The 57,671-nt window shown below is 37.8% G+C and carries 53 protein-coding genes and 3 pseudogenes (1 of these 56 running past the window's edge); 33 read left to right on the top strand and 23 right to left on the bottom strand.

The features are described from left to right. Both ACFIME_RS04415 and ACFIME_RS04410 read left to right on the top strand, forming a co-directional pair. Nucleotides 1–305: pseudogene (locus tag ACFIME_RS04415) on the top strand (hypothetical protein); it begins 755 nt to the left of the window's first position. Beyond that, entirely contained in the window at nt 208–675 is a 468-nt protein-coding gene (locus tag ACFIME_RS04410) for a hypothetical protein (RefSeq protein WP_375684558.1), read from the top strand. Before ACFIME_RS04415 ends, ACFIME_RS04410 begins: the two are co-directional and overlap by 98 nt. Nucleotides 676–728: 53 nt before the next feature. Here ACFIME_RS04410 and ACFIME_RS04405 read toward each other — a convergent pair whose 3' ends face one another. Continuing rightward, the gene (locus tag ACFIME_RS04405; RefSeq protein WP_375684557.1) at nt 729–1,034 is read right to left on the bottom strand and encodes a BrnA antitoxin family protein; all 306 of its coding nucleotides are present in this window, start codon (nt 1,032–1,034) and stop codon (nt 729–731) included. After that, nucleotides 1,012–1,206 carry a BrnT family toxin gene (locus tag ACFIME_RS04400; RefSeq protein ID WP_375661775.1) on the bottom strand — a complete coding sequence of 65 codons (195 nt, stop codon included), beginning with the start codon at nt 1,204–1,206 and terminating at the stop codon, nt 1,012–1,014. Before ACFIME_RS04400 ends, ACFIME_RS04405 begins: the two co-directional genes overlap by 23 nt. A 341-nt stretch (nt 1,207–1,547) precedes the next feature. On the opposite strand from ACFIME_RS04400, the gene ssb reads away from it, so the two are divergent. The 5 genes and pseudogenes from ssb to ACFIME_RS04375 all read left to right on the top strand — a co-directional run bounded on the left by ssb (nt 1,548) and on the right by ACFIME_RS04375 (nt 3,427). Next, nucleotides 1,548–1,931 carry a single-stranded DNA-binding protein gene (ssb, locus tag ACFIME_RS04395; protein WP_375661776.1) on the top strand — a complete coding sequence of 128 codons (384 nt, stop codon included), beginning with the start codon at nt 1,548–1,550 and terminating at the stop codon, nt 1,929–1,931. Next, nucleotides 1,931–2,251, top strand: coding sequence for a hypothetical protein (locus ACFIME_RS04390; protein ID WP_375661777.1), 321 nt, complete (start codon nt 1,931–1,933; stop codon nt 2,249–2,251). The genes ssb and ACFIME_RS04390 overlap by 1 nt, the downstream gene beginning before the upstream one ends. Then, nucleotides 2,238–2,741: pseudogene (locus tag ACFIME_RS04385) on the top strand (hypothetical protein). Before ACFIME_RS04390 ends, ACFIME_RS04385 begins: the two are co-directional and overlap by 14 nt. Nucleotides 2,742–2,837: 96 nt before the next feature. Next, nucleotides 2,838–3,095 (top strand): AbrB/MazE/SpoVT family DNA-binding domain-containing protein, encoded by a 258-nt coding sequence (locus tag ACFIME_RS04380; RefSeq protein ID WP_375661778.1) that lies wholly within the window; start codon nt 2,838–2,840, stop codon nt 3,093–3,095. After that, complete coding sequence (locus ACFIME_RS04375; protein WP_375636703.1) at nt 3,095–3,427, top strand: type II toxin-antitoxin system PemK/MazF family toxin; 333 nt, start codon at nt 3,095–3,097, stop codon at nt 3,425–3,427. The genes ACFIME_RS04380 and ACFIME_RS04375 overlap by 1 nt, the downstream gene beginning before the upstream one ends. Before the next feature lie 191 nt (nt 3,428–3,618). On the opposite strand, the gene ACFIME_RS04370 is transcribed toward ACFIME_RS04375, so the two are convergent. Next, on the bottom strand, nt 3,619–3,915 hold the full coding sequence (locus tag ACFIME_RS04370; protein ID WP_375684556.1) for a hypothetical protein: 297 nt from the start codon (nt 3,913–3,915) through the stop codon (nt 3,619–3,621). 32 nt (nt 3,916–3,947) lie between these two features. After that, nucleotides 3,948–4,559, bottom strand: coding sequence for a hypothetical protein (locus ACFIME_RS04365; protein ID WP_375684555.1), 612 nt, complete (start codon nt 4,557–4,559; stop codon nt 3,948–3,950). A gap of 308 nt (nt 4,560–4,867) precedes the next feature. Between ACFIME_RS04365 and ACFIME_RS04360 the strand changes: the two genes are divergently transcribed. From ACFIME_RS04360 to ACFIME_RS04350, 3 genes and pseudogenes are all read left to right on the top strand, one after another. After that, nucleotides 4,868–5,182: a hypothetical protein gene (locus tag ACFIME_RS04360; protein WP_375684554.1), complete on the top strand. Its 315-nt coding sequence runs from the start codon at nt 4,868–4,870 to the stop codon at nt 5,180–5,182. After that, nucleotides 5,163–6,486, top strand: a pseudogene (locus tag ACFIME_RS04355) (PBSX family phage terminase large subunit). The gene ACFIME_RS04360 and the pseudogene ACFIME_RS04355 overlap by 20 nt, the downstream one beginning before the upstream one ends. A gap of 424 nt (nt 6,487–6,910) precedes the next feature. Beyond that, nucleotides 6,911–7,435 (top strand): hypothetical protein, encoded by a 525-nt coding sequence (locus ACFIME_RS04350; protein WP_375661781.1) that lies wholly within the window; start codon nt 6,911–6,913, stop codon nt 7,433–7,435. Between the two features lie 687 nt (nt 7,436–8,122). On the opposite strand, the gene ACFIME_RS04345 is transcribed toward ACFIME_RS04350, so the two are convergent. The 4 genes from ACFIME_RS04345 to ACFIME_RS04330 form a co-directional block, all read right to left on the bottom strand. Continuing rightward, the gene (locus ACFIME_RS04345) at nt 8,123–8,908 is read right to left on the bottom strand and encodes a DUF1499 domain-containing protein (RefSeq protein ID WP_375684553.1); all 786 of its coding nucleotides are present in this window, start codon (nt 8,906–8,908) and stop codon (nt 8,123–8,125) included. 527 nt (nt 8,909–9,435) lie between these two features. Then, nucleotides 9,436–9,975 (bottom strand): hypothetical protein, encoded by a 540-nt coding sequence (locus ACFIME_RS04340; RefSeq protein ID WP_375661783.1) that lies wholly within the window; start codon nt 9,973–9,975, stop codon nt 9,436–9,438. Further along, nucleotides 9,968–10,564 carry a DUF1214 domain-containing protein gene (locus ACFIME_RS04335; RefSeq protein ID WP_375654977.1) on the bottom strand — a complete coding sequence of 199 codons (597 nt, stop codon included), beginning with the start codon at nt 10,562–10,564 and terminating at the stop codon, nt 9,968–9,970. The genes ACFIME_RS04340 and ACFIME_RS04335 overlap by 8 nt, the downstream gene beginning before the upstream one ends. A 17-nt stretch (nt 10,565–10,581) precedes the next feature. Then, nucleotides 10,582–12,735 carry a transglycosylase domain-containing protein gene (locus tag ACFIME_RS04330; protein WP_375684552.1) on the bottom strand — a complete coding sequence of 718 codons (2,154 nt, stop codon included), beginning with the start codon at nt 12,733–12,735 and terminating at the stop codon, nt 10,582–10,584. A gap of 345 nt (nt 12,736–13,080) precedes the next feature. Between ACFIME_RS04330 and ACFIME_RS04325 the strand changes: the two genes are divergently transcribed. The 13 genes from ACFIME_RS04325 (at nt 13,081) to ACFIME_RS04265 (ending at nt 28,011) form a co-directional block, all read left to right on the top strand. Further along, the gene (locus ACFIME_RS04325) at nt 13,081–13,317 is read left to right on the top strand and encodes a hypothetical protein (protein WP_375622279.1); all 237 of its coding nucleotides are present in this window, start codon (nt 13,081–13,083) and stop codon (nt 13,315–13,317) included. 21 nt (nt 13,318–13,338) lie between these two features. Further along, nucleotides 13,339–14,004 carry a response regulator transcription factor gene (locus ACFIME_RS04320; RefSeq protein WP_375634257.1) on the top strand — a complete coding sequence of 222 codons (666 nt, stop codon included), beginning with the start codon at nt 13,339–13,341 and terminating at the stop codon, nt 14,002–14,004. Next, nucleotides 14,004–15,422 carry an ATP-binding protein gene (locus ACFIME_RS04315; protein WP_375654975.1) on the top strand — a complete coding sequence of 473 codons (1,419 nt, stop codon included), beginning with the start codon at nt 14,004–14,006 and terminating at the stop codon, nt 15,420–15,422. Before ACFIME_RS04320 ends, ACFIME_RS04315 begins: the two co-directional genes overlap by 1 nt. Nucleotides 15,423–15,656: 234 nt before the next feature. Continuing rightward, nucleotides 15,657–16,427, top strand: coding sequence for a tetratricopeptide repeat protein (locus tag ACFIME_RS04310; protein ID WP_375684551.1), 771 nt, complete (start codon nt 15,657–15,659; stop codon nt 16,425–16,427). A 65-nt stretch (nt 16,428–16,492) separates the two neighbouring features. Continuing rightward, nucleotides 16,493–16,972: a cytochrome c maturation protein CcmE gene (gene ccmE / locus ACFIME_RS04305; RefSeq protein ID WP_375634251.1), complete on the top strand. Its 480-nt coding sequence runs from the start codon at nt 16,493–16,495 to the stop codon at nt 16,970–16,972. Between the two features lie 7 nt (nt 16,973–16,979). Then, complete coding sequence (locus ACFIME_RS04300; RefSeq protein WP_375684550.1) at nt 16,980–18,959, top strand: heme lyase CcmF/NrfE family subunit; 1,980 nt, start codon at nt 16,980–16,982, stop codon at nt 18,957–18,959. Between the two features lies 1 nt (nt 18,960). Continuing rightward, nucleotides 18,961–19,371 carry a cytochrome c-type biogenesis protein CcmH gene (locus ACFIME_RS04295; RefSeq protein ID WP_375684549.1) on the top strand — a complete coding sequence of 137 codons (411 nt, stop codon included), beginning with the start codon at nt 18,961–18,963 and terminating at the stop codon, nt 19,369–19,371. Between the two features lie 217 nt (nt 19,372–19,588). Beyond that, nucleotides 19,589–21,100, top strand: a complete 1,512-nt coding sequence (locus tag ACFIME_RS04290; protein ID WP_375611163.1) for a Do family serine endopeptidase — start codon at nt 19,589–19,591, stop codon at nt 21,098–21,100. A gap of 72 nt (nt 21,101–21,172) precedes the next feature. Then, nucleotides 21,173–21,859 (top strand): response regulator transcription factor, encoded by a 687-nt coding sequence (locus ACFIME_RS04285; protein ID WP_012754868.1) that lies wholly within the window; start codon nt 21,173–21,175, stop codon nt 21,857–21,859. Next, nucleotides 21,856–23,238 (top strand): HAMP domain-containing sensor histidine kinase, encoded by a 1,383-nt coding sequence (locus ACFIME_RS04280; protein WP_012754869.1) that lies wholly within the window; start codon nt 21,856–21,858, stop codon nt 23,236–23,238. Before ACFIME_RS04285 ends, ACFIME_RS04280 begins: the two co-directional genes overlap by 4 nt. A gap of 77 nt (nt 23,239–23,315) precedes the next feature. Further along, nucleotides 23,316–26,261 carry a bifunctional [glutamine synthetase] adenylyltransferase/[glutamine synthetase]-adenylyl-L-tyrosine phosphorylase gene (locus tag ACFIME_RS04275; protein ID WP_375684548.1) on the top strand — a complete coding sequence of 982 codons (2,946 nt, stop codon included), beginning with the start codon at nt 23,316–23,318 and terminating at the stop codon, nt 26,259–26,261. A 452-nt stretch (nt 26,262–26,713) separates the two neighbouring features. Then, nucleotides 26,714–27,538: an outer membrane protein gene (locus ACFIME_RS04270; RefSeq protein WP_375634241.1), complete on the top strand. Its 825-nt coding sequence runs from the start codon at nt 26,714–26,716 to the stop codon at nt 27,536–27,538. A gap of 347 nt (nt 27,539–27,885) precedes the next feature. Further along, nucleotides 27,886–28,011, top strand: a complete 126-nt coding sequence (locus ACFIME_RS04265) for a hypothetical protein (protein WP_375617587.1) — start codon at nt 27,886–27,888, stop codon at nt 28,009–28,011. Between the two features lie 905 nt (nt 28,012–28,916). Here the strand turns inward: ACFIME_RS04265 and ACFIME_RS04260 are convergent. From ACFIME_RS04260 to ACFIME_RS04240, 5 genes are all read right to left on the bottom strand, one after another. After that, nucleotides 28,917–29,801: a metallophosphoesterase family protein gene (locus ACFIME_RS04260; RefSeq protein ID WP_375634238.1), complete on the bottom strand. Its 885-nt coding sequence runs from the start codon at nt 29,799–29,801 to the stop codon at nt 28,917–28,919. A gap of 595 nt (nt 29,802–30,396) precedes the next feature. Beyond that, entirely contained in the window at nt 30,397–32,493 is a 2,097-nt protein-coding gene (locus ACFIME_RS04255) for a glutamine amidotransferase (RefSeq protein WP_375634236.1), read from the bottom strand. Continuing rightward, nucleotides 32,490–35,288, bottom strand: a complete 2,799-nt coding sequence (locus ACFIME_RS04250) for a DUF4159 domain-containing protein (RefSeq protein WP_375684547.1) — start codon at nt 35,286–35,288, stop codon at nt 32,490–32,492. The genes ACFIME_RS04255 and ACFIME_RS04250 overlap by 4 nt, the downstream gene beginning before the upstream one ends. Beyond that, the gene (locus ACFIME_RS04245; RefSeq protein WP_375661791.1) at nt 35,285–36,196 is read right to left on the bottom strand and encodes a DUF58 domain-containing protein; all 912 of its coding nucleotides are present in this window, start codon (nt 36,194–36,196) and stop codon (nt 35,285–35,287) included. Before ACFIME_RS04245 ends, ACFIME_RS04250 begins: the two co-directional genes overlap by 4 nt. Continuing rightward, entirely contained in the window at nt 36,197–37,228 is a 1,032-nt protein-coding gene (locus ACFIME_RS04240; RefSeq protein WP_375634232.1) for an AAA family ATPase, read from the bottom strand. 245 nt (nt 37,229–37,473) lie between these two features. Here ACFIME_RS04240 and ACFIME_RS04235 point away from each other — a divergent pair, with 245 nt between their 5' ends. After that, complete coding sequence (locus ACFIME_RS04235) at nt 37,474–38,727, top strand: CCA tRNA nucleotidyltransferase (RefSeq protein WP_375634230.1); 1,254 nt, start codon at nt 37,474–37,476, stop codon at nt 38,725–38,727. Between the two features lie 485 nt (nt 38,728–39,212). Here ACFIME_RS04235 and ACFIME_RS04230 read toward each other — a convergent pair whose 3' ends face one another. Further along, a complete protein-coding gene (locus ACFIME_RS04230) occupies nt 39,213–39,689 on the bottom strand; it encodes a tRNA (cytidine(34)-2'-O)-methyltransferase (protein WP_375661792.1) in 477 nt (158 codons plus the stop codon). A gap of 726 nt (nt 39,690–40,415) precedes the next feature. On the opposite strand from ACFIME_RS04230, the gene petA reads away from it, so the two are divergent. From petA to ACFIME_RS04210, 4 genes are all read left to right on the top strand, one after another. Beyond that, complete coding sequence (gene petA, locus ACFIME_RS04225; protein ID WP_375620691.1) at nt 40,416–40,964, top strand: ubiquinol-cytochrome c reductase iron-sulfur subunit; 549 nt, start codon at nt 40,416–40,418, stop codon at nt 40,962–40,964. A gap of 4 nt (nt 40,965–40,968) precedes the next feature. Next, nucleotides 40,969–42,225 carry a cytochrome bc complex cytochrome b subunit gene (locus ACFIME_RS04220; protein ID WP_375661793.1) on the top strand — a complete coding sequence of 419 codons (1,257 nt, stop codon included), beginning with the start codon at nt 40,969–40,971 and terminating at the stop codon, nt 42,223–42,225. Beyond that, entirely contained in the window at nt 42,219–43,115 is an 897-nt protein-coding gene (locus ACFIME_RS04215; protein WP_375661794.1) for a cytochrome c1, read from the top strand. The genes ACFIME_RS04220 and ACFIME_RS04215 overlap by 7 nt, the downstream gene beginning before the upstream one ends. A gap of 110 nt (nt 43,116–43,225) precedes the next feature. After that, a complete protein-coding gene (locus ACFIME_RS04210) occupies nt 43,226–43,666 on the top strand; it encodes a PRC-barrel domain-containing protein (RefSeq protein ID WP_375611176.1) in 441 nt (146 codons plus the stop codon). Nucleotides 43,667–43,825: 159 nt separating this feature from the next. Here ACFIME_RS04210 and ychF read toward each other — a convergent pair whose 3' ends face one another. Further along, nucleotides 43,826–44,929 (bottom strand): redox-regulated ATPase YchF, encoded by a 1,104-nt coding sequence (gene ychF / locus ACFIME_RS04205; protein ID WP_375661796.1) that lies wholly within the window; start codon nt 44,927–44,929, stop codon nt 43,826–43,828. Between the two features lie 265 nt (nt 44,930–45,194). On the opposite strand from ychF, the gene ACFIME_RS04200 reads away from it, so the two are divergent. Then, nucleotides 45,195–45,938 (top strand): L,D-transpeptidase, encoded by a 744-nt coding sequence (locus tag ACFIME_RS04200; protein WP_375634218.1) that lies wholly within the window; start codon nt 45,195–45,197, stop codon nt 45,936–45,938. A gap of 193 nt (nt 45,939–46,131) precedes the next feature. Here the strand turns inward: ACFIME_RS04200 and pth are convergent, their stop codons facing one another. Both pth and ACFIME_RS04190 read right to left on the bottom strand, forming a co-directional pair. Continuing rightward, nucleotides 46,132–46,758, bottom strand: coding sequence for an aminoacyl-tRNA hydrolase (gene pth / locus ACFIME_RS04195; RefSeq protein WP_375684546.1), 627 nt, complete (start codon nt 46,756–46,758; stop codon nt 46,132–46,134). 76 nt (nt 46,759–46,834) lie between these two features. Beyond that, nucleotides 46,835–47,464, bottom strand: coding sequence for a 50S ribosomal protein L25/general stress protein Ctc (locus ACFIME_RS04190; RefSeq protein WP_375684545.1), 630 nt, complete (start codon nt 47,462–47,464; stop codon nt 46,835–46,837). Between the two features lie 292 nt (nt 47,465–47,756). Here ACFIME_RS04190 and ACFIME_RS04185 point away from each other — a divergent pair, with 292 nt between their 5' ends. Next, nucleotides 47,757–49,256: a helicase HerA domain-containing protein gene (locus ACFIME_RS04185; RefSeq protein ID WP_375634214.1), complete on the top strand. Its 1,500-nt coding sequence runs from the start codon at nt 47,757–47,759 to the stop codon at nt 49,254–49,256. On the opposite strand, the gene ACFIME_RS04180 is transcribed toward ACFIME_RS04185, so the two are convergent. From ACFIME_RS04180 to lgt, 4 genes are all read right to left on the bottom strand, one after another. Further along, nucleotides 49,253–50,185, bottom strand: a complete 933-nt coding sequence (locus ACFIME_RS04180) for a ribose-phosphate pyrophosphokinase (RefSeq protein ID WP_375606345.1) — start codon at nt 50,183–50,185, stop codon at nt 49,253–49,255. The two genes, ACFIME_RS04185 and ACFIME_RS04180, sit on opposite strands and share 4 nt — an antisense overlap. Before the next feature lie 474 nt (nt 50,186–50,659). Then, on the bottom strand, nt 50,660–51,451 hold the full coding sequence (gene pgeF, locus ACFIME_RS04175) for a peptidoglycan editing factor PgeF (protein ID WP_375684544.1): 792 nt from the start codon (nt 51,449–51,451) through the stop codon (nt 50,660–50,662). 99 nt (nt 51,452–51,550) lie between these two features. Continuing rightward, entirely contained in the window at nt 51,551–52,633 is a 1,083-nt protein-coding gene (locus ACFIME_RS04170; RefSeq protein WP_375684543.1) for a class I SAM-dependent methyltransferase, read from the bottom strand. Continuing rightward, nucleotides 52,608–53,486: a prolipoprotein diacylglyceryl transferase gene (lgt, locus tag ACFIME_RS04165; protein ID WP_375634208.1), complete on the bottom strand. Its 879-nt coding sequence runs from the start codon at nt 53,484–53,486 to the stop codon at nt 52,608–52,610. The genes ACFIME_RS04170 and lgt overlap by 26 nt, the downstream gene beginning before the upstream one ends. Nucleotides 53,487–53,791: 305 nt before the next feature. Between lgt and ACFIME_RS04160 the strand changes: the two genes are divergently transcribed. Together ACFIME_RS04160 and ACFIME_RS04155 are read left to right on the top strand one after the other, a co-directional pair. Continuing rightward, nucleotides 53,792–54,037 carry an accessory factor UbiK family protein gene (locus tag ACFIME_RS04160; RefSeq protein ID WP_273791228.1) on the top strand — a complete coding sequence of 82 codons (246 nt, stop codon included), beginning with the start codon at nt 53,792–53,794 and terminating at the stop codon, nt 54,035–54,037. A gap of 401 nt (nt 54,038–54,438) precedes the next feature. Continuing rightward, entirely contained in the window at nt 54,439–54,939 is a 501-nt protein-coding gene (locus tag ACFIME_RS04155) for a YbjN domain-containing protein (RefSeq protein ID WP_375642836.1), read from the top strand. Nucleotides 54,940–54,984: 45 nt separating this feature from the next. Here ACFIME_RS04155 and ACFIME_RS04150 read toward each other — a convergent pair whose 3' ends face one another. Continuing rightward, entirely contained in the window at nt 54,985–56,325 is a 1,341-nt protein-coding gene (locus tag ACFIME_RS04150) for an ATP-binding protein (RefSeq protein WP_375661799.1), read from the bottom strand. Between the two features lie 8 nt (nt 56,326–56,333). Then, nucleotides 56,334–57,038: a response regulator gene (locus ACFIME_RS04145; RefSeq protein ID WP_375661800.1), complete on the bottom strand. Its 705-nt coding sequence runs from the start codon at nt 57,036–57,038 to the stop codon at nt 56,334–56,336. A gap of 144 nt (nt 57,039–57,182) precedes the next feature. Between ACFIME_RS04145 and ACFIME_RS04140 the strand changes: the two genes are divergently transcribed. Continuing rightward, the coding region (locus tag ACFIME_RS04140) for an MBL fold metallo-hydrolase (protein WP_375684542.1) at nt 57,183–57,671 on the top strand (489 nt) is incomplete at its 3' end.

Genomic DNA, 57,671 nt, shown 5'->3' with positions numbered 1-57,671 from the left:
TACGCAAGGCGGTTGATGATTTAGAGAAAACGAAAAACACGAACAACAATGGTGGAAACAATGGAAACTTTTCAAAAGATCAAAGAACTCGTGGTGGTACCGGAGAGACAATCCGTAATCTTATCGGTGCAACACAGCTTAGTGACGCCTCTACAAGATACCGTGCAACAGATAGAGCAATGTGTAACTCTGGAGTTCCCATGGACCTTGAGAAATGGCATTCAATTGACAGCAACCCTAGAGAAACAAGCTTTAGAAGCTTATCAGACTGTTCAAAACTTACTTACCGTGAAAGCGTCTGTTGAAGACATAGCAGAGGCTCTTGATGTGCTTGAAGGTGGTTTGACAATGCAAAAAGTTTCGAATGTAGAAGCGCGTGCAAAGGCTTATATCGCAGCTCTTAACGGCATTTCACTCTGGTCTTTATTGCAAGCTGTTAAAAATCTTATACGTGGTGAAGCAAAAGGCATGTCCACAACATTTGTGCCCTCATGCGCTGATCTAGCGCAGTATTGTCGTGATTTAGAAAGCAGGCTTTATGGTGTTGCTGAGAGAGTTTTTACAGCAGTTGAAAATACGCGTAACCTAGCCTTAGGAGGCAAGCGCATTTCATTCATGAGAATAGGCAAGCCTAGTGAAGAGTGTCATGACAGTAGCAATTCAAAAGCGGCTTAAAACAGCAAAATAGTGAAAAGTGCTGATTGATACTCTTTGTAGCAGGAAAGAGGTCAACGCATTGAACGATGCATGGCGTCACGTAAAATTGCGTTAATCCGTGTTTGATATCCTTTCCCTTGACTTTTAAGCCACACTAGAACGTCTGAATCCACACGTACTGTTGTGACAGTTTTGGTTGGTTTATAGAATGGATTGCGAACGGCGTTTTTCCAGAATGCATCATTGAGTGACGGAATATCACTATGATCAATTGCACTGTCCGGCATTGCAGCCAGCTTATCAACTTCAACTCTCTGTTTATCTGTCAAAGGTGATAAGTTACCTACATCAATTTCATAAAGAACTTTCTTCTTCATAACGTTTCCTTTCTTTCGAGTTAGCTCGCCGCGCTGAAATAATACGGATTACTTCTATACCATCTTTATCATCATGGACAGTATGCGCCACGAGCGGCAGTAAAAAACCATCCACAAGACCCAAAGTTTGCCAACGATATTCTCCGTTTTCAATACGGTCTTGTTTAACCATGGAGAATAGATCAGAAAAAACATATGCAGCTATTTCAAAACTTTACACGGTGCTTTCTAAGATTACTTTTTGCTTTAGTTTCATCCCATTCAAATCTTATGTTAATACATTTATGTATGTATTTCAAGAGTTTTAAATGAACACTGAACTATTTATGTTTTTTTGCATATTAAATATAATTTTATATGTTAAAAAACAATAATATCCTTTTGAAATAATTGAAAAAATAAGCAAATCATGCTAGGATTTTGTATGTATTAAAATACAAATTTAAGGTAAAAAACATGCTAAATAAAGTGATGTTAATTGGCTATTGAGGTGCTGATCCCGAAAGCAAAACAATGAATTCTGGAACAGAAGTAGTCAATTTTCGTATGGCAACTTCTGAAAGCTATACGGATAAAAATACTCATCAAAAAGTAGAGAAAACTGAATGGCACTCCGTGGTGATTTTTAATCCACATTTGGCAAAAATTGCACTTCAATATCTCAACAAAGGTTCAAAGGTCTACGTAGAAGGCAAATTACAAACACGCAAATGGCAAGATAAAAATGGTCATGACCGTTACACAACAGAGATTGTTTTACCGCAATTCAAAGGCGAGTTAAAGCTCTTAGACGGAAAAAATAACGATAATCAAGAGCCATTATCTTCTTATGACAGAAGTTTCCAGCAACCTCTTGATATGCCTCATACTGTTATAAATGATGAGGTTCCTTTTTGATGTTAATGAGTCAATCCAATTCTTTGCAAATAATTATACAGAATAATATGCTTATGCAACAAGCGTTGTTAGGGAATAAGGGTAATGATGTATCTGCTACTGGTTTTGAAATAGCGATAATCATTGTAGTTATGTTGACATTGGTTGTATTCGTTTGGGGGCTGGCTAATGATAAAATAAAGATAAGTATACTAACTATAATTATAGGTCTCTCTTTATCCACGTGGTTATTTATTTTGGATAAAGAAACATGTTTAGCATCAGATAAAACTGGGAAAGATATTAGACAGACATTTGGGGGTATAAGTGAAAAAAAATAAAAAGAAAGATGCTTACATTTCACAAGTGAAAGTACGTCAAGATCCTGTTAATCAATTGGCAATTGAAATGCGTGCTAAACGCTTTGGTTTGACTATTGAAGAGGCTAAAAATCCGCTTGCTGGTACTTATGTTGGGCGGCTTTGTTTGCAAGGCGTGCTTACTCAAGACCAGTATGATGCTGCGCAAAAATATCTTGAAGTGAAAAATGACTATTTGTGTGCAAAAGGTTTACCAAGCGCTGTTTATGATGAAATACCATCATCTTCTGATGACAAAGCAAGAGAAAAATGGGTTGAATTTGCAACAAAACAATTTTTGAATATGTAAGAGGCGATAAAAGAAACACAACATCTCTATAGACAGTATAATCTTTATGCAGCAGTACAATATCTTGTTTTTGAAGATCAAACATTACCATATCTTGTGAATTCATTGCGGGTCGCTCTTAACGCGCTTCATAAATATTTTGACAGAAAAACTAAATGGTAAATGTTTTATTGTTCTTTTTCCATAAAAGCATGAAAACCTCTTGAAGAATATGCACTAGAATGTTATATTTTTATATAATATTAAAGGGAGTGTTTTATGCACACAACAAAATTACGTAAAGTTGGAGGGTCAGTTATGCTCTCTATACCGCCCGCATTGCTTGATGTTCTTCATCTTTCTGAAAACACGCAAGTGGGTTTGGCTATTGACAATGGACAATTGGTTGTAAAACCACAGGCATTTTCTAGCTATACTCTTGAAGAATTGTTAGCGCAATGTAATCCTTCGGACGATTTTGCAGATGATGATATGGAGTGGTTTGATGCCAAGCCTGTTGGCAGAGAGCTCTTGTAATGAAGCGGGGCGAAATTTGGTTTGTATCGCTTGACCCAACTTCTGGTTATGAGCAAAAAGGAACGCGTCCTGTACTGGTTGTGTCACCGGAGGCGTTTAATCGTGTCACGAAAACACCTATTGTCTTGCCTATTACAAGCGGAGGAAATTTTGCAAGAACAGCAGGGTTTGCTGTTTCATTAGCAGGAACCGGATTACATACAACGGGCGTAATACGTTGTGATCAACCACGAGCTCTCGATATAGCAGCGCGTCAGGGAAGGAAAATGGAAACGGTTCCCCCCATGATTATGAATGAAGTGCTTGCCAAGCTATCAACATTTCTAACTTAGTTTTTTATGCATCTTTAAGAACGATGCTAAAGTAAGCAATGTGACGTGAAACGTTTCTCTGTATAACGCCTTGTAAAAGACTAAGGAAAATAATTCATTCTATTGTACGCAGAAGTGCCTCTTTTTGTTTCTAAAAATAAGAAAGATATGAAGTATTTGTTTTGTTTTATGATTTTTAGTATTTTTATTCTTCACTTATAGCTATTACAATCAACATCTTGAAATTTATCATAACCATAGTAATCTTTATGTTGCTGTTTTAACATTTTACATAGATTGTATCGATTAATATCAAATTTTTCGAGCACTTCGTTTGGAAGATCATATAAATTTCGAGGACCAACATCAAACATATCAACTGCATCAGCTAGGTTATTTGGAATGCGGTTCTCATCTGCATCTGATTTTTGTCCGCAGTTGGTAAGAAAATGCACACTGATTACTATGATTAATAAGTAACTTATTTTTTTTGCTGATAAATAATTCATTATTTCTTTTATGGCTGGAGTTTAAGTATATATTAAAGATTAAGAGTTTTCTTAATAAGGTGATCCATCTTATCAATTTCATTGCTTAGTGCATCAATCATGTTATTTACTTTTTTAATATTCTGATGAAGTTCAAAAAATTGTGCCTCATAATTCAACACATCAGATGTGTGCTTAGACTTAGATGCTTTTGCCATGGCTTGAAGCACTATGTGCCGCTTTTGAACAAGGCTAAAAATGGATTGTATTGTCTCATGTCTTGCTTTGATTGCTTTATTTCGTGTATGAATTATAGTGTACAATCCATAATTCTTTTGTTGATCCTGTCTTGGACTCATATTGAGTAGTTTTATAGTCAGGGCATCCTGTTCTTGAGCTATTGTTTCCCACTCATTGAGGGTGATTTCTAGAAACTTCTGCGTGTCATTCCATCCCCTTTCCGCATTTTCTTTTGCATTTTTTTCTAGGTGCAGTTTTTCAATTATTTTAGAACAAAATAATTCATTTATACTGGCATAACCATGTGCCGTTAGCAAAAGATATGCCATAAAAAACGCAATCATTAATATGTTCTTTTTGAATACAAATATTTTTGTAAATGTCTTTTTAATTCTACATAAAACTGCTTTTTTGAAAAATAACATTAATTCCCCCCCACTTTTTGCTAATCAATAATTTAGCGCTTCCGTATAATTGATTCGTTTAGATAATACAATTGTGAATTGCTTAGTGTTAAAGACACTAGATTTAGGTGAAAAAAATAAAAAATACACAATATCGTGATTTTTTTTGTTGACAGGATATGAAAAATAGTGTTTTATGGCATTGCTGTACTAGTCGAATTGCGTCTAGAATTACGGTAGAGGTATTACCTCTCTTATAAGTTTATCTGATTGTTCAGAGCCCTGCTTTTGCGGTTTTTTTATTGTCTTGTTTACAAAAAGAAACACACATGAAAACCACTGAAAAACTTGTAAAAAGAACGCCCCCAAAGGCAGGTCAAGGGCGGGTAAAAGGTGTGCCAAATAAAACGACACGTATTTTGAAAGAAGCAGTGCTTAAGGCAGCAGAGCGCGCTGGTAAGAAATATGGTGATGATGGTTTGATCTCTTATCTCGAAAAACAGGCAATCAAATGCCCCGCTGCTTATTTAGCGTTGCTTGGTAAGGTGTTGCCTTTACAGGTAACAGGTGAAGATGGGGGAGCCATTAAGATGATAACGCGTGTAGAAATCGCGCCTTTAGTTCATGACAACACGACAGATTAATATTGTTCCAAAACTCATTCCTATTTTTACAGGAGACGCTTTGGTACGAGCGGCTTGGGGTGGACGAGGGTCTGGGAAGACAAGATCATTTGCCTTGATGGCTGCTTTAAAAGGCTATCAATTTGGTAGGAGAGGGATATCAGGCACTATACTTTGTGCACGGCAGTTTCAAAACTCGCTAGCAGAAAGTTCATTGGAGGAAATTAAACGCGCCATTGAAGCGCATGACTTTTTAAAGGACTATTACAAGGTTGGGGAGTCGTCGATTAAGTCGATAGATGGTCGTATAGCCTTTCAGTTTTTTGGTTTAGACCGGAATATTGCCAGTATCAAATCCATGGGGCGTATTTTGCTTTGTTGGGTTGATGAGGCGGAGCCCGTTACAGAGACGGCTTGGCAAACGCTTATACCGACGTTGCGAGAAGAGGGAGAGGGATGGCGCGCAGAGTTATGGGTGACATGGAACCCGTTGCGAGAGAATGCCCCCGTTGAGAAGCGGTTTCGCTTTTCAGACAATGAGGCAATCAAGCGTGTTGAGATCAACTGGTCAGACAATCCGAAGTTTCCCAAGATTTTGAATGAAGCGCGATTGGAGGATCTGAAAAACCGTCCAGAGACCTATAAGCATATCTGGGAAGGGGATTATCTGAAAGCGGTTCAAGGCGCTTATTATCAAAAGGAAATGTTGGTAGCCGAGCAGGAGGGGCGGATAGGGCGTGTTGCTCGTGATCCTTTAATGCAGATACGCGCCTTTTGGGATATTTGGGGGTACGGGCGCCAAGGCAGATGCAACAGCGATATGGATAGCACAGTTTGTGGGGCGAGAGATCAGAGTGCTTGATTATTACGAAGCAGGGGCAGCCTTTATCGGAGCATATCGGTTGGTTGCGTCAAAATGGTTATGAGAAGGCATTGATGGTTCTCCCCCATGACGGTGCGACCAGAGACCGTGTGCCCAATGTGAGTTTTGAGAGCGCTTTAAATGATGCGGGTTTTGAAACGCAAGTGATCCCTAATCAAGGGGCAGGGGCGGTTAAGATGCGTATAGAGGCGGTGCGTCGTATTTTGCCGTCTGTTTGGTTCAATGAAGAGATGACGGTCGCAGGGCGCAAAGCACTGAATTGGTATCACGAGAAATGGGATGAGAAGCGCAATATTGGCTTGGGAGCAGAGCATGATTGGTCCAGTCATGGGGCGGATGCCTTTGGTTTAATGTGCATTGTCTATGAAGCACCCAGTTCAAACCCAAGCAAGAGCGTTATTGCACTATGGAAAGAGAAGCGGCATCATGGATGGCATTCTAGATCAAGACTTTCAAAAAACGACAATCCTCGATGAATATGAAATCTATAAGCGTTTAAAGTCTTGGTACGCAGGAGATAAAGAATCACCAACTGCATCATTATGATACAGTTATTTTTAATAATAAAAGGAGGATTTAAATGGGTAGTTCAAGCTCATCAAATGATTCAAGTAGTAATTCACATCCAAAAAGTTGGCTTTTTCCAGAAGATGATTATAGTACAGACGCTTATGCCCAAGCAGCAGGTACAGGTGGCGTTGTAGGAGCAATATTAGGAGGTGGTGCTGGTGCAGCTGGAGGTTCTATTGCTAGACCAGGAGGTGCAGGTGCTGGCTTACTCGGTGGAGCAGTAAGCGGCGGAATAGGAGGAGCTGGTGATTCAAGTAGTAACTCACATCCAAAAAGTTGGCTTTTTCCAGAAGAAGATGATTGTAGCCCAGGAGCTCATTCCCAAGCAGGCAGGTGCAGGCGGACTCGTAGGAGAAGTAATAGGAGGTATTACTGGTGCAGTTGGAGGTCTTTTTTCTGGACCGGGAGGTGTCGGTTCTGGCTTTGTCAATGGAGCAATAGGAGGTGGACTAGCAGGAGCTGGTGACGCTGTGGTAGATAAATACAATGCATGCTATACGGCACCAAGTTGTGAAACAAGCGATTATGTTGAAGCAGCTGCCATACACGGAGGCATAGGACTAGCATCTGGTGCATTATTTGGTCTGGGAGGAGCAGCAATAGGCGGATTAGAAGGAGCTGCTGACGGTTTTATAGATAAGTACAATGAATGCCATCCGAATCCAAGTTGTGAAGTAAGCGATTATGTCGAATCAGCAGCCATAAAGGGAGGCGTAGGAGCATTAATTGGTTTATTAGGTGGTCCGGAAACAGCAGTAGCAGGCGGATTTGGAGGAGCTATTAGTGGTTTTAAAGATAAGTACCAGCAATGTCATCCGTAAAGTGGAGGGACACTGTTTCTAATTTATTTAGAAAATAGCTAGTAAGATATTTCTGAGATCAGTGATATTGTAAACATACTTTAAAGCTATGGCTAAACTGATTTCAGGGATATTTTTGTGTGTGATAATAGATATTTTATTTTGGATTTTTTTGTTATGAATACTTTTACTCGCTCCTTAGTAACAGCAATTGGATTTGGATTTTGCATGTTTTTTTACAATAGATTTAAAGGTGAGAACTGGAGTATAAAAAGGACAATATTATCAACAATTATGTTTTTTATATTATATTATTCTGGAAATTTATTAGTTAAATATATGGGAATTTTAAAATAATATAAAATCAAGTTGTTATATTATTTTAAAATATAATTATAAGGTGTTATTTGTAGAGTTATTTATAAAAAATAAGTTATTATTTTTATATAATATTTATCTTTAAAAAAATGTTTACTGATTACATTGTGATAGATACTTTAAATCAGTATTATCATCAAGAGTTCTGTTTTTTATTTCCTATTTTTGAATCTTTTTAATTATTTAAAGAATGAGTTGTTTTGAGATTATTGTCTTTTGTATAAGCATTGTCAGTTTATAGTTTTTGAAAAGTGATTCTCTTCTTATGTGTCATATTTATTGAAAAATAAGCAATTTTTATGAAATAAAGTGCCTTATCTCTCTTGATTTTTATCCATCATCTTGTGAGAGAGGAAGTGAGGCGATTTCTGTATCAAGTGCATCCATAAAATCGATAATAAAAGCAGCATTTGTCCCCAAATCTCTTGGCAAATAACGAGAAGCAGAACGCATATCAACAAAAGTTGTATCCCCTTCATCAGTTAAACGAACGACAATATCTGAAATAAAGCCAAGGTAAAAAGTTTTTGCTCTCGTTTCGATATAAATTTCATTTTCTTCGCCTTTGAATTCTCGTTGCGCTACAACAGGCCAATCATATGCAGCTAAAACATTAAGAACAGATTCGCGAATACGGTCAGGTGAGCCATCATAACGGCGCCCCGATATTTCTGGCCATTGTGACATCTGTATTGCTGCTTGTTCAGTCAAAACACTTTTGAGCGGTAAAGCATCGCTGGGACGTATTGTGCGAAAAAAAGCCGGCGGGCTTTGTGTATCGGTAGAAATATCGTAAAGAGCCGGTAAGGTAAACCAAAGTCCAAAAAAGAGCATCAATGGTGTCGCAGTTATGAGTGAATAAATGATCCCTTTTAAAGCTTTCATTCCCCCTAGAGCACCATATAACCATAAACTATGAAGTGCTTTAATAGCCAGAAAAAGAGAAATAATTACACAGCCAGTAGAGATACCTATCAAAATTATGAAGTCGCTTACGTTAATGACGGAAAAACGTTGTAAAATGACTGAAAATAATAAAATAAAGAACGACAATCCACCAAATCGAGGGGACCATACTGCTGCTCTTGAAACGAACCGAACATATCTCTTCTTCATGAAGTTTTTCCCCTCAATTGTAAACTATAAGCCAAGTTTTTTCAGAGTGCTATCTTACAAAAAGCTTATGCTCATAAAACAAAAATAAAGCACTTATTTTTGAGGTCAAGGATGCGTAATGTCTTATAAGTTTCCAGCGATTGTTTTGGCACTTCATTGAAGGTAAACAGTATTTCTTCTATAGTTTATCATGTTATTGATGCGAATTTTATGGGAATGTTTGTAAATAAAAAGAAATAAACTCAAATAACAAGTTTTACAATTGTTAGCAGCATATTTTTTTAGAGCTTTACTCTTGATTTTTCTCTTCTGATTGCGGGGAGTTTTTTCTGTCAGATAATGCGTATCAAATAGGATATGATGATGTGCAATAGAGATTTCATTATATCTCAATAAAAAATTGAGGGATTTATAATCAGATAAATTTGAATATTCAATTAATAGAGAAAAAAGATAACCATTTTGATAGGCTTCATGTATTTTGTATAGAAAGTAAGGTGTTGTACAAATGAGAGGTTAGTCGGTTTTTATTCATAAAATATACGGCAGGTCGCAGATGAAAGGAAAGCTTCACTTTCTTTTTTCGCAAGGGAAGAAGGGACAAAAGTACGTAAAATAACAAACCCTTCATTCAAATTTTTAGCAACCAAAACTGAATTGGTATTTTTTTTAGGTTTTGATTTTTTGAGTTCTATGATTTGTATTGGTTTTCCAATGATAAGATCGAGTGTCGCATCAGGGGCTGTTCGGTCATTAAGGCTATAGAAAATAATTCCGTCGTGTGTGTAGGCTGCTAGTGACCAAAATTGTCGTGTTTTCAAAGCTTTTAAATGAACAGGTCCATTTTCAAGATTAAATCTGCAGACTTTAAGAAGAAAGAGTGGATCAGCAGATTGCTGAATAGGATTATTGGGCGTAAAATCGACAAATTGATAAGAGGTTCCAGATTTTTTTAGTGTTGTCCATATATTATCTTGTGCCCAGGTGGGGATCAGAAAGAGAACGCAAATATGAACAATAATAGCGCCAATGATTGCAAGAAGTGCGATATAAATAAATCTAGTCACAATTTATTTGTCCTGATGGGATTTGTTCTATTGATGGCATTGTAAGCGTTTGTAATGCCGTTGCTGAGATGATTGGGGTATCGTATAAAGTAAGAATAAGCCCGAATTCTTTTTGACTAACTGTTGCAAGCCAATTGCCGGTTTGCGGTGTGGGTGAAATATTAATGCGCAATGAGCCATCATGCTCATAGATAATATTGTCAGTGTGGAGTTCAAAAGGTATTTCTTTGGATGAAGTATAGGGTTTTAGGGATTTGTCAGCTGTATAAAGGGTAAAAAGACGGGTTTCAGGGATGGTGCCTTTGAGTAAATAATGACAGTGATGATGAAGTGGACGCCCTTGGTTATCTTGCCAAATCTGGAATTGAATACCTTCAGTTCGTCCGAGTGAAACAATGCCTTGTTTAGCGGTGCGGGCGCGGGTATAAGGATCCATATTGGCTGTTCCCATTTGTGGATAAGCACTCCATTTTCCAATTCTAAAGAGTCCAAAATGAGGAAAGGAATTGAGCACATAATCGACACTCAGTTTTCCACATAAAATGGAAAAAGCGAAGATAAAAAAGAAAATGGTGATATTAAAAAACATCAGTGAATATCTTGAATTCAAAATGTTGAATCTCCAGTTGTTTTCATTTTCAAAGAAATTGCAGATGTTTTTTTCAGATCTTTGTTAATCAATCGCACAATATTCAATGTTTCAGGAGAAAGCGTAGAGGGTATTGGAGGAGGAACTTCAGAATCTGCATGGGAAGAAAGTACTGGGGGCTGATAAGGAGGAAGGAGAGAATCTTGAACACCATAGAGCTGTTTGAGCATGATATTTTGATGTGCAGCAAGCATGATGCGATGCCATATCATGGCAGGAACGCCACCCCCAAAAGCACGATTCATCGGTGAAAAGTTATCATTTCCCATCCATACGGCTCCCGTATAATTGCCTGTAAAGCCAACAAACCAAGCATCACGATAAGATTGTGATGTTCCAGTTTTCCCTGCGACGAGAGTCATGGGCAGAGCAGCACGCTTACCAGATCCTCGTGTCGTGACACCCACCATCATTTGGTTCATATAAGCTGTTGATTGTCTGCTGAGAACTCGGTGTAACTTATTTCCGTTATGTTCGAAATCCCACACGACACGACCATCAATTGTTTTGATTTGCGTAAACCCATGACGATTACCCGCTATTCCTCCATTGGCAAAGACATTAAAGCCTGTAGCTTGATCCATGGGGGTCATATTGGAAGTGCCAAGAACCATTGTTTTGTGTGATAAAATATGCGCGTTAATCCCCATATTCTTGATGAGATCTATGATGGGTTGGGTATCACGGTTAAGATATTGATAGGTGAGATACACAGGGACTGTATTAATAGAAAAAGCTAAAGCTGTTGCTAAATCAATTTTTCCCAAATAACGACCAGAATTATTTTTGGGTGTCCAACCTCCCCAATTGATAGGAGCATCTAAAACGATTGTCGAGGGAGACAGTCCGTGTTCCAGTGCGGTTGCGTAAACATAAGGTTTGAATGAAGAACCAGTTTGCCGTCCGCCTTGTGTTGCTCTGTTAAATTGGCTCTTTTTATAATCGAGTCCTCCAACAATTGCGCATACGGCACCGTTATTATCGAGTATAACGGTGGCAGCTTGGGTTACGCGATATTGTTGACCATATTGATGTAAATGATATGCGATTGATTCTTCTGCTGCTTTTTGAATATTCGGATCAAGGGTTGTTTGAATAATTAAACTATGGCTTGGAAGTTGATTGCGCATTTTTTTGACTTCCTCGAATGCCCAATCAAGAAAATAATCTGGCTGATTATTTTCTATTTGGGGAAGTGCCTTAGCAGGGTGGCGATGCGCATTGATAATTTGGCTCTTTGTCATAAAGCCACTATTAACAAGATTAGAAAGGACGACATTGGCACGTGTTTGAGCAGCAAAGAGATGACTATGAGGGGCATATTTTGTTGGAGCTTTAAAGAGTCCTGCTAACATAGCAGATTCACTTAAAGATACATGACGTATGTTTTTTCCAAAATAAAATTTTGCCGCTGCGGCAATACCAAAATTGTTTCCTCCCATATAGGCTCGGTCAAGATAAAGTTGTAAAATCTGCTTTTTGCTAAAATTTGCTTCTAGCCAAAGAGCAAGATAAGCTTCTTTGATTTTACGTGTTATGGTTCTTTCGTTTGTTAAAAATAAATTTTTAGCCAATTGTTGTGTGAGAGTTGAACCACCTTGCACCACACCTTTAGCTTGCATATTTTGTGAAATTGCCCGTGTAAGTCCTTGAAAATCAATACCCCAATGATCAAAAAAACGACGGTCTTCTGTAGCGAGAACCGCTTTAATGACAGTGTCAGGCATTTCTTCAACGGGGACAGAGATTGCCGGCAGTGCACCACGGTGCCCAATGGAATTTCCATAGCGATCTAGAAAAAGAATGGAAAAGTTTTTAGGAGAAGACCAATCTGTTTTGGTTAGTTCAAAAACAGAAATGCCAAAAATGGTAAAAAGAGTAAATCCCATCAACCCTAATGTTAGTATTTCATCGAGAACTTCAACGATAAAACGTTTCCATCCTTGAAGATGAAAATTTTGTGAGACGATTTTTGCCTTTTTCCAGAAAAAACTGTTAGCAGAACGAATGTGATAAAGCGCTGTGTCTAATCGTGCGTCTAATTCAATGAGAGCAGGACTATGAAATGGCTTACGGTGTTGCCCTTTCTTTTTTTTAAAAAAATCAAACATTTAAAGAGAGCCTATGGCAAAGCAATACAACCAAACAAATCTACCATAATTATATGGAGTAGAAGTATTTTTTTTCTATAGTTCTAACAGAGAAAGAATTTGTTTTAGAATTATGCATTTTTTGTAAGATAGTATATTAATATTTTATTATTTTATTGAATAAATTTTATTCTCATTATTAAAAATATTTTTTTGATTTTTTAAAAATTTGGAGTAATGATAATATGTTCTTCTGTAAGATAGAGGATAAATTGTTTTCATTTGTGATTTTTTAATCGACCAAAAAAACCATTATTTCTTTTATCCTTTATCAAGGAAGAGAAGAGATGGGTTATTGAAATATTTATGATGAAAAAAAAATTCTTGTTCGTAATAATAGCAGCTTTTTTAGAAGCAGATTCTGTTCTAGCTTCTGGGTGTGCTGAAGTAGGTAAGAAGGCTGCCGCGCAAGAGAGCGGGGTTCTCGTCCGTTCAAAACCGGTTGTTCAGGATGGAAAGGACATGTGTGCAATTGTGGTTGTTGTACCAGCCCGTAATGGTGAAAAGTTACGTCGTGTTGAGTTTTTTGTTCCTGCTGATTAGTCTTTAGCAGATGGTGTTGTGATGCGTATCTTAATTGTTGAAGATGATCGGAATCTTCACCATCAATTAGCAGAAGCTGTAAGACGTGCAGGATATGTTTCCGATAGTGCTTTCGATGGTGAAGAGGCTTATTTTTTAGGTAGCACAGAGTCTTACGACGCGGTGATACTTGATATAGGTTTACCGCAGATTGATGGTATTAGTGTTGTTGAAAAGTGGCGTCAAGAAGGGATCTCCATGCCTGTTTTAATGCTAACAGCGCGAGACCGTTGGTCTGATAAGGTGCACGGTATTGATGCTGGAGCTGACGATTATGTTGTGAAGCCATTTCATTTGGAGGAAGTGATGGCGCGCTTGCGAGCATTAATTCGTCGCACTACGGGACATGCGACGAGTGCATTATGTTGCGGAAATGTTTTATTGGATACAAAGACGTCTCGTGTTTTTGTGGATGGTCAATTGATTAAACTAACATCTTATGAATTCAGACTGCTTTCGTATCTCATGCATCATTGTGACAGGGTCATTTCAAGAACAGAGCTTACTGAACATCTTTATGATCAGGATTTTGATAAGGACTCGAATACAGTGGAAGTCTTTGTAGGTCGGTTACGGAAAAAGCTTGGAGTGGATTTGATTGAAACTATTCGAGGAATGGGATATCGCGTGAGAACGCGAGGTGATTAATGAATGTTTTTGAAGAGAATAATTGGTATAGGAGGTTCTTTTTTGTAATTACTCGATCTCTCAGTTTACGTGTTATGATCTTATCAACATTATGGGTTGTTATTTCTCTTTTATCGATTTCTGCAGTAAGTATTTTATTTTATAAGCGTTCGACTGAACAAAGCTTAGAGCGTATCCTTTCTGCTCAACTCTACAGTCTTATTGCAACAGTGACGGTGTCATCAGAAGGTACTTTAAGAGGAGGGGCTGGGATTGATGATATTCGTTATTCTGATCCAACAACAGGATGGTATTGGGAAGTTGTTGCGATATCCCATAATTTAAAAGGAAGATTGACATCCCCCTCATTGGGAACAGGCGAGATATTTACACCAAGTGATGTTGATATACCTTTTAACAATAAATTCTTTCGCTCTTATCGGATAACGGGGAACAATGGTCAAAAGCTACAAGTGATTGAGAGTGATGTTGTTCTTGATAATAAAAATCATATTGCACGTTTTCGGCTTGTTGGGAATATCGATGAAGCTCATGCCCAGGTAAAGGAATTTAAGCGAACTTTGCAAATTTTTCTTTGGAGTTTCGGTATCGGGAGTGTTCTTATTAATATTGCTATTATTTTCTTTAGTTTTCAACCGTTGAAGCTTATTCGACGTGCATTGAATGATATTCGCGAAGGAAGAGTTCATTATGTTAATACGGATTTAGTAAGCGAAGTGATGCCGCTTGTACAAGAGATGAATACTCTCATTAATAATAATCAGCGTATTATTGAGCGATTTCGCACACAGGTTGGTAATCTCGCGCATTCATTGAAGACGCCTCTATCCGTGATTATGAATGAGACAGATAAGATGCGCGGAGAAAAGGCTAGTTTGTTGAGAGAGCAAACGCAAATAATGCAAGCTCAAATCAATCATTATCTTCAGCGTGCGCGGATTGCAGCACAATGCGATAGTGTTGTCTATCATACGTCTGTTCGCAGTGTGCTTGAACGCTTGGTGCGGGTTATGAAAAAGCTTAATCCTGAAAAACAAATTCAATTTATTATGGATGTTGATGATATTGTTTTTTCTGGAGAGAAGGAAGATTTAGAAGAAATTATAGGGAATTTGATTGAAAATGCTACTCAGTGGTCTCGCGCAAAGGTTTTGATCTCTTGTTGTTTAGAAGAAAATGCTGAAGAAACAGAATATTTTAGTATCTTTGTAGAAGATGATGGTCCTGGTTTAACAGAAGACAAAATTGATGAAGCATTAAAAAGAGGGCGGCGGTTTAATGAAAGTAAACTAGGGTCAGGCTTAGGGTTAGCAATTGTTTCAGATATGGTCAGTGAATATGGTGGCAATCTCTTTTTATCACGTTCTGATTTGGGTGGATTGTATGCAAAAGTTTTATTACCTAAGATGGGAGAATAACATATTTTCTCCTTAAGCAAGAAATGTCTATAAAGTTTGTAAAGCAGTATTTTCAGACAATACATCAAAGAGTAGGGAAACATTGTTTTTAGTTTCTTTGTTTAATTGATGTATATAATAGATTTTATAATATTCTCCATGAAAAAATGAATTTTTATTAATTCACATCATTTTTCTCATGAAGAGGATAAAATGTAAGCGAGTTATTCTCTGTTCGTATTGGAAAAAAACGATATGCTCTTATTAATTTTTGCAGCATTTTTTCTGATTTTTCTGGCAAGTGTTCTTTTTCTTTCACTACGTTTTGACGATGAGATAAAAAAAGAATGGAAAGTTCAAACCATGGATGGTTACAGAAGCCATAAGCGTATGATTGAGTTTAACAAGCTTTATATGCATTATAAAAAAAGAAATATTCTTAAGGCTTTAAGTATCTTGTTTGTTCTCCTTATGACATGGAATATTTATGGGCTGACAGGCAATCCAGAAGTGAAAAGTTATTTTTTTAGCGAATTAATGGATAAAAATCCTCAAACTCTTAGTAAGCAAGAAAAGCTTATTCGTTTACAAGTGCTTTTTTTCCGTGCACCTCATGATGGCAAGCTAGCAGATGCGTTAGCGGTAGGGTATCTCGAAGAAAGCCTTTTTCAAGAAGCAGTGAATACTTATTTAGATGCACTTCGTTTGAATGGAGAAACAGCTCCAAGGCTTGTAGGATACGGTTTAGCATTGGTTGGTTATGAAGGGGGAGTGATAACGCAAGAAGCGCAAAATGCTTTTCAAAAAGCAGCAGATTTAGCGCCAACAGATTTTTATCCACGTTTATTGTTGGCAGATGCATTGCATCAAGCAGGAAAAACTGCGCAGGCAGTGCAATTTTTACAAAGCTTTCTTGATACAATGCCTGAAAATTTTTCAGGACAATCACGTGTTAAAAAAATGATGATTCAGTTACGTGATTTATCGAGTGATCATACAAAGAAAAGAAATCTTGCACCTATGTAGAAGATGTGCAAAGCTCTTAAAAAATAATAGTTATAACGTATTTAAAATTTTTTCGCAGAGTGTCTATGAACAGTCAATCTTTAAAGAATTCTACCTCATGGAAGGTTATTTTAGAGCAGCGAAAAAAAAAGCGCTTACTGATCATATTATTATGTTGTTTGGTTATAACAATTGCAGCAAGTCTCATAGTGTATGCAATGCGTCATGCGGTCAGTTTTTTTAGAATGCCCTCTGAAATTACAAGAGAAGATATTTTAACGGAGCGCCCTTTGCGTTTGGGTGGCTTTGTTGAAAAGGGAACTGTTCAATATGTTGGAGAGAGAGGCGTTGTTTTTTTTGTAACGGATAACAAAAAACATGAAAAAGTAGTTTTCAATGGTGCCTTACCGGATCTTTTTCGTGAAGGTCAGGGGGTGATCGTAGAAGGGCATTTCGATAAACAGGGATTTTTTATAGGGATGCGTATTTTAGCAAAACATGATGAAACTTATATGCCTAAAGAAACAGCTGATCGTTTGAAAAAACATTACATTATGGAGAAATAATTCGATTGTGCTTGTCGAACTGGGTCATATTTTTTTAGCTGCAGCATTTTCAGTAAGCTTATTAGGGGTATTTTTACCTGCTTTAGGTTTTTGGTGGAGAGAGCGTTTGTTAATGCAAACAGTTGTTCCTCTAACATATATTACTTTTACATTACTGCTTTTATCTTTTTTAGTGATAATTTATGCTTATGTTGTATCTGATTTTTCTGTTTTGAACGTTGTTGAGAATTCTCATTCAGAAAAACCGATGCTCTATAAAATTACAGGTGTTTGGGGCAACCACGAAGGCTCTATGTTGTTGTGGGTTTTAAGTCTTGCTTTTTTTAGTGCATTGATGGCTTTTTTTAGCCAACATTTGCCAGAAGATTTTAAGACGCTTGTTTTAATTTGCCAAAGTTGGATTACAACTGCTTTTCTTTTATTTATTCTTTTTGTATCCAATCCATTTTTACGCGTAAATCCACCAGCATTGCAGGGAAATGGTCTCAATCCTCTTTTACAAGATATCGCATTAGCAATTCATCCACCGCTACTTTATTTAGGTTATGTCGGTTTTTCACTTTGTTTTTCTTTTGCCGTTGCGGCATTGATTATGGGACATGTTGATAGAATTTGGGCGCGTGGGATTCGTCCGTGGCTTTTACTTTCTTGGTGTTTTTTGACATTGGGTATTATGGTTGGCTCTTATTGGGCTTATTATGAGCTAGGATGGGGGGGGTATTGGTTTTGGGATCCTGTTGAAAATGTTTCGTTTATGCCGTGGCTTTCAGGAACGGCTCTTTTACATTCTGCGCTTGTTCTCGAAAAACGAGAAATATTGAAAAGTTGGACTCTGTTTTTAGCGCTGCTTACTTTTTCCCTTTCTCTGATGGGAACTTTTCTTGTGCGTTCTGGGCTTTTAGTTTCTGTTCATAGTTTTGCTGTTGATTCAGCACGCGGGCAAGCAATTCTTGCTCTTTTATTTTTTTTTACGGGAGCTGCTTTTCTTCTTTTTGCTTTGCGTACCCCTATTTTAAAAACAGAAAGATTTTTTCAACCAATTTCACGTGAAGGGTTTATTGTTTTAAATAACTTGTTACTGACAACAATAACAGCAACAGTATTGATTGGTACGCTTTATCCTTATTTTATTGAGATATTAACAGGGCAAAAAATTTCTGTAGGGGCTGCTTTTTTTAACCTTACCTGTGGACCGCTAATGGTTTTGCTGTTGTTGTTTGTTCCATTTGGGACAATGATGGCATGGAAACGCGGTGATTTTCTTGCAGTTTTTGAACGGTTGTGGTTTGTTTTTGTATTGGTTGGTATCGTCTGTTTTATAATATTCTATGCGGCATCTGTGCGTGATATTTTTGCAGTTTTAGGGATTGGGCTTTCAGCGTTTGTTTTTTTAGGCAGTTTAGCGGATCTATGGGGAAAGAGTGGATATGGCAAGAGAGCTTTTTCAGTACGCGTTAAGAGATTTCTTGGATTGCCATGGTCTACTTTTGGTGCAGCAATAGCACATATGGGATTAGGCGTTACATTATTTGGTATTGTTTGCGTGGCAAGTTTTGGGCAAGAACGTATTTTAATCATGAACGTAGGGGATAGGGTGACGATAGCGGATAAAACGCTTCATTTTGATGCAGTGTATGATGGTGTTGGTTCGAATTATTCAACAATGGAGTTTTATTTTAAAATATATGAAAATAAAAACATTGTAGGTCATGTAACAGCCTCAAAGCGATTTTATTCAAGCCAAAATACATCAACAACAGAAGTTGGTCTTAAACATCATGGCTTATCACAGCTATATATTGTACCGGGACATATTGATAATCGGGGTCTCGTTGTGCACGTATGGTGGAAGCCTTATGTAATATGTATTTGGTTAGGGGCATTCATGATGGCTATGGGGGGATGTCTTTCTCTTCTGGGGTATTGGTTTCGCATTGGTATGTACAATAGGGTAGTGCTTGCTTTAAATTTTTGGAAAAAACATTGAGATGAAAAAAAATCTTTGGATTGTATTTTTTTTAATTGCAACATTTCCTTTTCGATTAGCAATAGCAGTAGAGCCGGATGAGATTTTAAAGGATAAGATTCTTGAAGCGCGAGCACGCCATATTTCATCGCATTTACGTTGTCCGGTTTGTCAAAATCAATCAATTGATGATTCAGATGCTGCTTTAGCACGTGATTTACGGCTTTTAATTCGGGAAAGGCTAAAAATGGGCTATAGTAATCAGCAAGTCATTGACTTTCTTGTTGAGCGATATGGTGAATTTATTCTCTTGAAACCACCATTGAATAGGATAACTTGGTTTTTATGGTTCTCGCCTTTGATCATTATTATCATTGGCGTAAGTATCATATTTTTCCACTTCAAACGAAATAATCATGCGTTATGTGAATGAAAAAGAACAGTCAAAAATGTCATTGCATTAAAAAAATGTTACATAAAAGAAAAAAATCAGATCATCTGCAATGAGCAGACAATCTTATTGTAATTATATTAGGGAATACTGAAGCCTTACAAAACTTTAATAATTTAGACAGAAAACGGTAAGGTCTGATATTTTATAAGTGATCGGAATTGAAATAAAGGTATGATTGAATAGGAGCATAGAATAAATGGTTAAAAAGGCTTTCTTTAAAACATTTGTCGCAGTGAGTTTTTCTGCGATATTGGAAAGTGCACTGTTTTTTAGTGGATGTACATCAAGCTTGTGGATGACAAAGGCTCATGCAAGTTCTGTATTTACTTCGTTAATGCAACAACAGGGATTTGCCGATATTGTTGCTCAAGTGAAACCAGCCGTTGTAGCAGTACAAGTAAAGAGCAATAAAAAGAAAGAAGATAGGTTCTTTAGCAACTTTTTTAGTGGTCCAGGACTTGATCAATTACCAGATCAGCATCCTTTAAAAAGATTTTTTAAAGAGTTTTATGATTTTGATAAACCTAAAAATAAATTTCCGCACCAATCGCAGAGACTCCGTCCTGTTGCTTTTGGATCGGGTTTTTTTATTTCGTCTGATGGTTACATTGTGACCAATGATCATGTGATTTCTGATGGAACAAGTTATACTGTTGTTCTTGATGATGGTACAGAATTGAATGCAAAGCTCATTGGGAAAGACCCAAAAACCGACCTTGCCGTATTAAAAGTGAATGATAAAAGAAAATTTTCTTATGTTGATTTTGGTGATGATTCAAAGCTTCGTGTTGGGGATTGGGTTGTTGCCATTGGGAATCCATTTGGTCTTGGTGGAACTGTGACAGCAGGTATTGTTTCTGCACGTGGACGTGATATTGGCACTGGTGTGTACGATGATTTTATTCAGATTGATGCTGCTGTTAATAGAGGAAACTCTGGTGGTCCAACGTTTGATCTTAATGGAAAGGTTGTTGGGGTTAATACAGCAATTTTTTCTCCTTCTGGAGGAAATGTTGGGATTGCTTTTGCTATTCCAGCAGCGACTGTAAAACAGGTTGTACAACAACTTATTGAAAAAGGTTCAGTTCAACGTGGTTGGTTAGGTGTTCAGATTCAGCCGGTAACAAAGGAGATTTCCGATTCAATAGGATTGAAAGAAGCCAAGGGTGCTTTGGTTACTGATCCGTTAAAAGGACCGGCAGAAAAGGCTGGTATTAAAGCGGGTGATGTAATTATTTCAGTGAATAATGAAAAAGTTGCTGATGCGCGTGAGCTGGCGAAACGTATTGCAAATATTAAACCAGGAGAAATGGTAACCATAGGGATTTGGAGATCAGGTAAGGAGGAGAGTATAAAGGTTAAACTCGCTTCAATGTCTGAAGATGAAAGTAAGAAAGAGACTTCAAAATATTCAAATGGACAGAGTGATTTAGATGAAACATTGGAAGATTATGGTTTGATTGTTATGCCTTCTGATGATGGTGTAGGGGTTGTCGTAACGGATGTCGATACCGATTCAGATGCTGCAGATAAAGGGATACGCCCTGGTGATATCATTGTGACAGTAAATAATAAACCAGTTAAACGAGTCTCTGATATTATTAACACAATCAAAAATGCTCAGCAGTTAGGACGAAAGGCTATACTCTTACAAGTGCGAACAAATGATCAAAATCGTTTTGTTGCTCTTCCAATTTTCAAAAAATAAGGCTTTAGTTGTAGGACAAATGTTTATTAAACATTTGTCCTACAACATAATAAAATAATGGAGATACGTTTTATGAAGATACTCGTTATTGAAGATGATCATGAGACGGGGCATTATCTCGAAAAAGCATTTTTGGAAGTAGGGCATTCTGTTGATGTTGCTTATGATGGAGATACGGGATACGCTTTAGCAACCACGGAAAATTATGACGTTATGGTTGTTGACCGAATGCTTTTGCATCGTGATGGTCTTTCTATTATTGCTGAATTGCGCGCTAAAGGCAATGAAACACCGGTTCTTATTCTGTCTGCTTTAGGGCAAGTTAATGATCGTGTAACGGGGCTGCGTGCAGGGGGAGATGATTATTTGACAAAGCCTTATGCTTTTTCTGAACTTCTTGCGCGTGTTGAAGTTTTACAACGGCGGAAAAATCCTAAAGAAGCAGAAACTGTTTACTGTGTAGGTAATCTTGAGCTTGATCGGTTAGCACATACGGTAAAACGAGGTGATAGAAACATTCTATTGCAACCACGAGAGTTTCGTTTACTCGAATATTTGATGCGCTATGCGGGGCAGGTTGTTACACGCACTATGCTTTTGGAAAATGTTTGGGATTACCACTTTGATCCACAAACGAATGTCATTGATGTCCATATCTCCCGTTTGAGAGCCAAAATTGAAAAAGATTTTGATGTTCCCCTTCTCCATACTGTGCGTGGAGCTGGATATATGCTGAAAGCACCAGATAACAAAGCATGAATCGTTTGATTAATATAATGCGCACGACGGCGCTAAGGCTTTCAGCGCTTTACATTTTATTGTTTGGATTGGTGGCAACAGGGCTTTCTATTTATATGACGGCATTTTCTGCTTCATTGTTAACAGAGCAAACTGAACAGGCTTTACATGAAGAATTAAAGTATATTGAAAATGCTTATAATTATGGGGGATTATCCTTATTAATGCGTACTATTGATTATCGTTCAAGACAACCAGGAGCATTTCTTTATCTTGTCACGGATTCTATGGGGCGTATTTTAGCAGGAAATGTAGCACGTATTGAATTAGGTCTTTTGAATCAGAGTGGTTTTATTTCTACCTCTTTTTTGTATTCCCGTTTTGGAGAACATGGCAAAACAAGTGAACATCGCGCTTTGGCGGTTATTGTTGATTTACCTAATGCTATGAAGATTCTTATAGGACGCGATTTGGATGAGCCAGAACGTTTTGCAGTGGTTATTCGTAAAGCTGTGATCATTGCACTTGCTGCAATGGTTGGAGGCGCTTTACTTATATGGTTTTTTGTTGGAAGGAGAGCTTTACAAAGGATTGATCATGTAACGGCTGCATCACAGCGTCTGATGGATGGTGATTTTAGTGGGCGTTTACCTGTTTCTGGAGTAGGGGATGAGTTTGATCGATTGTCAACTAATCTTAATGTTATGTTAGACCGCATTGAAGAGTTAAATATTGGTTTACGTCAAGTATCAGATAATATTGCTCATGATCTGAAAACGCCGTTAACACGTCTTAGAAATCGCGCTGAAGAGGCGCTTTCAGGAAATAAGACAAAGCTTGAATATCGTCAGGTCCTTGATAGGGTTATTGCAGAATCAGATCAACTTATTTGTACGTTCAATGCGATTTTAATGATTTCACGTATTGAGGCCAGCAGTGCAATTGAGCATCTTGAAATGATGAACATGAAACTGATCCTTGAAGATGCTGTTGAGATTTACGAACCTTTTGCTGAAGAGTCAGGTGTTTTACTTCGGTTGGGGAATATATTTGATAAAGAGCTTAAGTTGAATCGTGAGCTTGTGGCACAATCAATTTTTAACCTTATAGATAATGCCATTAAATATGCGTCTAAAGGTGAAAGGAAAGCGGAGGTTTGCTTATCAATGGAATATCGTGATGAACATTTATTAGTTGTTGTGAGCGATAATGGACCAGGAATAGCAGAGGATAAACTTGAAAAAGTGACAGAACGATTTGTTCGTCTTGAAGAAAGCCGCACACAACCTGGGTTTGGGATTGGTTTAAGCATAGCAAAAGCGGTTATGAAGCTTCACGGGGGTGAATTGTTACTTGAAAATGCAAATCCAGGGCTTAGGGCTGTCTTGTTATTTCCTTAAAAATATTTTTCTTCACTTTTCTCTTTTCATACATAACAACTATTTTAAAAGTATAAAGCAATAGAAAGGAAGGCAAAATGCTTTTCAAGGAAGCGCAGACGAAACAAGCTTTTTTAAAAACACAGCTTCTCCCTTTATGCCCTCTCGATAAAAGTGGTTCCCAATGGTTAAAAGACATGGAAGAACAAGCAAGGAAAGAAGGTCTAGAATCGCTTGTTTCCCTTATTTCAGAGAGTGGAACGCAGATTGATTTTATCAGTTCAGTTATGACCTTATCTCCTTTTTTGCGTGAGGTTTTAATTGCCAATCCATCATATCTTAGTGCTTTATTGAATGTTGATATAGAAACAAGGCTGAGCGAAATTATAGATGATATTACGGCTATTGATAAGGATGAAACTATAAATGAAACTTCATTGATGGCTGCTTTAAGGCGCAAAAAACGAGAAGCGCATGTTCTCATTGCTTTAGCTGATTTGAGTGGTGTTTTTACTTACGAAGTTTCATGTGCTTGGTTGACACGTTTGGGCGAAGCAGCATTAAGTGTAGCGTTGCGTTTTCTATTAAGAGAAACGCATGATCATGGTAAGATCAATTTATTAAGCCGTGAGAATCCAGAAAAAGACTGTGGTTTAATTATTTTAGGGATGGGAAAATTAGGAGCAGGGGAACTTAATTATTCTTCTGATATTGATCTTATTGTTTTCATTGATGAAACATCACCTCATATTGGTAATCTTTCTGAAAGTGTTGACGTATTTTCTAAAATGGTACGCCGATTAATCCGTATCATTCAAGAACGCACTGCGGAAGGATATGTTTTTCGTCTTGATTTTCGGCTTCGTCCAGATCCAGGATCAACCCCTTTGGCCTTACCAGTAAGGACTGCCTTGCGGTATTACGAAGGGCGTGGGCAAAATTGGGAACGAGCAGCCATGATTAAAGCACGTCCAGTTGCTGGCGATAAGAGGGCAGGTTTTAACTTTCTTAAAGAGCTTTTTCCCTATGTGTGGCGGAAATATTTAGATTACGCTGCTATTGCTGATATTCATTCGATCAAACGTCAAATTCATGCGCATAAAAATTATGGTCAAATTGCAGCTTATGGGCATAATATAAAGTTAGGTCGTGGCGGTATTCGTGAGATTGAGTTTTTTGTTCAGACACAACAGCTCATTGCCGGTGGGCGTTTTCCTCAATTACGTGGACGTCAGACAGTGGCAATGTTAGCAGAACTTCACACGCTTGGTTGGATCAGTGAGAAAACAAGAAATAGCCTTATAAAAAGTTATGCTTTTCTTCGAAATGTGGAACATCGTATTCAGATGCTTTTCGATGAACAAACACACCTTCTTCCAAATGATATTGCTCAATTCACGAGTGTTGCCTATTTAATGGGTTATCAGGACAGTAGCAGTTTTATCCATGATTTATTAAAAACACTGCAGGTTGTTGAAAAACATTATGCAGCACTGTTTGAGAATGAGCAAGAGCTTGGTTTAGAAATTGGTAATTTAGTTTTTACAGGTGAAGAAGATGATCCGGAGACATTAATAACGTTAAGCTGTTTAGGCTTTGAAAGAGCAAGTGATATTTGTCGTATTATGCGTACTCTCCATTGTGGTCGTTATAAAGCAACGCAATCAGCCGAAGCACGCGAGAGATTAACGGAATTAACACCAGCTCTTTTGAAAGCTTTTGGTGGGACAAAACGAGCTGATGAGGCGATGTTGCGTTTTGATAGTTTTTTACAGGGCTTACCTTCAGGAATTCAGCTTTTTAGTCTTTTACAGTCTAATCCCTCTCTTTTGGATATGCTTGTCCTTATTATGGGTGCTGCTCCACGTCTTGCAGAAATTATTGCACGCAGGTCCCATGTTTTTGATGGAATGTTAGATCCGAATATTCTTTCAGCATTACCGACCAAAACGTACTTAGAAAAACGGCTTGAATATTTTCTTGAAAATGTTCTTTCTTATGAGAAAATTCTTGACCATTTAAGGATTTTTGCAGATGAACAACGTTTTTTGATTGGTATTCGAATTTTAAACGGTACAATTACAGGAGAAAGAGCGGGTTTTGCTTTTACTGCGCTTGCTGATCTTATGATTACAAAAACATTTGCTACCGTTCAAGAGGAATTTTCTCGTCTTCATGGTCGTATTAAAGGGGGGCGTGTTGGCATATTGGGTATGGGGAAGCTTGGAAGTCGCGAATTAACAGCAGATTCCGATGTTGACCTCGTTTTGCTTTATGAACACGATAATGATGTAGAAATATCTGATGGAGAAAAGCCTCTTTATATCTCTCAATATTATACGCGTTTAGCACAGCGCCTCGTTTCTGCTTTATCCACTCTTACAAGCCAAGGTATTCTTTATGTCGTTGATTTAAGGTTACGGCCATTAGGCAATAAAGGACCTATTGCTGTTTCTTTTCCATTTTTTAAAAAGTACTATCGCCAAGAAGCATGGATATGGGAATATCTTGCTTTAACAAGGGCTCGAGGCATTGCAGGAGACCCTGATTTTTTACAAAAGCTAGAAAATGAAGTGTGTGCAATTATTGCTATTTCTCGTGATAAGAAGGAAGTTGCAAAAGAAGTATGTGAAATGCGTGCCTTGATTGCAAAAGAAAAGCCGCCAAAAAATCAATGGGATTTAAAAACGATGTCTGGTGGCATTATGGATTTGGAGTTTATTGCTCAATTTTCTCTTATTACGCATGTCATTGAGTTTCAAATTGGAGCGACGACAGCGGATATTTTAGATCACTTACCAAACAGTTTTCTTAATCAGTCATGTATTGCTGATTTACATTATGCCTATCGTCTTTATACAAATTTGAGTCAAATTATACGGCTTTGCTTAAATGATTCTCTTGATCCCAATGATATGCCACCTGGATTAAGTGACCTTTTGTTGAATAGTGTTGGGGAACCTGATTTGCTTCGTGTTGAAAAATTAATTGCAGAAACTGGGCAATTGGTCTGTTCAGTTTTTTCAAAAATCATGAAACATTAAAATAATTCTATAAGAATAAATAAAAATTATTAATTCCATTTTTATATATTAATTTTTTGTCTTTCATTTCATAGACGCTTGAGATGGTTAGAGTGAAGTTCTCTACTGGTTTTTCAAGTGTGATGAAAAAATTCTCCATTCTAGGTATCATTCTTTATACAAAAAACGATGAGTGATTAATTTAGTGAATCATATTTTTTATGAGCGTTATCTCATTTTTTCAAAAAATTGACATTATAATTATTTATATTATTGAATATAATGATGATCAATATGAAGCTATAAAAGCTGCTATAGATTAATAGTTTCTGGAAATTATAAATAATATTTAAGCTTTATTTAAAACTAATTTTAATTTTTTAACTGTGTCATTTTTGCTATAGATTTTTTCAAAAAATTGTGAAACGATTTACCATTATTTATGTATCACATTAGCTTTTAGGGGAGCAATTATGATTACAAAGTATTTAGCCTCAACATCTCTATTTTCTTTAATTTCAATTTCTGTAGTACAGGCGTCGGATATCGTTATTCCTGAACAACCTGTTCCTGTTATTCCAGCGCCTGCTTTGTCTTGGACAGGATTTTATCTTGGAGGACAGATTGGTAACTTTTCAGGTAAAACAACTGCAAGTTATTTAAAACATGAGACAGGGATATGGAATCCAATTGGAAAGGAGAATTTACCTAAACTTTCTGGTTTTATCGGGGGAGTTTATGCGGGTTCCAATATTGATATCGATAATAGTTTTATTATAGGTGTTGATACAGATATTATGTGGTCTGGTAAAAAGGATTCTAAAGATGTCAATCTACCGAAAAAAAGTCCAACTGAAGAAACACCAAAACCTATAGAAGAAACAAGTCTAACAAGAGATTTGCAGGAGAATGATTCAACAAGGCGTATTAAAGCTGTACGTCATACTTTAAAACAAAAATGGGCTGGTGCTACACGGGTGAGAGTTGGTTTTGCGATTGAGCGTATGATGCCTTATATTTCCGGAGGGATTGCTTATACGCAGCTTCAGAATATTTTTGCGGCAGTAGCTGATAGCAAAAATGGAGAAGTTGATTTTTCTGATTGGTTGCATGATGAAAAAAAGACCATGATTGGTTATACCCTTGGAGGTGGTATTGATTTTGCAATGACTGATAATGTTATTGTGCGTGCAGAATATCGTTATTCAGATTTTGGCAAAAAGAAGTTCATACAGGATAAATTTGAAATGGGCTACAAAACAAATGATTTCCGCGTGGGTGTAGCTTATAAATTTTAATTTTTTGCAGAATAAAACACTTCAAAAGTCTCATTTTCGAATGAGGCTTTTATTTTTCAGGTATGTTCTAGTAAATATCCTTTACTCAAAAGAGCTACTATTTTATTCGAACAATACTTTGATTTATAAATATAAATTACTTTTTGTCATGTTGAGTGAGAGACCCGAGTGTCATAAGATTTTCTCATTTTAAACCTATACTATATTGAACCAATCAAAACCATGTCTTTTGCACGTCAAAAAGAGGGGGAGTCGTGAGATAAAAAACATTAAAGAAAGAATAAAAATGCTTCTTATGAACTATCTTAAGTGCTAAAGGCTGTTGCTACATTAGGGGGTGGCAAAGTATGAGATTTGATACTAGCTTGCTTTTCCATAAACGTGAAGATGGTGTTGCTAAATGGACTTATCATTACATCATTCATAGGTGTCGTCGGGAAATGGGTTTTGGTGCTTTAAAAGATGCTTTTTAAAACCAACATGTGAATTGGCAAGCTAATGGCATTTTATTTTATTTGAAAGATCTCTCATACAATCAACTTTTCTGTTTTGCGGTATCGTAAAATATTTTATTTAATAACAAAAAGATCGCAAAAAAATTCTAAAGCACGTAAAATTACATCCGCAATGTAACTCAATAATAAAATAATTATAAAGAGTATTATAAAGTGATTTATAGGAAAAAATAGAGAGAAAATTAGGAATTTATTGAGACATAAAAAACATTATTACCTATGTCTGTTATCGAAATATAATCTACTATTTTTTATAACTTTTTTAATGTACGATAATAAATGTCGAGTGAAATAGTAATGGATCATTTCAAATCTATTTACGATAAATCAATCAACATCATTTGTTTATGAATCACAAGTAGGTTGGGTTATTGAAATTATATACTTTAGTTATTATTTGGCTTTTTTAGGCATTGATTTTCAGGTATAGACGCTGAATGAGCTTCTCTATTATTCTATAAAATATCATCATTGTAATAATATAAGGATTTTACGCATTAGATGCTTTTGGAGGAGTGTATGATGAAATTCAAAGCAGGGTTTATGTGTAGAGCTTTGTGAAGTAAATCACATGCGCAATTAGCAGCTGGAACCCGTGAGACAAGAATCCGGATTATTTATAAATCAGATGTGGTAGAATTTTCGTTCTTTAGGGCGGGAAGGAAGAAAACCGATAAGTTTGTAAAAAGCTAGTCACATAAGTGGGGCAGCAGATGGAACTGTCTGAGAAAAATTGATCTATTGACAGAGAAGGTGAAACTTTGTCTTTTAAGGAGAAAAAGGGAAATAAGAATTATGATTTTCAAAGGAATATGAAATAAAAATATTTTCGTTTTTTGTTGTTTTGGCAACTATGAAGGTGTTTAAAGATTAATTGTTTCAGTACATGCAATCTCGTTTTGAAGATTGATAATGCTATAACGTTGTAATTGGCAATGCCATTGATTTTGTAAGCGTTCAATGGAAAATAAATTAAAGCCTGCGGGTGGTTTTTTATCACCAAAAGCTTGTGATGCGGAAGGAACACCAACAATAGGAATTTTTTTAATTGGTCCTTCAATGTAATTCAATGTGGGTAAATGAGTATGTCCGTGAAGAATAAGCTCACAACCGTGATATTTGATAACGTCTAGAAAACGTTTTATATCCCGTAGTTTTTTATGCCAAGACGTTGCCTTTGGAAAGGGGGGGTGGTGAATCATGACGACACGAAAAAGGTTGCGCTGTGCTGCTTCCTTTAAAAAGAGCGGTAAAGTTTGCGCTTGCATTTTACCAAAATAGCCAGAAGCTTGAAAAGGCAATGTCGCAATGGCTGAAGAAGCTGCTATGATGGCAACATCTTTGCGAATGCGCATATAAGGAAAGACGCTTTTTTGAGGGATGTCACCTGTAATCCAGGGTTTAAAAAGAGTGCATGCTTTTTGTAAAGCGCCGCGGACATAGGCATCGTGATTTCCAAATGTTAAAGAAATATCTTGAGGTTTTCCTAGGTTAAGTAGCCAACGATGAGCTTGTACAAATTCTTTATCGAGAGCAAGATTTACAAGATCACCAGAGATCACAAGGTGATCAGGTTTTTTTTTGTTCAAGGCATCTATTACAGTTTCTAGGACATCTGTTGCCATCTGACTCTTACGTTTTTTTTGCCAGTTCAGATAACCGGTAAGACGCTTCCCAGAAAGTTCAAAAAGGGAAGGTTGCGGGAGAGGGGAAAGATGTACATCCGATATATGGGCAAGATAAAACATAAAAGCTCGTAGAGGATTAAAAACGATTTAAAGAATAAACATAAGATAAGTTAGTGCTTAAAGGCAAGAAAGATTGTAAAATGAAAATTAGCTTGCAAAAAAGAACGTCTCAAGCGGAATGTTCCAAATAGAATATCCCTAATAAAATATCATTGTGTTGTAGATTCACATATTTGTAAAAAAACATTTCTCAATGCGTTTGAGCTAACTTCACGACGGTACTCGATATTATAATGGAAAGCTTCTGTGAACTATATAGGGCTTACTGTACACTACCATCTCTACACTTATACAAGGTGCAAATAAAAAACATCATACTATTTTCCCCCAATTTTATGAAAATCCTTGCTTTGCTTTAAGAGGATTCATAAGAGGTATTTCACTCTTTTCTTCAATGGTTTCTATCCATACAGCATCTCTTCTAATAATACGCAAGAGAATGTTTTTTATTGTTTTAATATGAGGATATTAGAAATAAGGAGAATTCCACTGTATTTTGAGTTATAAATCAATACGTTATCTAATTACAAAAGGCAAGTAGATACGTAAAAAGATAAGCTGAATTTTAAAACTATTATACGAAATCTCAGACTTTTTAACGGCCTTCATAATACCACATGCTGCTCAACAGTAAAAGGTAAGCAAGCAGTGCAAAAAAACCAGAAAATATCGAAAAATAAAAGGTATTGATTAAACGGGTTTCTGTTGCTTCTTTCAGAACAATTGAATGTGCTGGGGAAGAGGACGGACTTGTTTTTGATTGAATCAGCTTAAATGGAGGAAGATGAATGTTTTCTTTTCCTTCAGGGTGTAAACGTCCGATGTAGCCACCAGTGTGCTTAATAATGGGGGCTAGTTTTTCTTGTGTTGAAATCAAGTCAAACAACTCAAGATTATCGAGCATCCCTACAGAAGAAAGTATTGTTAAACCGCCATTTTTAATGGTAAAAATTCCTGTCTCATCAGTGGTCACAGTTGCAGTAAAAAGGCCTTCTTGCTCTTTGGTCAGAGTAATATTTTCTTTTTTTCCAGAGGGAAAGATTATTTCAGCGGGTTCTGGATGGTCTTTTAGAGTTTGGCGGCGAATTGTTAAATGATGATGGCTGCTGGTCGCACTTAATTTTTCTTCCTCAAGTTCTGGTTCTTTCATGAGCCAATGGGCAATACGACGATAAAGAGCAGCATAAGGACCACCGCCTTCGAAACCTCGTGCCCAAAGCCAACTTTCATCAGAGAGCAACATGCCTACACGTCCTTTATCAACATGCGAGAGAAGTAAAAGTGGTTGTTCATCGGCTCCTTTCATGAGGGCGATTCCGTTATTTATGTTTTGAATAGCAATTTGTCGCAACCACTGCCCCCATTGAGAAGCGGGAAGGTTAAGTGTTGCAAGACCCCTTGTGACAGGATGGCGCTCACCTTCTTTGGTTAATGTGGGGCGAAAAGGTTTTTCAATAATAGTTCCATTGGGCAATGCCGGTAAAATGCTTATTAAAGGTGTTTTCGCAAGTGAGTTTTTTTGGGTAAATTCAGGTCCTGTTACCATCAGCAATGCACCACCCTTTTGTACATATTGGGCGATATAATCATAGTAGATTAAGGGGAGAACAGTAGAGTGCTGGTAGCCATCAAGGATGATGAGATCAAAGTTATTAATTTCTTCAACAAAGAGTTTTCTTGTGGGAAAGACCACTAAGGATAATTGGCTTGAGGGCGTATTATCTGCTTTGGTGGGGGGACGCAAAATAGTAAAGTGAACAAGATCAATATTAGAGTCACCTTTCAAAAGGTCTCGCCATGTCCGTTCTCCATTATAAGGAGCACCTGAAATAAGAAGAACGCGTAAATTTTCTCTGATTCCTTCAATAATTGTTATGGCGCGGTTGTTTTTAAAGCTTAGTTCACCTTTGTGTGGATCAGTTATAACTTGGATAATATTTTTTTCAGCATGAGGAAGGCTAATTTCAGTTTGAAAAATCACGCCAGGAGTCACAGAATAATGGCCAATGTCTTGTCCATTGACGCTTAGTGTAATATTTGCTTTCTGTGGTATTGTTTTTTTGGCGGGGCCTTTATCTTCTACCAAAATGGAGAGCGTTTGTGGTTTGTTGACAAGGGCAAAGCGTGGAGGAGAAATAAACTTGATTTGGCGATCAAATTCATCTGAGTGCCCTGTAATCAGGGCATTGAGAGGTGCTTCATGATGAAGGTCTGATAGGTCAGGAATGTCATGCACTTGTCCATCGGTGATAAAAATGGTTCCTGCATAACGAGAGAGCGGTACATCAGATACTGCTTGTGTTAAAGCCTCAAACAAATTCGTTGAGGGCGCATACTGATTATCAGCAAGTTTTCCAGCTTCAATAAAGCGTGGTTCAAATTGTGGATAATGCGCCAATGCTTGAGTTAATTGCGCGCGCGCTTCATCACTGTCGTTTGTACGTGTTCCAAATGTTTGGCTTTTGCTGCGGTCAATAACAATTCCTACTGTGCTTTTCAGTGGTTCACGCTGTTCTTTTATGATCATTGGATTGAGCAAAGCAAGGATGAGGGCGCTTAATGCCATCAGACGAAATAAAGAACCTTGCCGTTGCGTAACAAGACCAACAACGACAAAAAGAATCGATATTCCACTTAAGAACAGAATCCAAATGAGTGGTAAAAAAGGCTGAAAAGTGAAAAATGATATCATTGCCTTCTTTCTCTTTTAAAGCGTTCCAAGAGTGCTGGAACATGAACTTGATCCGCTTTATAGTTTCCTGTAAGAACATAAAGGACAATATTTAAACCTGCACGAAATGCCCATAGACGTTGCATTGGATCATTGGGAACAAGGGGATATTTCCATGACCCTTTTTTATCGAGTGCCCAAGCACCAGCAAAGTTATTGGCAGTAATGAGAAGAGAACTTACATTATCGCCGCTGGCAAGGGAATTTTTATTTTTTTTGTTTGTTGATGAGGATTCAATCCATAAAGGTGAACCACGGTAGAGACCAGGAAAATCTGGCATAATATAAAAAGAACGTGCAACAACATGATCCGTTGATGCTGGCTCAATGGATGGAATATTTAACTCTTTTAAGATATCTCGTAATCTTTGCGTTTCTGGAGTAGCATCTCCTTCAAGATTAAGATTGCTCTTTATCTGATCGCGCGTGTCAAATAAAATTGTTCCCCCATGTTTCATAAAGTTATTTATTTTTTCAAGGCTTTTGGGGGTTGGTATAGGACTCTTAACATCAATTGGCCAGTAAATAAGAGGATAAAAAGAGAGTTCATCTTTATCGAGATCAAGTGCTGTAACAGAGCCGAGGGTAAGCATTGTGCGCTCTGCGATAAATTGACTTAATGCTTCTAGACCACTTTTACTCGTTGTATCAATTTCATGATTATTGGTTATAACATAGGCAAGATGTGTTGCACCAGCAGCTTGTACACTATCATATTGATTTTCTTTCGTTTGTGCATGAAGAGTTGGATCATATGAAAACAAGGCAATAAGACTTATAAAGGGGAGGAGAAACATATTACGCCGTTTCATGAAAGAAAAAATATCTCCTATCCATAAAATGAGAAAATTGTCAAAGGCGAATAATAAGATGGCTAATCCTAAAAGTGGGCCGATAAGATTTTTTTCTTTTGTATCGTAAGATAAAGGGCTTTTATTAAGAGATGTTGGCAATGATGATTGTTTTATCAAGTGCGACGAATGAGTTAAGAGATTGAGTGCATAAAAATCGTTTTTGACACCATAAAGTCCTGGGGGAGTATGGTAGGAAGGATGGGGTGGATTTTGAGAGTCAAAGATCAAAGGAACAACATCAGAGGGTGGTACTTGTAATTGTCCGTCAACGGCTATAGTTCGCCAAGGGTTTTGTACCACTGTTCTTTTTTCTCTGTATGTTAGGTTTGTGTTTTCGTTAGAACCTAATGTGATTAATTTTTGCAGCATTTGTGCAAAAAAGCCAGAAAGAGGAAGGTTAGACCATGTTGGGTCAGGAGCAACATGAATGAGAATGAGGGTTCCTTTACCATGTTTTGCTGCGGTAATAAGAGGAGTTCCATCCGAAAGGCTAAGCCACGTTTTTTCAAAAAGATCTGGGGTTGGTTCTGCGAGGATTTGGCGCGAGACAGTAACATCTCCTGGAAAGGGAAGACCAAAGAAAAAGCTATTTTTTGCAAAAGGGGCAAGCTTTTGTGGTTTTGTCCAAGACATAATACTTCCAAGGGAACGTTGACCTGGGCGTAGTGGTATCGGAAGAAGGTTATCGTAATGTTCTGCGCTACTGAGTTTTTCTCCTGCAAAGCGGATGAGTGTTCCCCCTTTATTCACAAAATCAGAAAGTTTTTTTTCTGCTTTTGGGGGTATGTTAACAATGTCACCCATAATCAAAACAGATGGATTTTGTTTAAGCAAATGATCAATATCCGTTGAAAGTTCTCTTCCACCGGCTGTTATAAGCTGTGTATGACCTTGTAAGGCTTTGATAATGTAATAAAATGGAGCAAGTAAAGGCTGTGCCATTTCATTGGTATCGGGTGAGAGAAGAGCAACACGGCTTATCCTGTTATGGCTGTCTACCAAGAAGGTTGCAGCAGCATGGTTTTGATTGTTTATTTTTATCCAAGCGATATCATTGCGTAGTTCAAGTGGTACATTAAAAGGAACAAGTGCTGTTGTTTCTCCTTCAGAGAAATTGTTCGTAAATTGTCCGAGAAGTTGATTATTTGAATCGTAGAGGCTGAGTATAGCGGGAGTGTTACTGTGTGTTGTTGAGCGGATAATACGCGCGCCCATGTTTCCATTGTTATTTTCTATGGATGTTATACCGGTTAAATCGGAAATATCAGTCAAATACCACAAGAAGTTTCTAGGTTTTAATTCTTCAAGAAGAGCAAAAGCTTGCTCATCTTCATTTGTTTGTAATCCATCACTTAAATAAGCAATATCAAGAGGTTTTCCTTTGGTTATTTTGCTGAGTTTTTTGAAGGCATGCACGCGGTTGACAGACCAAGGACGCGGTTGCAAATGCATTAAATGCTGTTTTATAATCTTGGCTGGTTGGGGCTCTATATTGTAGATATTATTTTCAGCCGTTGCAACAAGATAAATATTTTTTTGCTGTTTTTCTGCCTGTGCAAGGAGCATTTCAGCGATAGAGATGCGCTGTTTCCATTCTTTTACAGAAACCCAACCATTATCAATAATGAGTGCAAGGGGTTGAGCCCCAGAAAAGCTTATTGGTTTTTGATTCCAAGTGGGGCGTGCTAGAGCTATGATAACAAGTGCCGCTATGGTTAAACGCAACAAGAGCAACCACCAAGGTGTATGTTTTGCTGTTTCTTGTTGATGAGTTGGTTTGGGTAAGAAGCGAAAAGGGGGAAAAAGCTCTTTACGCGGAGATGGAGGAGTTATCCGCAACAGCCACCAAATGACCGGTAGGAACAAAAGCCCTAGTAACAGAAAGGGAGCAGCAAAACTCAAAGTGCCCTCCTTTTTTGCAATGGAGAGTCGCTCATTGTATTTGCAAGATGAAAAATGGTCTCTGTTAAAGGTTGATCTGTTGTACTAACGTGATAAGACCATCCTTGGCGTGCGCAAAAATTTACCAATTCTTGTCGCCTTGCGTGATATAGTTTACAATAGTTCTTACGAAGATCTTCTGCTTTAGTGGAAACATGTTTCTCTTTCGTTTCAGGATCCAAAAATTCTGTGTGACCTGTGTAGGGAAAGCTTTCTTCTGCGGGATCAGAAATTTCAATTAAATGAGCTGTCACCTGTTTTGTAGTTAAAACGGTTAAATGTTGGATGATTTTTTCAGGATAGTCGAGAAAATCACTCATTATAATGACATGTGAAAAGCGTGTAATCATTGAAAAATCCGGAAATAAATTTTCATCTGAATGATTTTCTAAAGCAAAGGCTATTCGTTCTACGACATTAGATGTCATTGTGGGGGACATTAAGTTGGGAATAGCAATATGTTCGCCACTGCGTGCAAGAAGGGATGCCAAGGTAAGGGTAAGAATAGTGGCATGATTACCTTTAGAGATTTTAGAAAAGCGCGAACAGTAATGCATTGATGCGCTCTGATCAGGACAAAGCCAAACGGTTTGTGTCGTTTGCCATTCGTGTTCACGGAGATACGTATTTTCATCACGCGCTGAGCGACGCCAATCAATGCGGGTAATGGATTCTCCTTCCATATAGGGACGAAATTGCCAAAAGTTTTCCCCATTACCGCTTTTACGTTGTCTATGCCACCCGGTTATCAATGTATTAGCGATATGACGCGCTTGTAAAAGGAAATATGGCATTTTGCCAGTATCCTTATGCAGTTCATTTGCCAGCGACAATGGAGGCTTTTGTAAAACTTTTTTGCCAAGTGCCATTCAAAGAGCATCTTTCACAAGGTTATTGATAATATCTTTTACGGTTATATCTTCAGCACGGGCAGAAAAATTAAGAGCCATGCGGTGTTGTAATACGGGATAGGCCAATGCTTCAACATCATCAAGTGAAGGAGCTAAGCGTCCATAATAAAGAGCACGGGCGCGAACACAAAGTGAAAGGGCTTGTGATGCCCGTGGACCAGGTCCCCAAGAAACATAAGTATTAGCAAGGCTATTGTCTTTATGAGGGCGAGATGAGCGGACAATTTTTAAAATAGCTTCAATCACATTTTCTGAAAGAGGCATTTTGCGAACGATATTTTGAATTTTTTGCAATTTTTTGCCGGATAAAATTGGTTTTGCATTTGATTTTTTTTCTTTTGTTGTTTCTAAAATAATCCGTCGTTCTGTTGTGAGGTCAGGATAGTCAATATCGATTTGCATCAAAAAGCGATCCAGTTGTGCTTCAGGAAGTGGATATGTCCCTTCTTGTTCGAGAGGATTTTGCGTTGCAAGAACATGAAAAGGTTGTGGCAAATCATAACGGTTACCTGCAACAGTAACATGATATTCTTGCATAGCTTGTAAAAGGGCTGACTGTGTCCGTGGGGAAGCACGATTGATTTCATCGGCCATGAGAAGTTGCGTGAAAATAGGACCTTGAATGTATCGAAAAGAACGTTTACCGTCTTTATCGGAATCCATAATTTCAGAACCAATAATATCCGATGGCATTAAGTCAGGAGTGAATTGGATGCGTTTTTCATCAAGCCCTAAGACTGTTCCCAATGTTTCAACAAGACGTGTTTTTGCAAGTCCTGGAGCACCGACAAGAAGGGCGTGACCACCAGCGAAAATAGCGATTAAAGCATATTCGATTACCTGATTTTGCCCAAAAATAACTTTGTCAATTTCTTTTTGTAAAATATCCAATTCTTTGTGTGCCGTATCAATATCATCAATAATGACTTGAGCTTCATGATTGATATTGACCTTTTTTATAGAATTGGATGATGGATCATGTTGACTCATATTTCTTCCTTAAGGCGTTTGTCGCAAAAATGGTAATTTTCTCTGCATGATAATGGATATCTTATTGTTTGTAACAGAAAATGAGAAGAAATGAAGTATCATATGCCGTTTTTTTATATTCGTATATAAGAAGAGAAAAGTTTCTTTGGAAGAAATAGACGTGCTTTATAAGGGATGTCTTAAAAAATTTGTTTTATGAAGAGAGTTTTTTAAAGCAATGAAGACAATTTTTGAAAGGTTAAAGGGTGAGTATAAGACAGAACTTCAAACAGGTTGCGTGGTTACAACAAAGTGATATCCAAACACTTCTTCGTGTTTTGTCTGTGGAGGGGGAAGAGGCGCGTATTGTAGGGGGAGCAGTGCGCAATCAACTGCTAGGGCAGCCTATTAGTGATATTGATATTGCAACAACCTGTTTGCCGCAACAGGTTATTGCACGTGTAGAAGAAGCAGGATTTAAAGCTATTCCTACAGGGATTGCTTTTGGTACAATAACAGTAGTTGCTCATTCATGTTCTTATGAGGTTACAACGCTTCGCTGCGATATTGAAACAGATGGTCGTCATGCAAAAGTGGCATTTGGTCGTGATTGGAAAAAAGATGCTGAACGGCGAGATTTTACGATAAATGCGCTTTATTGTGATGCTGCTGGCAACCTTTATGATGATGTGGGAGGTTTGAGTGATATTGCTAGCCGAACAGTTCGTTTTATTGGGGTTGCAGAAGATCGTATTGGCGAAGATTATTTGCGTATTTTACGGTTTTTTCGCTTTTTTGCGTGGTATGGAGCAGGGCGACCTGATGTGCAAGGATTGAAGGCATGTGTTCGTTTAAAACACGGTTTAAAAAAACTTTCTTCTGAACGTATTTGGGCAGAAATGAAAAAGCTTCTTGCGGCGTTTGATCCAACGCGTGCTCTTTTATGGATGCGACAAAGCAGAATTTTGCCACTCATTTTTCCTGAAACAGAACGATGGGGTATTGATGCAATTCACGCATTGGTGAAGACAGAACAGGCTCTTGGTTGGAAAGTTGATCCATTGTTACGGCTAGAAAGCCTTCTTCCTCCTGATCCCATGCGTCTTCATGAAATGGCACAGCGCTTGCGTTTTTCTCTTAAGGAAACAACGCGATTAAAAGAATGGGCAGAGTTAGAAATAATAAACCAAAACTGTTCTGATCATTTTGTGCAAAAACTGATTTATTTTCATGGACGACAGCCAGTTTTAGATCAATTATCGTTGTCTGTCGCTGCATCACATCTTGATCATCTGGAAAAAAGTGATGCTTTGCAAAAAGCAGAGGGTTATGTCAAGCTTTATCAATTTGCCAAAAAATGGCAAATTCCAACTTTTCCTATTAATGGTAACGATTTAATAAAGAAAGGTTTTACGAAAGGTGTACTTTTAGGAAAAAAGCTTAAAGAGCTAGAAATGATATGGATTGAAAGCGGATTTTTAATGGATCGTCATGCACTATTAGAAAAAATTGATTTATAATATTTCTGTTTATAAACTCACTGTTGTTTATATTTTTTAAGTCAACATATTAATTTATAATAATCATTATTCATGTGAAATAAGAGTTCAAAATATTGTAAGGTTATTTCAAACCTGTTCATATTACATCAATCAAAGTTATTGCCTTACACGCCACAAGTGAGGAAAAATGATTACAGAGAGGAAAAATGTCTCTTATGAATCATCTCAAAGATAAGGATTCTCGAAAATGAGAACGAATAAAGAGAATAATGATAGCGGTTTGCACCTTGTATGACCATAAAGAGGGGGATGTTCACTGGATTTTTACTATGAGGAGTATTTAATCATTCATAGGTGGTGATATGAGGTGATATGAAATGGATGTGATGGGCACTAAGAAATGTTTATTTTACCAGCACTTAATTGTTGGAAAATGATAGGCATTATACGCTCTAACTGTTCTTTATATGTTGTATTATTGTTTTTCGTGATAATTTATGTTTTTATAGGTTACAGTTTCTTTCATGATAACCAATTTGGCGTAATGCTTCTCCTGTTGTTATGGCTACGCTCATGGCGAGATTTAGAGAGCGTGCCTGTGGTTGCATGGGAATTTTCAATGTGTAATCGGCCGCTTCATGAACATAATCGGGAACGCCAGCTGTTTCACGACCAAAAAGTAAAACATCATTTCTTTGATAGCATATCTGCGTATAGCATGTTTTTGCTTTTGTACTTAAAAGCAACAGGCGGCGTTTAAGGTGTTTCATGGAGCTTATAAAATGTTGCCAATCAATGTGTCGTTCTAAGGAAGCATATTCGAGATAATCCAATCCTGCGCGTTTGAGATTACGATCCGACAGATTAAAGCCTGCAGGTTCAATAATGTGCACATGTAAACCAAAGCAAGCGCTAAGACGTAAAATCGTTCCAGTATTACCAGCAATATCAGGTTGGAAAAGAGCTATATGAAGTGTCATGTTCTCTGTAATATGATTTTTCTTTCGACTTTGTAAAGAAGCACCACAATTTATTCGAAAAATATGCTTTGAGAAATACATGTTTTTTACGGTTCATTTTTATTCCCTTTAAATTTCAGGGAAAAAGTTATGTATACAGGTCTGTTTGGGATCAGAGAGAAGCTCCCTATTAGGGGCTTCATTTTATTGAGCAATCCATGAAATGAATTGGCTCATTATGTTGAAAAGTGGGATATTTAATGAGGTTAGATCATCAATTTTAATTAAAATCAACAAAATATGCTTTTTATGCAAAAACAGAAGCGAAAAAAATACTCATGCAACCAGTTGGAATTGAGGGAGGGAGAGATGCTGTAAATGTGTTAAAGAAATAACCGATAAGCTCAACTTGTTTACTGAGATATGGTCATAACAAGACTATGTTTCTTTCTTTAGAAGTGTTTATTTACATGCTATCTCTGATTTTCACGGGCGGGGGAGTAATTTTGATTGATTAATATGAATAGGTTTGAAATGAAAAAACCTTACGGTGTTTAGGGATTTCATTCACTCTGTAAAACGATGAATTATCATTATAAAACAGTTTTTTGTATAAACCATACAAATGGCAGGAGTTTTTTACGGGGATGTTTTTATGGTTGAGGTAACGGAGTGATCAAGCATTGTACAATGGGAGAGGGTATGGTAAAAGAATGTTTTAGCAAAGTGTCTCTTTAAGTTAAGTCCATGGGTGAGCAAACGAGGCGGGATTTTCTGTTTTTGGTAACAGCTGTTGCAGGAGCAGTTGGAATGGGAGCGGTTGTGTGGCCTTTTATCCGTCAGTTGCGTCCAGATGAAGCTGTTTTGGCATCTTCCTCTGTTGAGGTTGATCTGTCTGGTATTGAAGAGGGGATGTCGGTAACGGTAAAGTGGCGAGGACAGCCTGTTGTTATTCGAAATCGTACGGCAAAAGAAATTGCTGATGCGCGCGCTACTGAATTGAGACTTCTAAAAGATCGTCAAGCGCGCAATCCTAATCTTGAAGGTGAAAAGGAAGCAACAGATTTTGCGCGTTCAGCAGGTAAAGGACGTGAAAATTGGCTTATTGTTATTAATCTTTGTACGCATCTAGGCTGTGTAACACTTGGGCAATCGGGTAAATTTGGAGGATGGTTGTGCCCCTGTCATGGGTCTGTTTATGATACTGCTGGAAGAGTGCGGTCAGGTCCAGCTAACTATAATTTGACTATTCCACCTTACCAATTTCTTTCTGATACTTTGCTCAAAATAGGATAAAGTCATGATAAGGTTTCCTCCTTATTGTCCTAAAAGTGCTCTTGTCCGTTGGTTTGATAAGCGTTTTCCTCTTCCTCGTTTTTTTTATAATGCATTTGTGATTTTTCCTGTTCCACGTAATCTTAATTACTTTTACACATTTGGCGGTATTTTAACCATTATGCTTTTATCACAGCTCTTGACTGGTATTGTCTTGGCTATGCATTATGTTCCGGATATTCATTTGGCTTTTGAAACCAGTGAACGATTTCGGCGTGAAGGGCAGTTTGGTTGGCTTTTTCGTCCATGGCATTGTGTAGGCTCTTCGTTTTTTTTTATTGCTGTTTATATCCATTTGGCACGTGGACTTTATTATGGTTCTTATAAAAATATGCGAGAAATGGTATGGGTTACAGGTATTTTTATTTATATCATCATGATGGCAATAGCATTTTTTGGTTATGTGCTTGTTTGGGGGATGATGTCTATTTCAGCGGCTTCAGTGATTGCAGGGCTTTTAAAAACGATACCTTTGGTGGGGACATGGTTGCATGAGACACTTCTGGGTGGTTATGTCGTAGGACAACCAACGTTGAATCGTTTTTATGTTTTCCATTATGTTTTATCATTTGTTTTGCTTCTTTTTGTGGGGCTGCATATTTGGGCAATTCATTGTGTTGGGCAAGGCAATCCAACGGGTCTTGCTATACAATCAGATAAGGAAACAGTTCCATTTTCGCCTTATGCGCTTATCAAAGATATTTTTGCTATTACTGTTTTTCTCATCTTCTTTGCCTGGTTTTTGTTTTATATGCCCGATTATATGGGGCAGGCTGAAAATTATAGTGTGGCAGATCCTTTAAAGGCACCTCTTCGTGTGGTTCCAGAATGGTATTTTTTGCCTTTTTATGCGATGCTTCGTGCTATAACTTTTGATATCGGTATTTTCTCTTCAAACTTTGTTGGCTTTGTTTTATTCGTCAGTTCGATTTGCATTTTAATTTTTGTGCCATGGTTAGACCGCTCTAAAATATGTTCAGCAAGATATCGACCTGTTTATAAAATTTTCTTTTGGGCGTTGGTTATTGATGTCGTTTTTCTTGGTTGGTTGGGGTCAAGAGAAATAAGTGACAAAATTCTTTTATGGACACAATTGGCTACGGTTTATTATTTTATATTTTTTTTGGTTATTTTACCGATTTTGCCAGCGTTTGAAAAAAATTGTTCTCTTCCTTCTTCAATTATGCAAGATTTAAAACAGAAAAAAAAGAGACTATGGTAAATGTTTTTGTCGGGCTGGTTGTTATTGTTGCTATGAGTTTTTCTGCTCAGAGTTTAGCGAGTGATGCCTCTGATCAGGAAGAGGGATTTATTTCTTTTCCTTTACAGGTTCCTAAAAAACAAGAATGGAGTTTTTCAGGTCCATTTGGGCTTTATGATAAGGCGCAATTGAGGCGTGGATTAAAGGTTTATAAACAAGTTTGTTCCAGCTGCCATGGGCTAAAATATGTGGCTTTTCGCAATTTAAAAGATCTTGGGTATGATCAAGAACAGATCAAAGCTTTGGCGGGGCAATATGAAGTGCGCGATGGTCCTAATCGAGAAGGAAAATTTTTTAAACGTGCTGGGGTTGCAACGGATTATTTTCCTTCTCCCTTTGCACATGAAGAAGAAGCAAGATTTGTTTTGAATAGTGCTTATCCTCCAGATTTGTCATTGATGGTACGTGCACGTAGTGTATCTTTGCCTTTTCCTGCTTTAATTACTGATGCGTTGACTCATTATGATACAGCTGGTCCAGATTATATTACAGCTCTTTTAACAGGATATCAGAAGGCACCGAAGGAGATAAAAATTGCGAATGGTTATTGGTATAATCCTTATTTTATTGCCGGTAATTCTTTAACTATGGCTCCTCCTTTGAGTGATGGTATGGTTGCTTATGAAGATGGAACCCCAGAAATTATTGAACATTATGCGCGCGATGTTTCTGCTTTTTTGATGTGGGCTGCCGATCCTCATATGGAAATTCGTAAAAAAACCGGTTTTCGTGTTATTTTATTTTTAATCATTTTTGCAGGGTTTGTTTATATTTTAAAAAATCGTATTTGGTGTGGTTTAGAAGAAGAATTAGAGAAAGAAATAAAAGACGAAATAAAGAGAAAAGGGTAAAGCGATAAGGCTCAAAAGAGTATAGAGTATAAAGAGCATAAGGAACAAATCTTTTTATGATGCATTGAGGTTTTATAAAGTAAAAGCAAAGTAAAAATGGAGATGTTAAAATGAAAAAAATTGCATGTACTACTCTTATGTCAATTTTGATGGTTTCTAGTACTTATGCTCAGTCTTTTGAAGTGCCTTCAAAACCTGAAATGATCTCTTCGACGGGTATTGTACAGGTGGGGATAGATAAGTCTGTGCGTTATGTGACACCTTTAGCAACGGATTTTGTTGCTTCCAGTCTTATAGGCGCCAATGTATATAATATAGAAGATGAAAATATTGGTGAAGTAAAAGATATTATTTTACGTGAAAATAATATTGCAGGATTTGTTATTGCTGTTGGTGGTTTTCTTGGCATAGGCGAGAGTTATGTGGTCGTTTCTCCAGAAACAATCCAGATGACAAATGATTATGGTAAATGGAAACTCATTACAAATGCGACAAAAGATTCTTTAAAGAACGCTCCAACATTTAAATACGAAGGGCGTTGGACACGCTAATTTTATATTTCTATTCTTTAATGGATCAAGCTGTTGCTATCACAATCATATGCTAGCAACAGTTTTTTTGTTCTAAAAACTCTTGAGAATTTTTGCGACAAGATTCCAAGGAGCTATTACCAAAGTTTTCAAGATAAACTATTAAGACAGAGTGAAGATTTAAGTATTATGTTTAAATAACATGATATCGCCATCTTGCACAATGTATTCCTTTCCTTCATCGCGGGCTTTTCCTGCTTCCTTTGCACCGCTTTCTCCACCCAAAGCAATATAGTCATTATAGCTGATGGTTTGGGCACGAATGAAACCGCGCTCAAAATCTGAATGAATAACACCAGCTGCTTGGGGAGCTTTTGTACCACGCGTAATTGTCCATGCTCGTGTTTCCTTAGGCCCACAGGTGAAGTAAGTAATGAGATCAAGTAAATGGTAACCAGCGCGAATGAGGCGATTGAGACTCGGTTCAAAGAGTCCTAGAGCATTGAGATATTCTGATGCTTCAGCATCACTCAGTTGTGTAATTTCCGCTTCGATAGAAGCAGAGATGATAATGCTTTGCGCATTTTGCTCTGTTGCCATTTTTTCAACTGTTTGGGTAAAGCTATTTCCATGAGCGGCGTCATTTTCGCTTACATTACAAACATAAAGTACAGGCTTGGAGGTTAAAAGATTCAAACTCTTAAGAATGTGGTGTTCATCGGAAGAAATATCTTTGAGTAATAACCGGACAGGGTTTCCCTGTTGCAGTATGTTTAATGCTTTTTCCATAATAGGTAAAATTGTGAGAGCTTCTTTGTCTTTTCCGGTTGCTCGTTTACGGATTTGTATGATTCGTCTCTCAAGACTTTCAAGATCCGCAAGCATGAGTTCGGTTTCAACCGTTGTCGCATCACAAACAGGATCAATACGTCCTTCTACATGGGTAATATCTTCATTTTGAAAACAGCGTAAAACGTGGACAATGGCATCGACTTCGCGAATATTGGCTAAAAACTTGTTTCCTAAACCCTCACCTTTTGAAGCTCCTCGCACAAGCCCCGCAATATCGACGAAGTTAATGCGTGTAGGAATCATTTCTTTTGAACCAGCGATTGATGCAATTTTTTCCATTCGTAAATCTGGAACAGCAACTTCACCGGTATTGGGTTCAATGGTACAAAAAGGATAATTGGCAGCCTGTGCAGTGGCTGTTTTTGTTAATGCATTAAAAAGAGTTGATTTCCCGACATTAGGTAATCCGACAATACCGCATTTAAAGCCCATGAGAGTCTTTCTTTTCTATTGATTTTATAGTCAAGATAAAGCTTCCTTTTTATAGCATATTTTCAGAAGAGTTATAGTCCTTGTCTTGCGATAAGTGAGAAAAAAGTCTAAAGTAGTAGGTATCTACTTTTTTACCTTAGTTCTTCTTACCTTATTGTTCTCCTTAGTTACAAGGATAAGAAAACTTCGAATTAATGTTAATATTGTGCTAAGTTTTTCATGGTATGCAAATCTGCATAAATAATTAATCGGAGAAAATAGAAGAGTGTTATCTCGTTGTGCCTTTTTAATTGCAGCACTTTTGGCTTTGGCTGGATGTGCTACACGTCAGTCAGATATGTCATCGGTACCTTTTCAACAAGTTCGATACATTCCACCAGAAATACAGGCTTTGTATGGTCCTGTAACGAATGAGACCTATTCGTTACCTGCTGTTGATCTTGCGACAATTGATCCAAAATATTGGCGACAAGAGGTGATTTATTATACATCTTATGCGCCTGGAACATTGGTTATCGATACGCAAGAGTGTTTTCTTTACCTTATTGGTGAAAATGGAAAAGCTTTGCGTTATGGGATTGGTGTCGGTAAAGAAGGCCTAGCATTTGAAGGTGAGGGGGTTATACAGCGCAAGCGTCGGTGGCCAAATTGGGCTCCTACTGCAGCTATGATGGCTCGAGAACCAGAACGTTATGGTCATCTTGGGAAAGGAATGCCACCAGGGCCCGATAATCCATTAGGTGCGCGGGCACTTTATTTGTTCAAAAATGGGAAAGATACACTTTTCCGTATTCATGGCTCACATGAATCGTGGTCAATTGGGCGTGCTATTTCAAGTGGGTGTATCCGTTTGCTTAATCAAGATATTATCGATCTTTATGATCGTGTTCCCGTTGGTTCGCGTGTTGTGGTATTGCAAAACAATAGGAGTATTCCTACAGTTTATAATCAACAATCAAATGGTTACGATCCGCTACAGTCGACCATTCAGCCAAATGATTTTTTTTAATTTAGGGGAGAAGATTGGAGAGAGCCGTTTGAGTATTTTGGTTTGCTGTTCAATCTTCTCTTTCTCTCAAAAGAGAATAAAAGAGAATATAAGCCTTTCTTTTTCAAAGGTGTATACAAGCTTGTATTCTGTTCTATTTTCTAGCTTCTCACGTTGCCAACAGATTTTGCCTTAAGTTTATAAGAGGATTTTTTTAAGAGTTCTTATTCATATTCTTCACGCGACTGGGACACGCAAGCCAATGGTTCTGATTGTTTTTTATCGTTTGTGAAACTTCATTCATAAAGAGGGATTTATCATCTTTTATAAGGAGAGCGATATTTTTTGCGATTGTCTCTAAGAGAGGGGATAACCATTCTTGATCAGATTTGGTAAAATTTCCCAGGACATGCTGATGAACAAGTTCTTTGGTTCCAGGATGACCAATTCCTATGCGTATACGACAATAGTCAGTACCACAATGGGCATCAATAGACTTAATGCCATTATGCCCATTATTTCCTCCACCAATTTTTATACGAACTTTCCCCGGTGACAGGTCTAGCTCATCATAAATGATGATCAAATTCTTTAAATCTAATTTATAAAATCGCAAAGCTTCACCGATAGCTTGACCAGAAAGATTCATGAAAGTTTGTGGTTTTATAAGAAAAATTTTCTCATTATTTATGAAACCATTGGAGATTTCTGCTTGAAACTTCTTTGACCATGGAGAAAAAGAGAAGGACTGATAAATGGCATCAACAGCCATAAAACCGATATTATGGCGGTTGTTTTGATATTGTAAACCAGGATTGCCAAGACCAGCAATAAGCCACATGTGTATCTTCAGTCAAAGTATGAGTAAGGGTAATGTCTCATAAATTAAGGCGGAAAAAATTCCCGCCTTTTGAGTTTTATAAAGTTTCCGTGTCTTCTTCATCATTTTTTTGTTCAGAAGTTTCATCGCTGACATCCATGCCAGCAGGAGCTGCAATGGTTGCAATGGTAAAGTCTCGATCTTGGATGATGGGAGTCACATCTTTTGGCAGTTGCACTGCTGAAATGTGAATAGAATCACCAATAGAGTAGCTGGAGAGATCAATTTCAATAGCTTCAGGAATAGCACTTGCTGGAGCTGTACATTCAATTTCGTGCCGAACAATATTGAGGACACCACCCTTTTTAAGTCCAGGTGCCGTATCTTCATTGAGGAAGTGGACAGGAATATTCACTTCTACAACGGATTTTGCTGAGATGCGCAAAAAGTCTACATGGAGGGGAAAGTCACGCACGGGATCTAATTGATAATCTTTTGGCAAAACCATAATTTTTTGCTTGTCAAGAATAATCGTTGCAATGGTGGTACGAAAGCCACCGGCATGAATTTTGTAGAAAATTTCTTTATAGGGAACTGTTATTGCCAAGGGTGGTTGTTTTTCACCATAAATGACAGCAGGAATAAGACCGTTGCGGCGAAGTTCACGGGAGGACCCCTTACCAACCCGCTCGCGTTTTTCGGCCTTAAGAGTGTAGCTTTTGCTCATAATTTAAGTCCTTTTTACATGATTGGAGATCCTTCAAAAACAGTAATAGTTTTTGCATGGATATGAAGATATGCGCTAACCAACAGCGATCACTCCATTCTGCGTTGCCTCCAAGGGTGTCTACGCAGAAGTTTGTTCTATAGTTCAAACTATTCATAGATGCAAGAGTTGTGGGAAAAATCGATGATTTCTACCGTTAAAAAGGAGGAAATGTTACAAATTACGGTGTGGATGGAGAATCAACCAATATGTGCTGGCGCTGATATGTTCAAAATCAAACACTGGAGATGTTATGAAGGTTGAGATTGCCTTGGGTGAGATGTCAGAGAGTCGTGCTTTGCATAAATCGATGCCAGCACTTCTTGACTTGGAAGAATTATTGGCGACACGTCTTCTTGTACAAGGTAATTCCGGTTCAGGAAAATCACATCTTTTACGCCGTCTTTTGGAGCAAAGTGCTAAGTGGGTGCAGCATTGTGTAATTGATCCAGAAGGCGATTTTGTAACTTTGGCAGATAAATTTGGTCATGTTATTGTAGAGGCTCAACGTAGTGAATTAGAATTGACTCGTATTGCCCATCGCATTCGACAACATCGAGTTTCAGTGGTATTTAATCTTGAAGGCTTGGATACTGAACAACAGATGCGTGCTGTAGGGGCTTTCCTTGGGGCACTGTTTGATGTAGAACGTGATTATTGGTATCCTATGCTTGTCGTTGTCGATGAAGCACAATTGTTTGCTCCAACTGCAGCAGGAGAAGTTTCTGATGAAGCGCGTAAAATTTCTTTGAGCGCTATGACCAATCTTATGTGTCGAGGACGTAAACGTGGTCTTGCTGGTGTTATTGCGACACAACGTTTGGCTAAGCTTGCCAAAAATGTTGCTGCGGAAGCTTCAAACTTTTTAATAGGGCGGACTTTTTTAGATATTGATATGGTGCGCGCTGCTGATCTCTTGGGAATGGAGCGTCGTCAAGCGGAAATGTTTAGAGATCTTGAACGGGGAAATTTTATAGCTTTAGGACCTGCTTTATCACGACGTCCCTTACCAATCATTATCGGTTCTGTTGAAACTTTGGCACGCTCTTCTAGCCCTAAATTAATGCCACTTCCAACAGAGCGGGATGATGTGCAAGAGCTCGTTTTTACTGCTTCACCAGAGGAAATTTTAACGCCATTTAAACAAACACGAGAGCCGATGAGGGAAAAGTCAATGCACGAGATGTTAGAGGAGGTAGTGCATAAAAAACAAGAGTTGTTGGAAGAAAACCCGAGTTTATTTCCTGAACTTTCTGATGTTGAGCGTGACGGCCAAGCAGAACATATTATTCGGGAGATTCTTGAGGATTCTGAGGCTTTTTATCGTTCAACAGCGGTGCTTTATCAAGATTTTTCAGTTCGTTGCCGTATCCATGGTATGTCAAAGGTTCCTTTTAATCTTTCACAATTTCGGCGTAAATTGGCTATTGCTCAGGCTTTTGTTGATGAACAAACGGCTGTCAGTGAACATTGGAAACATATTTTGCAGATATCAGAAAGTTTGGAAGAAGATGTTCAAGGAGTCTTCTTGAACGTGGCACAGGCCGCATTAGGGGGAAAATCATGTCCATCTGATGCATTTTTAGCACGTCTTTATGGGACTCATTCTTTAAGCCGTGTACGCCGACTTTTAACCTACTTTGAAGAGCGTGGACTTATTGTTATTCACACGCATTTTAGTGGTCGACGTATTGTTGCATTTCCTGATCTTGGTGTTGAAACAGCACCAGGAGACCCCAAGGAACCACTTTAACCAAATAAGCTGGAAACCGATTGTTCTGCTGCTGTCCTTGCTATTGCTTCTCCCATAAGGTCGGCAATGGGCAAAACACGAATATTATGGGTTTTCTCAATAGCTTGTGTTGGCATAATTGAATCTGTAATAACCAATTCTTTCATCTCTGAATTGGCAATTCGCTCGATTGCATTACCAGAAAGAACACCGTGCGTGATATAAGCCGTGACACTATTGGCACCATGTTTAAGCAGAGCACTTGCTGCATTGCATAAAGTTCCACCTGAATCAACAATATCATCAAGCAAAAGGCAATCTTTTCCCGATACATCTCCAATGATATTCATAACTTCTGATTCACCGGGGCTTTCGCGACGTTTATCCACAATAGCGAGCAAACTGTTCAAGCGCTTGGCGAGTGCGCGCGCACGCACCACACCACCCACATCAGGTGAAACAACGATAACATTTTCAAGAGAATAATGCACTTTGACATCGCGAGAAATGACAGGAACAGCATAGAGATTATCCGTAGGGATATCAAAAAAACCTTGAATTTGTCCTGCATGAAGGTCCAATGTTAAAACACGATGGGCCCCTGCTTCCGTAATTAGGTTGGCAACAAGTTTTGCAGAAATAGGAGTCCGTGGTCCTGGTTTTCTATCTTGGCGGGCATAGCCAAAATAGGGGATAACAGCTGTAATACGACGCGCAGAAGAACGACGAAGGGCATCAATCATGATGAGTAATTCCATCAAATGATCATTTGCGGGATAGGATGTAGATTGCAAAACAAAAACATCTTGTCCACGTACATTTTCATGCAGTTCTACGAAAATTTCTTGATCAGCAAAGCGCTTTACAGTTGCTTTGCCTAAGGGGATGTTCAAATAATTTGCAACATCTTCAGCTAGGCGTGGATTAGAATTTCCGCAGAAAAGTTTCATAGTAGAACCTCTGAATCATCATGGTGGGAATGCGACACGGTTTTTAATTTCTTTTTATTAAATTGCAAGAGAACAATTACAAAAGCCTTACAATTTTATTGATTATTATTAAAGAGCTATGCAGTATGTTTTCTCTTTTTCCAAAAGTTTGTTACTTTTAGAGCAAAGTTTTTTCTCCATGCGGCAAAGAAATACATATTGATTAAGCTTTTTAGTTATTACTTTATAAAAATACTTTCAATATGGGGAATGTTTCATATTTAAGATGAATGAAGGGGAGTAATAAAAAGAAGTATCATCTTGCCTTCAATCATTATAACCAAACATTGAAAATGATCATAGCGAAGGCTATCATATTTTATGGGCTGGTAGATAATTTCGTGAAAAAAGCAAAGTACAATGGGATTTATTTTTCCATTTGGGTAAAAAGTTTAGTTTTGCAGTTTTGGTATTGTTCTCAAGCATAAAAGGGGCTCATCTTTTGTTTTTCAGCATAATAGCAGAAATTTGCCGTCCGTAATCGGGTTCGTTGCGGTGTATTGCACGGCGATAGGAGAAAAAACGCTGTTCATCTTGATAGGTACAAAGCTCTACACAAGAAGCATTAACACCTGCTTCTTTGAGTTGATTTATAATAAATGCCCATAGATTAAAATAAAAGCGATTTATTTTGTTTGTTTTTAAAAAATATTTTTGGTATTTGCTGTGGTAATCAATAAATTGGTCGTAAAATTCATTTGTTACTTCATAGTGATAAGGGCCAATACAAGGTCCCAGGACTGCTGTTATTGATTGTCTTTTGGCTCCTTGTTTTTCCATAACAGCAATTGTTTTCTCGATAATTCCATTTAAGCTTCCACGCCAGCCAGCATGAGTTGCAGCGATGACTCTAGCTTGTGGATCAGCAAACAGAATGGGTCCGCAATCTGCTGTAAGAACCCCAATAACGAGTTCTGGGGTGGTTGTAACGAGAGCATCAGCTTGAGGAGGTGCACCGATAGTTGCTTGATGAGCTACGACAACGTTACAGGAGTGTATTTGATTAACTGTGACTAAATTTTGCGCTTCAATAGAAAAATAATTGGCAATCAAAAGACGATTCTGTACAATATATTCAAGTTGATCATTTGAACCTTTCCCAACATTAAGACTATGATAAAGATTTTTTGAAATACCACCTTGACGTGTAAAAAATCCATGTTTTATTCCATGGGGGTGTAAAGTAGAAAGATTTTTTGCAAGAATGGGATGAGGGATAGATTTCATAAAAGTTCCTTATTGAGATTATTTAAAGTGAGGATGGAGATGTTCATATTTGTCAATGAATATTTCAGATAATGATGTGCTTATTGACAAAAGCGCCGATCACCAAAATTGAGGAGGTATGGAGATGTTTTTATCACTGAAATGTAAAACTTTAAATAATTTTCCCATCTGATCTGGACCAGCGAGCCGTTCGATGTCTTGGCGGATTTTGTCTTGCAAAGGAGCACTTTTGCCAACTCCAAGCTGGTTTGCGCGCTCCAGTAGCCCCATTTTAAAAAGAAATTCTCCTTGCTCTAAGATTTCAGCAAAACAGCCTTGTTCAAGAGCTATGTTTTTTAAAAAAGAAAAATCAACATGGGATGTTAAATCATGTTCACCAGGGGCATCAAAAACATCACGAAATCTATGTTTTGAGAGTGCTTGCAAGGTATCGCCAAAGGCAAGCTCACAAGCACCATAGTCGATAAGTAAAGCAGAACCTGTCACTTGCACTAAATGGTGGCTGATTTGTTGCATGAATTGATGCCGTAAGGGGGCATGTTCAAAAATTGTTCCGTCAGGCACTTTAGAACAACAGGTTTGTAGACAAGAAGAGGGAAGTTTATGCGGGGCAGCAATAAAGATGAAATCTCCATTTTGATTGACTGTAATGCGGCGCTCTTTCCATTCTCCATTGATTTTAATATATTGGTTGATAGGGAGTGTATCGAGAAATTCATTAGCAATGAGGAAGAGAGGTTTTGAAGGAATTTGATTAAAATTTTCAATGCTATGGATTTGTTTTTGATAAGAGAAAAGGCGTTTTTTTTGTTCTTTTGCAAGTTTTTTGCTTATTTCGATCAGAAAAATTTCAGCAGCATTAAATGCCGTTTGAGAGAGCTTTTGGATAGTTCGCAAAATGTCATCCATCAAAGTTCCTCGTCCTGGACCTATTTCAGCGAGGATAAAAGGGTGAGGGCACCCTTGAGCTTTCCAGCTTGCAAGAGTCCAAATGCCAATCATCTCTCCAAATAATTGGCTTATTTCAGGTGCTGTAATGAAATCACCAGCATGTCCAAAAGGGGTTTGTGTGTGATAATAACCAAATTGGGGATCGGTGAGTGCCAACGTCATATATTGGCTAACAGTGATTGGTCCATTAAGGACAATAATTTCTTTAATTTTTTCTTTGAGATTGGCCATTTTCTGTCGGTTTATATTTAAAGGCGTGGAGAAGAAGGTAAAACCCTACAAGAAGCATGGGAAGAGATAAAGCCATGCCATAGGTAAAACCAGTAGAATGGAAAAGAGTCGAAAACCATTCTGGATCTTCTTGAGGCGCACGGTAAATTTCAGAAATGCTGCGTGTTACTGCGTAGCCTATAATAAATGTTCCTGATACAGTACCGGGACGTTTTAATGCTTTGAACCCAAAAATAAGAAGACACAGGATGATGAAGAGAAGAAATCCTTCCATAAATGCTTCGTAAAGCTGGCTTGGATGGCGCGGTAAATAGTAAGGATCGAGAGGAAAACAAACAGCCCAAGGACGTGTAGTAATATTACCCCATAATTCTTGGTTAATGAAGTTGCAGATTCGTACAATGCCGATACCAATAGGAGCACCTGCAGCAATGATATCAAACATGGCTCGTATGTTAATATGATTTTTACGGGCAAACCAGATCATAGCAATGATAATACCAATAAGTCCGCCATGAAAGGACATTCCCCCATCCCATACGGCAATAATAGCACTTGGATGATTAAAATAGTAAATGGGATCCCATACAAGAACTTGTCCTAAACGCCCTCCGACAACAACACTTATGGCAGACCAGACAACAAAATCTCCGATCTTTTCTTTATCCATAGGAGGATAGTTTCTATACCATAGAGATGTTTCTTTTAATAATTTTTGCGCATACCACCAAGCAAAAAGAATACCCAGAACGTAACCAAGTCCATACCAATGAAGTGTTATGGGACCTAGCTGGATAATAACAGGATCAAGAAAAGACGGAAAAGCAATGGCTGGGCAAGACAAATTGTTCATGAGTTAAGCATCTTACATTATACGAGATGAATATGAAGTGACTCTGATAGTCAGAAATGACAGATGAATACACAATGGTCAAGTCAGTAGGGAGGCTAGTCAGAAAGGGGGGTAGATTTCCACTGATTTATCGCGGTAAAAAATATGGTGATAAAAGGAATATTAAAAAATCTTAAACAAAATCATTATGAAAAATCTGCACAGTATGTAAGATATAGAGTAAAAGGAACAAATTACAGTATCTAAATGTTATGAGAATACGCTATAATGTGCGCGTCAATAATTAAAATTTAAGGAAAAAGGTTATGCGTAATGGATCAAATCGTATTCTTGATGAATTAGCAAAATTAGCAACGGATGCTGCTGACGTTGCGCAAGGCATACGACGTGAAGCTGGAACAGCTTTTCGTGTGCAGGCTGAAAAGATAGCAAACAAACTTGATCTTGTTTCTCGCGAAGAGTTTGAGACTTTTAAGGAGATGGTGCTGAAAATCCATGCTGATAACGCTGATTTGAAAAGACGCCTTGATGATTTAAAAAAAGATGATTAAAAAAACGCAGACACAAAAAAGTAAAATAGTTTAAAAAAAGAATCTTCAAAAAAATATCCCCAATTTTTCAATATGATGCGTGAAACTAAAAAATGCTTAATCTTGAGTCTGTTAGAGCGGAGCATTTGTTTATTTTTGATTTTTTTGGGGGTAAAATACATTTTTTTGAATCAGGGGGGCTGGCGCTATGAAATTGTATCAATACACTGAAAAGACTTGATGATTCGTTTTATGACTATCAGGTTGCCCTAAACAGCGCGATTGTGTTCTGGGTGTTTGTGTACTGTCGATGTTTTTATGTGTATTTGTTTGGTGTAAAGGTTCTGATTGTAGCAAAATATTGTTACAGTTTAGACGGTTTATATTCTGTTGACAATGTTTTAAGATGATTGAGGATTGTGATGAGGCTTGCATTTTGCGCCACAGAAAGAAAAGAGCACCCTGTTGACTTTATCGAACAGATTGCCTGTGAATATGATTGGTCGTTTGAGCGGGATGCAGAAGATGAAATTAGCGTTTGTGTGGAAGGAAAACGCGCAAACTATCGTCTTGCTTTTTCATGGATGGAAGAGCATGAAGCACTTCATTTAGCTTGTTCGTTTGATCTTTCTATTAAAAATGCTCGAACAGCTGAAATACAGCGCTTATTGCTAGCAATTAATGAAAAGTTGTTGTTGGGACATTTTGATTACTGGCAAAGGAATAATTCAGTTATTTATCGACAAGGTCTTCTTTTGGCTGGTGGGATGCATCCATCTCATATACAGGTTGAAACATTATTGATACATGCACTTAAAGCCTGTGAAAGCCATTATGTTGCATTTCAGATGGTTGCTTTGTCGGGAGAAAGTGCTTACAAGGCACTGCAGTACACTTTGTTTGAAACTGTAGGGAATGCCTAAAATATACAGTTTGTTATTTTTACAGACGGTTTGCTGAAATATTGCTCATAGGGGGATATCAAGAATAGCGCGCAATCCCCCGAATGGGCTCTCATCTAATTGTATATTGCCACCATGGCTGCGTGCTATGTCTTGAGCAATAGAAAGACCAAGCCCTGTTCCACTTGCATCTTGATTTCGCGCTTTATCAAGTCGAAAGAATGGCTTAAAAACTTCTGTGCGCATATTTTTATGAATTCCAGGTCCATTATCATCGATTATCAATATAAAAGATTCTTGTTGAGAGTTAGCGGTTAGTTTAACGGTCGTGCCGTAACAAAATGCATTTGATACAAGATTGCTGACCAAGCGTGTAAAAGCACGGGGACGTACTTGTATTTCTGTAGGACCTTCAATAGTGTAAGAAAATTGACGTTTGTGAAGATGAGCATCGGCGGAGAATTTTTTCATAAGAGCATTTAAATCAAAAGTCTTGACACTTTCACTTCCTTCACCACGAGCAAAAGCAAGATAATCTTCTAACATATTTTGCATGTCACTTACATCTTGCTCAAGCGGTTTAATATCAAAGCCAGTATTTGCTAATGCTAGCTGAAGTTTAAAACGTGTAAGAATGGTTCTTAAATCATGACTTACTCCTGAGAGCATCATGGTGCGTTGTTCGATTTGGCGTTCAATACGTTCTCGCATACGTAAAAAAGCGATGCCTGCACGACGGACTTCATCAGCTCCTTGTGGTTGAAATCCTTTTGGTAAAGGACGACCGCGTCCAAAGCTTTCTGCTGCTTCAGCCAATTGTTGAATCGGTTTGATTTGATTGCGTAAAAAGTAAATTGCTATCAGCAATAAAACAAGAGCTGTTCCTACCATCCAGCTTAAAAAAATAGCAGTATTGGAAGCATAGGCTTGGCTGCGTGGAGCAAAGACGCGTAAGATGTTGTGACCAAGGTGGATACGGATTTCAACAAGATCAGAATCTCCTACGGTATCAATCCAGAAGGGACGGTTAATTTGGCGGGTGATTTCTTCACTTAAAAAATAGTCAAGAATTGCAAAAAATGGCTTAGGTCCTGGAGGGGGTAAGGAGGTAGGAGATAGAATAGAAATATTTAATCCCATACGTTGTTGTGCAATACGCTTGATATCTTCATAGTTATCTTGTTGGGGATATGTTTCAAGAATATCAATAATGGCTGAAATATCATGCACGACAGCCGTTGAAAGACGCTCGGTTACCATTTGCCAATGGCGTTCCATAAAGACATAAGCAATGACCGTTTGCAGAAGCACCATGGGAGCGATGATAATGATCAAAGAGCGAGCATAAAGCCGTTTAGGCATTTTTTTCGTTAACCATCGAAGAAAAAATCTTAAAGGTTTGATCATTCTTGTGCCTATTCAATAGAGAGTTTATACCCTATTCCTCGCACGGTTTGGAGCCATATAGGCAGTGCTGGGTTTTTTTCGATTTTACGACGAAGGCGGTTGATCTGCACATCAATGGCACGTTCACTTATATTGCTGTCATCGGTCGCGAATTTATGGCGCGGAATTGTATCGCCTGCATTTTCGGCAAACATGACCATCATTTCTTGTTCTTTATCTGTTAATTTAATAATTTCTCCTCCTTTTTTGAGTTCGCGTCGTGAAATTGAAAATATATAAGGACCAAAAACTATTTGCTCAATTTTGGGTTGGTGAGGGGGAAAAGCACGTCGTAAAATGGCGTTGATGCGAAGGAGAAGTTCACGAGGGTCAAACGGCTTAGCCAGATAATCATCTGCCCCTGCTTCTAATCCACGGATACGATTGTCTATTTCTGATAAAGCTGTTAACATGAAGATAGGGACATCTTTTGTTTGGCGGAGTGAATGAGTGAGATCAATACCGTTTTCGCCAGGCATCATGACATCAACAATAAGAAGATCAAAATCTAAACTTGCCAACAGTCGTCTTGCTTCATTCGCATTGGCTGAAACTGAAACACGAAATCCATTTTTAATGAGAAACTGAAATAAAAGATTGCGAATACGTGTATCGTCATCAATCACAAGAAGGTGAGGGGCATCGTCACACAAAACTTGAACGTGATTGCTCATTCTTAAAAAAACCTTGATAAAAATTTAGTTTACACAAAATGCAAGTTTACATAAGTTGTATAAAGCTGTCGAGCAGCACCTTTACCTTAAAAGAGAGAAAGTTTTATTTATAAATTTAAAAAAGTTATTTTTGAAAAGGATATTATGGGTAGTCTTAATATACATATTATTCCAGTTACAACATTCCAACAAAATTGTACTTTGCTTTTTGATAGTGAATGTAAAACGGGGGTTCTCGTTGATCCTGGTGGTGATTGGCCGCGGATTCAAGACGTAATCGAAAAGAATGGTGTTATCGTTGAGGCTATTTGGATAACACATGGTCATTTTGATCATGTAGGAGCAGCAATGCAAGTGAAAGAAGCGCTTAATGTAAAAATTATTGGTTCACATCGCGATGATAAGCCTGTGATGGATGCCGTGAGCGAAAGCGCAAAAAATTATGGTATCACTGATGCTTACATCTGTATTCCTGACCAATGGTTAGAAGATGGTGAGTGTGTGTATTTTGCTGGACATGTGTTTAAGGTTTTTCACACCCCAGGACATTCGCCTGGTCATGTTATTTATTTCAATGAAAAAGAGCGCTTAGCCCTCTTGGGTGATGTTCTCTTTCGTGGTTCTATTGGACGT

The sequence above is a fragment of the Bartonella sp. AP1QHHD genome (assembly GCF_042196265.1).
In the GTDB taxonomy this organism is placed as follows: domain Bacteria; phylum Pseudomonadota; class Alphaproteobacteria; order Rhizobiales; family Rhizobiaceae; genus Bartonella.
Note: the sequence above shows the minus strand (reverse complement) of the source record. Positions and strands in the feature narration are given on the sequence as shown.

Bases quoted from the DNA above. Each gene is read 5' to 3' on its own strand.
- ACFIME_RS04405 (WP_375684557.1), bottom strand. From the start codon at position 1,034: ATGAAGAAGAAAGTTCTTTATGAAATTGATGTAGGTAACTTATCACCT.
- ACFIME_RS04400 (WP_375661775.1), bottom strand. From the start codon at position 1,206: ATGGTTAAACAAGACCGTATTGAAAACGGAGAATATCGTTGGCAAACT.
- ssb (WP_375661776.1), top strand. From the start codon at position 1,548: ATGAATTCTGGAACAGAAGTAGTCAATTTTCGTATGGCAACTTCTGAA.
- ACFIME_RS04390 (WP_375661777.1), top strand. From the start codon at position 1,931: ATGTTAATGAGTCAATCCAATTCTTTGCAAATAATTATACAGAATAAT.
- ACFIME_RS04380 (WP_375661778.1), top strand. From the start codon at position 2,838: ATGCACACAACAAAATTACGTAAAGTTGGAGGGTCAGTTATGCTCTCT.
- ACFIME_RS04375 (WP_375636703.1), top strand. From the start codon at position 3,095: ATGAAGCGGGGCGAAATTTGGTTTGTATCGCTTGACCCAACTTCTGGT.
- ACFIME_RS04370 (WP_375684556.1), bottom strand. From the start codon at position 3,915: ATGAATTATTTATCAGCAAAAAAAATAAGTTACTTATTAATCATAGTA.
- ACFIME_RS04365 (WP_375684555.1), bottom strand. From the start codon at position 4,559: ATGTTATTTTTCAAAAAAGCAGTTTTATGTAGAATTAAAAAGACATTT.
- ACFIME_RS04360 (WP_375684554.1), top strand. From the start codon at position 4,868: ATGAAAACCACTGAAAAACTTGTAAAAAGAACGCCCCCAAAGGCAGGT.
- ACFIME_RS04350 (WP_375661781.1), top strand. From the start codon at position 6,911: ATGATTGTAGCCCAGGAGCTCATTCCCAAGCAGGCAGGTGCAGGCGGA.
- ACFIME_RS04345 (WP_375684553.1), bottom strand. From the start codon at position 8,908: ATGAAGAAGAGATATGTTCGGTTCGTTTCAAGAGCAGCAGTATGGTCC.
- ACFIME_RS04335 (WP_375654977.1), bottom strand. From the start codon at position 10,564: ATGTTTTTTAATATCACCATTTTCTTTTTTATCTTCGCTTTTTCCATT.
- ACFIME_RS04330 (WP_375684552.1), bottom strand. From the start codon at position 12,735: ATGTTTGATTTTTTTAAAAAAAAGAAAGGGCAACACCGTAAGCCATTT.
- ACFIME_RS04325 (WP_375622279.1), top strand. From the start codon at position 13,081: ATGATGAAAAAAAAATTCTTGTTCGTAATAATAGCAGCTTTTTTAGAA.
- ACFIME_RS04320 (WP_375634257.1), top strand. From the start codon at position 13,339: ATGCGTATCTTAATTGTTGAAGATGATCGGAATCTTCACCATCAATTA.
- ACFIME_RS04315 (WP_375654975.1), top strand. From the start codon at position 14,004: ATGAATGTTTTTGAAGAGAATAATTGGTATAGGAGGTTCTTTTTTGTA.
- ACFIME_RS04310 (WP_375684551.1), top strand. From the start codon at position 15,657: ATGCTCTTATTAATTTTTGCAGCATTTTTTCTGATTTTTCTGGCAAGT.
- ccmE (WP_375634251.1), top strand. From the start codon at position 16,493: ATGAACAGTCAATCTTTAAAGAATTCTACCTCATGGAAGGTTATTTTA.
- ACFIME_RS04295 (WP_375684549.1), top strand. From the start codon at position 18,961: ATGAAAAAAAATCTTTGGATTGTATTTTTTTTAATTGCAACATTTCCT.
- ACFIME_RS04290 (WP_375611163.1), top strand. From the start codon at position 19,589: ATGGTTAAAAAGGCTTTCTTTAAAACATTTGTCGCAGTGAGTTTTTCT.
- ACFIME_RS04285 (WP_012754868.1), top strand. From the start codon at position 21,173: ATGAAGATACTCGTTATTGAAGATGATCATGAGACGGGGCATTATCTC.
- ACFIME_RS04280 (WP_012754869.1), top strand. From the start codon at position 21,856: ATGAATCGTTTGATTAATATAATGCGCACGACGGCGCTAAGGCTTTCA.
- ACFIME_RS04275 (WP_375684548.1), top strand. From the start codon at position 23,316: ATGCTTTTCAAGGAAGCGCAGACGAAACAAGCTTTTTTAAAAACACAG.
- ACFIME_RS04270 (WP_375634241.1), top strand. From the start codon at position 26,714: ATGATTACAAAGTATTTAGCCTCAACATCTCTATTTTCTTTAATTTCA.
- ACFIME_RS04265 (WP_375617587.1), top strand. From the start codon at position 27,886: ATGAGATTTGATACTAGCTTGCTTTTCCATAAACGTGAAGATGGTGTT.
- ACFIME_RS04260 (WP_375634238.1), bottom strand. From the start codon at position 29,801: ATGTTTTATCTTGCCCATATATCGGATGTACATCTTTCCCCTCTCCCG.
- ACFIME_RS04255 (WP_375634236.1), bottom strand. From the start codon at position 32,493: ATGATATCATTTTTCACTTTTCAGCCTTTTTTACCACTCATTTGGATT.
- ACFIME_RS04245 (WP_375661791.1), bottom strand. From the start codon at position 36,196: ATGGCACTTGGCAAAAAAGTTTTACAAAAGCCTCCATTGTCGCTGGCA.
- ACFIME_RS04240 (WP_375634232.1), bottom strand. From the start codon at position 37,228: ATGAGTCAACATGATCCATCATCCAATTCTATAAAAAAGGTCAATATC.
- ACFIME_RS04230 (WP_375661792.1), bottom strand. From the start codon at position 39,689: ATGACACTTCATATAGCTCTTTTCCAACCTGATATTGCTGGTAATACT.
- petA (WP_375620691.1), top strand. From the start codon at position 40,416: ATGGGTGAGCAAACGAGGCGGGATTTTCTGTTTTTGGTAACAGCTGTT.
- ACFIME_RS04220 (WP_375661793.1), top strand. From the start codon at position 40,969: ATGATAAGGTTTCCTCCTTATTGTCCTAAAAGTGCTCTTGTCCGTTGG.
- ACFIME_RS04215 (WP_375661794.1), top strand. From the start codon at position 42,219: ATGGTAAATGTTTTTGTCGGGCTGGTTGTTATTGTTGCTATGAGTTTT.
- ACFIME_RS04210 (WP_375611176.1), top strand. From the start codon at position 43,226: ATGAAAAAAATTGCATGTACTACTCTTATGTCAATTTTGATGGTTTCT.
- ychF (WP_375661796.1), bottom strand. From the start codon at position 44,929: ATGGGCTTTAAATGCGGTATTGTCGGATTACCTAATGTCGGGAAATCA.
- pth (WP_375684546.1), bottom strand. From the start codon at position 46,758: ATGTGGCTTATTGCTGGTCTTGGCAATCCTGGTTTACAATATCAAAAC.
- ACFIME_RS04190 (WP_375684545.1), bottom strand. From the start codon at position 47,464: ATGAGCAAAAGCTACACTCTTAAGGCCGAAAAACGCGAGCGGGTTGGT.
- ACFIME_RS04185 (WP_375634214.1), top strand. From the start codon at position 47,757: ATGAAGGTTGAGATTGCCTTGGGTGAGATGTCAGAGAGTCGTGCTTTG.
- ACFIME_RS04180 (WP_375606345.1), bottom strand. From the start codon at position 50,185: ATGAAACTTTTCTGCGGAAATTCTAATCCACGCCTAGCTGAAGATGTT.
- pgeF (WP_375684544.1), bottom strand. From the start codon at position 51,451: ATGAAATCTATCCCTCATCCCATTCTTGCAAAAAATCTTTCTACTTTA.
- ACFIME_RS04170 (WP_375684543.1), bottom strand. From the start codon at position 52,633: ATGGCCAATCTCAAAGAAAAAATTAAAGAAATTATTGTCCTTAATGGA.
- lgt (WP_375634208.1), bottom strand. From the start codon at position 53,486: ATGAACAATTTGTCTTGCCCAGCCATTGCTTTTCCGTCTTTTCTTGAT.
- ACFIME_RS04160 (WP_273791228.1), top strand. From the start codon at position 53,792: ATGCGTAATGGATCAAATCGTATTCTTGATGAATTAGCAAAATTAGCA.
- ACFIME_RS04155 (WP_375642836.1), top strand. From the start codon at position 54,439: ATGAGGCTTGCATTTTGCGCCACAGAAAGAAAAGAGCACCCTGTTGAC.
- ACFIME_RS04150 (WP_375661799.1), bottom strand. From the start codon at position 56,325: ATGATCAAACCTTTAAGATTTTTTCTTCGATGGTTAACGAAAAAAATG.
- ACFIME_RS04145 (WP_375661800.1), bottom strand. From the start codon at position 57,038: ATGAGCAATCACGTTCAAGTTTTGTGTGACGATGCCCCTCACCTTCTT.